At 70.9% G+C, this 57,671-nt stretch carries 43 protein-coding genes and 1 pseudogene (2 of these 44 cut by a window edge); 25 read left to right on the forward strand and 19 right to left on the reverse strand.

All coding sequences use genetic code 11. From position 1 onward, the window contains the following. From GA0070216_RS23000 to GA0070216_RS23040, 8 genes are all read left to right on the forward strand, one after another. Positions 1-380, forward strand: partial view of an extracellular solute-binding protein gene (locus tag GA0070216_RS23000; RefSeq protein ID WP_245722657.1) — the 3' portion only. The gene continues 1,006 nt to the left of window position 1, outside the view; the window shows 380 of its 1,386 coding nt (coding positions 1,007-1,386); its start codon lies beyond the left edge, outside the window; the stop codon is at positions 378-380. Continuing rightward, positions 377-1,330 carry a carbohydrate ABC transporter permease gene (locus tag GA0070216_RS23005; protein WP_091250009.1) on the forward strand — a complete coding sequence of 318 codons (954 nt, stop codon included), beginning with the start codon at positions 377-379 and terminating at the stop codon, positions 1,328-1,330. Before GA0070216_RS23000 ends, GA0070216_RS23005 begins: the two co-directional genes overlap by 4 nt. Continuing rightward, the gene (locus GA0070216_RS23010; RefSeq protein ID WP_091250012.1) at positions 1,330-2,247 is read left to right on the forward strand and encodes a carbohydrate ABC transporter permease; all 918 of its coding nucleotides are present in this window, start codon (positions 1,330-1,332) and stop codon (positions 2,245-2,247) included. The genes GA0070216_RS23005 and GA0070216_RS23010 overlap by 1 nt, the downstream gene beginning before the upstream one ends. Beyond that, positions 2,247-3,314 carry an ABC transporter ATP-binding protein gene (locus tag GA0070216_RS23015; RefSeq protein WP_091250015.1) on the forward strand — a complete coding sequence of 356 codons (1,068 nt, stop codon included), beginning with the start codon at positions 2,247-2,249 and terminating at the stop codon, positions 3,312-3,314. The genes GA0070216_RS23010 and GA0070216_RS23015 overlap by 1 nt, the downstream gene beginning before the upstream one ends. Further along, complete coding sequence (locus tag GA0070216_RS23020) at positions 3,314-4,390, forward strand: ABC transporter ATP-binding protein (protein WP_091250018.1); 1,077 nt, start codon at positions 3,314-3,316, stop codon at positions 4,388-4,390. The genes GA0070216_RS23015 and GA0070216_RS23020 overlap by 1 nt, the downstream gene beginning before the upstream one ends. A gap of 153 nt (positions 4,391-4,543) precedes the next feature. Beyond that, positions 4,544-6,004, forward strand: a complete 1,461-nt coding sequence (locus tag GA0070216_RS23025) for an NAD-dependent succinate-semialdehyde dehydrogenase (RefSeq protein ID WP_091250021.1) — start codon at positions 4,544-4,546, stop codon at positions 6,002-6,004. A 186-nt stretch (positions 6,005-6,190) separates the two neighbouring features. Beyond that, on the forward strand, positions 6,191-7,399 hold the full coding sequence (locus tag GA0070216_RS23035) for an iron-containing alcohol dehydrogenase (protein ID WP_091250026.1): 1,209 nt from the start codon (positions 6,191-6,193) through the stop codon (positions 7,397-7,399). Between the two features lie 404 nt (positions 7,400-7,803). Continuing rightward, positions 7,804-9,207, forward strand: a complete 1,404-nt coding sequence (locus GA0070216_RS23040; RefSeq protein ID WP_176739093.1) for a ricin-type beta-trefoil lectin domain protein — start codon at positions 7,804-7,806, stop codon at positions 9,205-9,207. A 372-nt stretch (positions 9,208-9,579) separates the two neighbouring features. Here GA0070216_RS23040 and GA0070216_RS23045 read toward each other — a convergent pair whose 3' ends face one another. Continuing rightward, positions 9,580-10,470, reverse strand: a complete 891-nt coding sequence (locus GA0070216_RS23045) for an SDR family oxidoreductase (protein ID WP_091250031.1) — start codon at positions 10,468-10,470, stop codon at positions 9,580-9,582. A 186-nt stretch (positions 10,471-10,656) separates the two neighbouring features. Here GA0070216_RS23045 and GA0070216_RS23050 point away from each other — a divergent pair, with 186 nt between their 5' ends. Together GA0070216_RS23050 and GA0070216_RS23055 are read left to right on the forward strand one after the other, a co-directional pair. After that, on the forward strand, positions 10,657-11,541 hold the full coding sequence (locus GA0070216_RS23050; protein WP_091250034.1) for a LysR family transcriptional regulator: 885 nt from the start codon (positions 10,657-10,659) through the stop codon (positions 11,539-11,541). A 370-nt stretch (positions 11,542-11,911) separates the two neighbouring features. Next, a complete protein-coding gene (locus GA0070216_RS23055; protein ID WP_091250036.1) occupies positions 11,912-14,266 on the forward strand; it encodes an AbfB domain-containing protein in 2,355 nt (784 codons plus the stop codon). Positions 14,267-14,330: 64 nt separating this feature from the next. Here the strand turns inward: GA0070216_RS23055 and GA0070216_RS23060 are convergent, their stop codons facing one another. Beyond that, entirely contained in the window at positions 14,331-15,548 is a 1,218-nt protein-coding gene (locus tag GA0070216_RS23060) for a chitosanase (RefSeq protein ID WP_091250040.1), read from the reverse strand. 392 nt (positions 15,549-15,940) lie between these two features. Between GA0070216_RS23060 and GA0070216_RS23065 the strand changes: the two genes are divergently transcribed. Next, on the forward strand, positions 15,941-17,515 hold the full coding sequence (locus GA0070216_RS23065; protein WP_342670786.1) for a cellulase family glycosylhydrolase: 1,575 nt from the start codon (positions 15,941-15,943) through the stop codon (positions 17,513-17,515). A gap of 339 nt (positions 17,516-17,854) precedes the next feature. On the opposite strand, the gene GA0070216_RS23070 is transcribed toward GA0070216_RS23065, so the two are convergent. Then, positions 17,855-18,898 (reverse strand): alpha/beta fold hydrolase, encoded by a 1,044-nt coding sequence (locus GA0070216_RS23070; protein WP_245722658.1) that lies wholly within the window; start codon positions 18,896-18,898, stop codon positions 17,855-17,857. Positions 18,899-18,910: 12 nt separating this feature from the next. Between GA0070216_RS23070 and GA0070216_RS23075 the strand changes: the two genes are divergently transcribed. Both GA0070216_RS23075 and xylB read left to right on the forward strand, forming a co-directional pair. After that, positions 18,911-19,837: a helix-turn-helix transcriptional regulator gene (locus GA0070216_RS23075; protein WP_245722659.1), complete on the forward strand. Its 927-nt coding sequence runs from the start codon at positions 18,911-18,913 to the stop codon at positions 19,835-19,837. A gap of 201 nt (positions 19,838-20,038) precedes the next feature. Continuing rightward, the gene (gene xylB, locus GA0070216_RS23080) at positions 20,039-21,439 is read left to right on the forward strand and encodes a xylulokinase (protein WP_091250052.1); all 1,401 of its coding nucleotides are present in this window, start codon (positions 20,039-20,041) and stop codon (positions 21,437-21,439) included. Between the two features lie 181 nt (positions 21,440-21,620). Here the strand turns inward: xylB and GA0070216_RS23085 are convergent, their stop codons facing one another. The 3 genes from GA0070216_RS23085 to GA0070216_RS23095 form a co-directional block, all read right to left on the reverse strand. Further along, the gene (locus GA0070216_RS23085) at positions 21,621-22,832 is read right to left on the reverse strand and encodes a pectate lyase (protein ID WP_091250055.1); all 1,212 of its coding nucleotides are present in this window, start codon (positions 22,830-22,832) and stop codon (positions 21,621-21,623) included. A 314-nt stretch (positions 22,833-23,146) separates the two neighbouring features. Continuing rightward, positions 23,147-24,931, reverse strand: a complete 1,785-nt coding sequence (locus GA0070216_RS23090) for an ABC transporter ATP-binding protein (RefSeq protein WP_091250058.1) — start codon at positions 24,929-24,931, stop codon at positions 23,147-23,149. Then, positions 24,928-26,853, reverse strand: a complete 1,926-nt coding sequence (locus GA0070216_RS23095) for an ABC transporter ATP-binding protein (protein WP_091250275.1) — start codon at positions 26,851-26,853, stop codon at positions 24,928-24,930. Before GA0070216_RS23095 ends, GA0070216_RS23090 begins: the two co-directional genes overlap by 4 nt. Before the next feature lie 635 nt (positions 26,854-27,488). On the opposite strand from GA0070216_RS23095, the gene GA0070216_RS23100 reads away from it, so the two are divergent. The 11 genes and pseudogenes from GA0070216_RS23100 to GA0070216_RS35655 all read left to right on the forward strand — a co-directional run. Continuing rightward, positions 27,489-28,898: a condensation domain-containing protein gene (locus tag GA0070216_RS23100; protein WP_176739094.1), complete on the forward strand. Its 1,410-nt coding sequence runs from the start codon at positions 27,489-27,491 to the stop codon at positions 28,896-28,898. Next, on the forward strand, positions 28,895-29,779 hold the full coding sequence (locus GA0070216_RS23105; RefSeq protein ID WP_091250063.1) for a diiron oxygenase: 885 nt from the start codon (positions 28,895-28,897) through the stop codon (positions 29,777-29,779). Before GA0070216_RS23100 ends, GA0070216_RS23105 begins: the two co-directional genes overlap by 4 nt. Positions 29,780-29,829: 50 nt before the next feature. After that, positions 29,830-30,684, forward strand: a complete 855-nt coding sequence (locus GA0070216_RS23110; RefSeq protein WP_091250066.1) for an aminoacyl--tRNA ligase-related protein — start codon at positions 29,830-29,832, stop codon at positions 30,682-30,684. A gap of 25 nt (positions 30,685-30,709) precedes the next feature. Beyond that, positions 30,710-31,735 carry an NAD(P)H-dependent flavin oxidoreductase gene (locus GA0070216_RS23115; RefSeq protein ID WP_281190459.1) on the forward strand — a complete coding sequence of 342 codons (1,026 nt, stop codon included), beginning with the start codon at positions 30,710-30,712 and terminating at the stop codon, positions 31,733-31,735. A gap of 102 nt (positions 31,736-31,837) precedes the next feature. Further along, on the forward strand, positions 31,838-32,080 hold the full coding sequence (locus GA0070216_RS23120) for an acyl carrier protein (RefSeq protein ID WP_091250072.1): 243 nt from the start codon (positions 31,838-31,840) through the stop codon (positions 32,078-32,080). Then, positions 32,077-33,264 (forward strand): hypothetical protein, encoded by a 1,188-nt coding sequence (locus tag GA0070216_RS23125; protein ID WP_091250076.1) that lies wholly within the window; start codon positions 32,077-32,079, stop codon positions 33,262-33,264. The genes GA0070216_RS23120 and GA0070216_RS23125 overlap by 4 nt, the downstream gene beginning before the upstream one ends. 53 nt (positions 33,265-33,317) lie before the next feature. Then, positions 33,318-34,058, forward strand: a complete 741-nt coding sequence (locus tag GA0070216_RS23130; protein ID WP_091250279.1) for a class I SAM-dependent methyltransferase — start codon at positions 33,318-33,320, stop codon at positions 34,056-34,058. Positions 34,059-34,060: 2 nt separating this feature from the next. Continuing rightward, positions 34,061-34,633 (forward strand): hypothetical protein, encoded by a 573-nt coding sequence (locus GA0070216_RS34675; protein WP_176739096.1) that lies wholly within the window; start codon positions 34,061-34,063, stop codon positions 34,631-34,633. A 282-nt stretch (positions 34,634-34,915) separates the two neighbouring features. Further along, on the forward strand, positions 34,916-36,136 hold the full coding sequence (locus GA0070216_RS23140; protein ID WP_091250079.1) for an extracellular solute-binding protein: 1,221 nt from the start codon (positions 34,916-34,918) through the stop codon (positions 36,134-36,136). Between the two features lie 25 nt (positions 36,137-36,161). Then, complete coding sequence (locus tag GA0070216_RS23145; RefSeq protein ID WP_091250083.1) at positions 36,162-36,539, forward strand: hypothetical protein; 378 nt, start codon at positions 36,162-36,164, stop codon at positions 36,537-36,539. A gap of 168 nt (positions 36,540-36,707) precedes the next feature. Beyond that, positions 36,708-36,956, forward strand: a pseudogene (locus tag GA0070216_RS35655) (Type 1 glutamine amidotransferase-like domain-containing protein); the annotation flags it as partial. Between the two features lie 170 nt (positions 36,957-37,126). Here GA0070216_RS35655 and GA0070216_RS23155 read toward each other — a convergent pair. Together GA0070216_RS23155 and GA0070216_RS23160 are read right to left on the reverse strand one after the other, a co-directional pair. Continuing rightward, positions 37,127-37,549 carry a GntR family transcriptional regulator gene (locus GA0070216_RS23155; RefSeq protein ID WP_091250085.1) on the reverse strand — a complete coding sequence of 141 codons (423 nt, stop codon included), beginning with the start codon at positions 37,547-37,549 and terminating at the stop codon, positions 37,127-37,129. Next, positions 37,546-38,244: a hypothetical protein gene (locus GA0070216_RS23160; protein ID WP_141723162.1), complete on the reverse strand. Its 699-nt coding sequence runs from the start codon at positions 38,242-38,244 to the stop codon at positions 37,546-37,548. Before GA0070216_RS23160 ends, GA0070216_RS23155 begins: the two co-directional genes overlap by 4 nt. A 241-nt stretch (positions 38,245-38,485) precedes the next feature. On the opposite strand from GA0070216_RS23160, the gene GA0070216_RS23165 reads away from it, so the two are divergent. Next, complete coding sequence (locus tag GA0070216_RS23165) at positions 38,486-39,751, forward strand: prolyl oligopeptidase family serine peptidase (RefSeq protein WP_091250092.1); 1,266 nt, start codon at positions 38,486-38,488, stop codon at positions 39,749-39,751. A 121-nt stretch (positions 39,752-39,872) separates the two neighbouring features. Here GA0070216_RS23165 and GA0070216_RS23170 read toward each other — a convergent pair whose 3' ends face one another. The 11 genes from GA0070216_RS23170 to GA0070216_RS23220 all read right to left on the reverse strand — a co-directional run. Continuing rightward, on the reverse strand, positions 39,873-41,363 hold the full coding sequence (locus GA0070216_RS23170; protein WP_218108264.1) for a DUF7405 family protein: 1,491 nt from the start codon (positions 41,361-41,363) through the stop codon (positions 39,873-39,875). Between the two features lie 3 nt (positions 41,364-41,366). Beyond that, a complete protein-coding gene (locus GA0070216_RS23175) occupies positions 41,367-41,810 on the reverse strand; it encodes a hypothetical protein (protein ID WP_091250096.1) in 444 nt (147 codons plus the stop codon). A gap of 56 nt (positions 41,811-41,866) precedes the next feature. Then, a complete protein-coding gene (locus GA0070216_RS23180) occupies positions 41,867-51,613 on the reverse strand; it encodes an RHS repeat-associated core domain-containing protein (protein WP_091250098.1) in 9,747 nt (3,248 codons plus the stop codon). A 259-nt stretch (positions 51,614-51,872) separates the two neighbouring features. Next, positions 51,873-52,115: a hypothetical protein gene (locus tag GA0070216_RS35040; RefSeq protein ID WP_218108265.1), complete on the reverse strand. Its 243-nt coding sequence runs from the start codon at positions 52,113-52,115 to the stop codon at positions 51,873-51,875. Continuing rightward, positions 52,112-52,282, reverse strand: coding sequence for a hypothetical protein (locus GA0070216_RS35045; protein ID WP_218108266.1), 171 nt, complete (start codon positions 52,280-52,282; stop codon positions 52,112-52,114). The genes GA0070216_RS35040 and GA0070216_RS35045 overlap by 4 nt, the downstream gene beginning before the upstream one ends. A gap of 124 nt (positions 52,283-52,406) precedes the next feature. Continuing rightward, the gene (locus GA0070216_RS23190; protein WP_091250101.1) at positions 52,407-53,276 is read right to left on the reverse strand and encodes a DUF6745 domain-containing protein; all 870 of its coding nucleotides are present in this window, start codon (positions 53,274-53,276) and stop codon (positions 52,407-52,409) included. Between the two features lie 95 nt (positions 53,277-53,371). Next, positions 53,372-54,082, reverse strand: coding sequence for a glycosyltransferase family 2 protein (locus tag GA0070216_RS23195; protein ID WP_218108267.1), 711 nt, complete (start codon positions 54,080-54,082; stop codon positions 53,372-53,374). A 5-nt stretch (positions 54,083-54,087) separates the two neighbouring features. After that, entirely contained in the window at positions 54,088-54,714 is a 627-nt protein-coding gene (locus GA0070216_RS23200) for an SAM-dependent methyltransferase (protein WP_091250108.1), read from the reverse strand. Further along, positions 54,711-55,448, reverse strand: a complete 738-nt coding sequence (locus GA0070216_RS23205) for a PIG-L deacetylase family protein (protein WP_091250111.1) — start codon at positions 55,446-55,448, stop codon at positions 54,711-54,713. The genes GA0070216_RS23200 and GA0070216_RS23205 overlap by 4 nt, the downstream gene beginning before the upstream one ends. Then, positions 55,442-56,404 carry an acyl-CoA dehydrogenase family protein gene (locus GA0070216_RS23210; protein WP_091250114.1) on the reverse strand — a complete coding sequence of 321 codons (963 nt, stop codon included), beginning with the start codon at positions 56,402-56,404 and terminating at the stop codon, positions 55,442-55,444. Before GA0070216_RS23210 ends, GA0070216_RS23205 begins: the two co-directional genes overlap by 7 nt. 324 nt (positions 56,405-56,728) lie before the next feature. Beyond that, on the reverse strand, positions 56,729-57,671 hold the 3' portion of the coding sequence (locus GA0070216_RS23220) for an ABC-F family ATP-binding cassette domain-containing protein (RefSeq protein ID WP_091250120.1). The gene runs 710 nt beyond the window's last position; only the last 943 of its 1,653 coding nucleotides appear in the window; its start codon lies beyond the right edge, outside the window; its stop codon occupies positions 56,729-56,731.

The following is a 57,671-nucleotide window of genomic DNA, read 5'->3' on the forward strand; positions in this document are numbered from 1 at the left end:
GCGGCATGGGGATGCACGTGTCGGCCTACTCCCCCACGGCGAAGCAGGCGGAGGCCCTGAACTTCATGCAGTGGTTCGAGCGGGCCGATGTCCAGAAGAAGTGGGCCGCAGCCGGTGGCGTGCCCTCGCGTACGGACGCCCTGGAGTCGCCCGAGTTCCTCAATGCCGGGCCGTTCAACCAGGTGTACACCGACTCGGTGCCCCGGATGCGGGACATGTGGAACGTGCCTGAGTACGCGCGCCTCGTCGACATCGAGAACACCAACGTCAACGCGGCGCTCAACGGTGCGAAGAAGCCGAAGGAAGCGCTCGACGACATCGCCAAGGAGCAGCAGGGCGTGCTCGACTCCAGCAACCGCAAGGGCGGCGGAGGACTGTGAGTGACCCCGCCCCTGCGACGACCGACCGCCCCGGGCAGGTGGCGTCCGCGACGCCACCTGCACCGGGCCGGTCCCGCCGCCGGCTGAGCGACCGCGGGCTCGCCGTGGTCTTCATCTCCCCCGCGCTGCTGCTGTTGCTCGGCATGTCGGTGTTCCCGTTGCTGTGGGCGTTGTACCTGTCGTTCACCGACTACTCGGCCACCCGCGGCGGGCCCGCCCGTTTCGTCGGCTTCGGGAACTACACCGCCATCCTGACGTCGGCGCAGGTCCACCAGCGGGCCCTGACCACGCTGATCTACGTGGTCGGCGCGGTCACCCTGCAGACCGTGCTCGGGTTCACCATCGCCTACCTGATCTCCCGGCGCACGCACGGGCGGGGACTGCTGACCACGCTGTTCCTGGTGCCGATGATGCTGTCGCCGGTCGTGGTCGGGCTGTTCTGGCGGTTCATGCTCGACGCGCAGTTCGGCGTGATCAACAGCATGCTCGGCTCGCTCGGCCTGGGGCAGGTGGAGTGGCTCACCCGGCAGCGGACGGCACTGGTTTCCCTGATCATGGTCGACACCTGGCAATGGACGCCGTTCATCATGCTCATCGCCCTCGCGGGCCTCACCGCGGTGCCCAGGTACCTGTACGAGGCCGCCTCGATCGACCGGGCGTCCGAGTGGTTCCGGTTCCGCACCATCACCCTTCCGCTGGTGTGGCCGCTGCTGCTCATCGCCGTGTTGTTCCGGGCCATCGAGGCCTTCCGGCTGTTCGACCTCGTCTACATCCTCACCAGCGGTGGTCCGGGTGTCTCCACCGAGACGTTGTCGTTCCACGTCTACAAGGTCGCGTTCCTGGGCTTCAACACCGGCACCGCCTCGGCGTACGGCATCCTCATGGTCCTCGTCGTCATCGTCCTCACGCAGCTCTACCTGCGCTACCTGAACAAGCTCAAGGAGGGCTGATGGCCGTCTCCGTCGACAAGGCCGTGGCCGCGGGTCCCGCCCGGGACCGCCCGCCCCGCGTGCGTCGCCGCGGCGGCCGGGGCCGGGGCCGGTCGCTGCTGGAGGTCGTGCTGCTGACCGTGCTGGCCGTCGTGATGCTCTTTCCGGTGCTCTGGATGATCGAGACGTCCATCAAGGAGAACCGCGACGTCTACGCCATCCCTGCGGAGTTCATCGGCTTCACGGTCACCCTGGACCATTTCAAGGATGTCTTCGTCGCCGGCGACGGCGGTCGTTCGGCGCTGTCCGTCGCGTTCCTCAACTCGGTGGTGGTCGCCGGGGTCTCCACGGTGCTGGCCACCGTGCTGGGGGTCCCGGCGGCCTGGGCCTACTCGCGCTTCACGCTGAGGGCCAAGAAGGACCAGTTGTTCTTCATCCTGTCCACCCGCTTCATGCCGCCCGTGGTGGTCGTGGTGCCGATCTTCCTCATGTACCGCCAGGTCGGACTCATCGACACCAAGCTCGGCCTGATCCTCATCTACGCCGCGTTCAACGTCCCGTTCACGATCTGGATGATGAAGGGGTTCGTCGACGAGGTGCCCGCGGAGTACGAGGATGCCGCCATGCTCGACGGCTACACCCGTCTGCAGGCGTTCTGGAAGTTCACCCTGCCCCTGCTCGTGCCCGGCATCGCCGCGACGGCGGTCTTCGCGCTCATCTTCTCGTGGAACGAGTTCGTGTTCGCCATCTTCCTCACCTCCAGCGACAGCGTGCGGACGGCCCCACCGGCCATCGCCGGCCTGATCGGTGGCACCACCGTGGACTGGGGTCTGGTGGCCGCCGCCTCGGTGGTGTTCGCCCTGCCGGTGCTCGTCTTCGCCTACCTGGTGCGTCGGCACCTCGTCGCCGGTGTGACGCTCGGGGCGGTGCGACGCTGATGGCGGGCATCGAAGTGACCGCGCTGCACAAGCGCTACCCGGACGGGACGGTCGCGGTCGACCACGTGGACCTGTCCATCGGCGACGGCGAACTGTTCGTGATGCTCGGCCCTTCGGGTTGCGGCAAGACGACCACGCTGCGGGCCATCGCCGGCCTGGAGAGGCAGACGTCGGGCGACATCCGCATCGGCGACACGCTCGTCAACGACCTGCCGCCCGCCGAGCGCGACATCGCCATGGTGTTCCAGTTCTATGCGCTCTACCCGCATCTGCGGACCCGCGACAACCTGGCGTTCCCGCTGCGGGCCGAGGGACTGCCCAAGCCGGAGGTGCACGCGCGGGTCGAGGAGGCGGCCCGGTTGATGCGACTCGGTCCGCTGCTGGACCGGCGACCGCGTCAGCTGTCCGGCGGGGAGCAGCAGCGGGTCGCGCTCGCGCGCGCCCTGGTGCGACGACCGCGCGCATTCCTCATGGACGAACCTCTCACCAACCTGGATGCGGAGCTGAGGGCGGACATGCGCACGGAGATCAAGCACCTGCAGGGCGAACTGGGCGCCACGATGGTCTACGTCACCCACGACCAGGTCGAGGCGATGTCGCTCGGTCACCGGATCGCCATCCTCCACAAGGGCCGCGTGGAGCAGATCGGCACGCCGCTTCAGGTGTACGACCGGCCGGCGAGTCTCTTCTGCGCCGCGTTCATCGGCTCCCCGCCGATGAACCTCATCGAGGTGGAGGTGGCCGACGGGACGCTGCGCGGCAAGGGCGGACTGACCCTCACGCCACCGCCGGGACTGCCGCGCGACCGTCGCCTGGTCGCCGGCGTGCGGCCGGAGGCGCTGGAGGTCACCGCACCGGAGGCGGAACGGTCGGTTCCGGCCCGCGTGGTCTCGGCGGAGTGGCTGGGCGACGAGATCATCTACGTGGTCGACCACGGCGGCCAGCAGGACGTACGGGTGCGGATGCCACCGACCGTCCGGTTCGCCGCTGACGCACCGGTCGGGCTACGGCACACCGGCGGGACCCCGGCGGTCTACGACGTGAGCACGGAAGAGCTGGTGGCCTGATGGGAACCGTTGCGGTGCAGGGGCTGTGCAAGTCCTTCGGCAAGGTCCAGGCCCTGGACGGGGTGACGCTGGACGTGCCGGACGGCGCGTTCTTCGTGGTGCTCGGGCCCTCCGGGGCGGGCAAGACGACGACCCTGCGCGCGATCGCCGGCCTCGACAAGCTGGACTCCGGGTCGGTGCACCTGGACGGCAAGGACGCCACCGGGGACGCCCCGGCCGCCCGCGACCTGGCCATGGTCTTCCAGAACTACGCCCTCTATCCGCGACACACCGTGTTCGAGAACATCGCGTCGCCGCTGCGGGCACGCCGCTGTTCATCGCGCGAGATCGCCGCTGCCGTCGAGCGGATGTCGCGCCTGCTGCACATCGAACGTCTGCTGCAGCGTCGTCCCGCGCAGTTGTCCGGCGGGGAGATGCAGCGGGTCGCCCTGGCCCGGGCGCTGGTCCGCAGTCCGCGCGCGTTCCTCATGGACGAGCCGCTGACGAACCTCGACCTCAAGCTCCGCGTCGAGATGCGCACCGAGCTCACCCGCATCCACCGCAGCCTCGGAGCGACCTTCGTCTACGTGACCAACGACCAGGTCGAGGCGCTGTCGATGGCCGACCAGGTCGCGGTCCTCCGGGAGGGGAAGGTGCAACAGGTGGGCACGCCGACCGAGGTGTACGAGCGTCCCGCCAACCGGTGGGTCGCGGGATTCGTCGGGAGCCCGCCGATCAGCCTGCTCGCCTGCCGCGCCGAGGGGGATCGTCTGGTCGGTGCGGCAGGCTGGACGCTGCCCCGGCCCCGCTGGGCGACGGCGCAGGACGGTCGTGCGCTGCTACTGGGCCTGCGTGCGGAGGACCTGTCCGTCGAGCAGCGTGGGGACGCGTCGTTGGCGGGAGAGCTCTACGGGCTGGAGCCGCTCGGTGACCGGACGGTGGTCGACGTCCGGGTGGGGACGGAGATCCTCAAGGTCAAGGCACGACCCACCGTCGTCGGCACGCCGGGCGAGCGGCTGCGGGTCACGGTCGACCTGGACCGTGCGCACCTGTTCGATGCGGACACCGGGCTGTCGCTGTCCGGGGCCGGGCGGTAGCCGCGCCGGGTGGCGACGGCACCATGCGCCAGCGCGGCCATCGCGCCTCGGCGGGCCGCCACCGGTGAGGACGGATGACCCTTCCTTGCCCGCGCGCCGTGCGATCGCCGAGGCACGCCGGACATCACCACGACGATCACAGGAGGCGACGCAATGAGTGACCCGATGGACGTCCTGGCCCCGGAGCACCGGCGGCTGCGGATCGGCGACGCCTGGCGTGACGCCGCGAGCGGCGCCACCTTCGCCGTCGAGGACCCCGCCACCGGTAAGACCATCGCCGAGGTGGCGGACGCCGGCGTCGTCGACGGGCTCGCCGCTCTGGACGCGGCGAGCAGGGCGATGGCGGACTGGGCGGCGACCCCGCCGCGGAAACGGTCAGAGCTGTTGACCGCGACGTACCGGGCCCTGACCGGGCGGTCCGAGGAGATCGCCCGGCTGATAACGCTGGAGATGGGCAAGCCGCTCGCCGAGGCGCGGGCAGAGGTGGCCTACGGCGCCGAGTTCTTCCGTTGGTTCGCCGAGGAGGCGGTACGCGTCGAGGGGCGCTACGGCACCGCTCCCGCGGGTGGATACCGCATCCTCACCGTGCCGAAGCCGGTCGGACCGTGCGTCTTCGTGACGCCCTGGAACTTTCCGTTGGCCATGGGCGCCCGCAAGATCGCTCCCGCGCTGGCCGCGGGCTGCACGACGGTCACCAAGCCGGCCGGCCAGACCCCCCTCACCATGCTGCTGCTGGCCCGCATCATGGAGGAGGTCGGCGTACCCCCGGGCGTCGTCAACGTGGTGACCACCAGGCGCTCCGGCGAGGTGGTCTCGGCGCTGCTCGCCGACACCCGGACCCGCAAGCTGTCGTTCACCGGGTCGACCGAGGTCGGGCGGGTACTGCTGCGACAGGCTGCGGACAACGTGCTGCGTACCTCGATGGAACTGGGCGGCAACGCGGCCCTGATCGTGTGTGCGGACGCCGACCTGGACGTCGCGCTCGACGGCGCCATGGTGGCCAAGATGCGCAACATCGGGGAGTCCTGCATCGCGGCCAATCGGATCTACGTCGAGGAGCCGATACGCGAGGAGTTCGTCGCGCGTTTCACCGCGCGGATGGGTGCGCTCTCGGTGGGCCCCGGTCTCGACGACGGTGTGGACGTCGGGGCGTTGATCGACGACGCCTCGGTCACCAGGATCGACGAGTTGGTCGCCGATGCGGTCGCGCGCGGCGCCCGGGTCCTGGTGGGCGGCGAGCGTCCGGCCGGGCCGGGCCACTTCTACCCGCCCACGGTCCTCGTCGACGTGCCCGACGATGCACGGATGCTGGGGGCGGAGATCTTCGGCCCGGTGGCGCCGGTCATCTCGTTCACGTCCGACGACGAGGTGCTGGCGAAGGCCAACGACACCGAGCACGGCCTGGTCGGGTACGTCTTCACCCGTGACCTGCAGCGGGCGCTGCGGTTCGCCGAGGGGCTGGACACCGGGATGATCGGCATCAACCGTGGCCTGATATCGGACCCGTCGGCCCCGTTCGGCGGCGTGAAGCAGTCCGGCATCGGCAAGGAGGGGTCGCACGAGGGCATCCTGGAGTACCTCGACCTCACCTACGCGGCGATCGACCTACCGTGACCGGCCTGCCGCTGCGGGCGTCCGCCGGGGATCACCGCGCCCTGTGCCCACCTGACCTGCCCGGTCTCCGCCCGGCAGGCGTCCACGCCGCCCGGGCGGCCGACCTTGCCGACGCCGTCGGGGTCTCGCAGGTGACCTGGCCGTCCGCCCCGCACACCGCCGCCGACGCTCCGGAGAGGCACCGACATGCTTGAGACCGTCCGCGGACCGCGCCAACTGATAGTGGGCGAAGGGGTCGCGCAGAACATCCCCCGGGTGGTGGCCGAGAGTGGCTCGCGGGTCCTCATCGTGACCGACCGGGTCCTGCTCGGGCAGCCGGGCGTGGCCGGGATCGTGGCCGCCGTGCGGGAGCGGGTCGAGGTCGTCGAGGTGTTCTCCGACGCGACCCCGGACGTGCCACTCACCGATGTCGAGCTGGCCGTCTCGGCGGCCGCCGCGGTGGACGCCGACGTGATCCTCGCCATCGGGGGCGGCACGGTGATCGACCTCGCCAAGATCGTCGGCGTCATCCGGCGGCACGGTGGGACGCCGCGCGACTTCTACGGCGAGTCGCGGGTGCCGGGACCGACGATCCCTCTCATCGCGGTCCCCACGACGTCGGGCACCGGCTCCGAGCTGACCCCCGTGTCGGTGCTGACCGACCCGGACCGCGCGCTGAAGGTGGGGGTCTCCAGCGTCCACATCGTGCCCGACTTCGCCATCGTCGACCCCGAACTCACCTACACCTGCCCGGCGACCGTCACCGCCCACTCCGGCATCGACGCGTTCTGTCACGCGGTGGAGAGCTACACCGCGCGACCCCGGCCCCACGGACCGCGCGACCCGGTGGAGCAGGTGTTCCTCGGCCGCAACCCGGTCACCGACCACTACGCGCTCCGGGCCGCGGAGCGGATCGCCCGGAGCCTGCGTCGTGCCGTCAGGGACGGCGGGGACACGCAGGCGCGGGCGGACATGTCCTACGGGGCCGTGCTCGCCGGGCTCGCCTTCTCCCACGCGGGCAACGCGGCCCCGCACGCTCTCCAGTACCCCATCGGCGCGGCCACGCACACGCCGCACGGCCTGGGCGTCGGTCTGCTGCTGCCCTATGCGCTGGACGCGGCCAGGGCTGCCATCGGCGACCGGTTGGCCATCCTCGCCGGGGTGTGCGGGCTCGACGTGGCCGACGCCTCGGACGACGAGGCCGCCGAGGCGTTCCTCAGCTGGCTCGACGGGCTCCTCGCCGACATCGGCATCCCGCCCACCCTGGCGGACATCGGCGTGGCCCGCGCCGACCTCCCACGCTTCGCGGAGATGGCCGGTGGCGTCACCCGCCTGATCCAGAACCATCCCGGCCCGACCGACACGGCCAGCCTGACCGCGATCCTCGAAGCAGCCTGGACCGGCGATCGGACCTGACAGCGACAGTGACCGGCCTTTCCCGCGGCTTGACGCAGGTCGTGCCGCAGGTGCCAGCTGTCCGCGGCAGAGGCCGCACGCATTAATTCATTGACGATCGTCATTTGACACACCGATTGACATAGATCTATGGTGTGGCGAATCGATTCGCCGAGCCTGTGCAAACCCTGTCCGAGTGGGGCCTGTCTGCCTGGTCAGCAGTTCGGCCGTGGGCCAACCCCCCGGCGACCGGGCTGGCCGACACCGTAGAGCGTCACCTCCACATCCGACGCTCGACGCACGGTGCGGCGCGGCCAGCGGAATCGACGAGGCGACCGGGGGTGACCCCGGGAGGCCCACCGCCAAGGCGCAGACGTGGGGAAACGGTGCTCCGCCACCCGGTCGCCGAGTTGGTCCGCAGCCCGATGAGCTCTCCAGGACAGAAGGAGTTGAAGGTCTTGAAACACCGGTCAACCGCGGCGACCGTGGCAGCTGCCGCGGTCGCCCTCACCATGGCCGCCGGTCTGGCCATCAGCGGCGGACTCGCCTCCGCAGCCACCCACACCGCCACCCTGGCCACCACCGCCGGCTGCGGAAAGGCGCCCACCCTCACCAGCGGCACCCACACCATCTCCAGCGGCGGCCGTAGCCGCAGCTACATCCTGCGCATCCCCGACACCTACGACAACAATCACCCCTACCGGCTGGTCTTCTCCTTCCACTGGGTCGGCGGTACCGCCGAACAAGTGGACAACGGCAGCACCAGTGGCATCGAATGGTCCTACTACGGGCTTCGTGTCGACAAGTACGGCAAGTCCAACACCATCTTCGTCGCCCCCCAGGGCATCAACAACGGCTGGGGCAACAGCAACGGCCAGGACCTCACCTTCGTCGACGACATGACCCGGCAGATCGAAAGTAGTCTCTGCGTCGACACCACCCAACTCTTCGCCTCCGGGTTCAGCTACGGCGGCGCCATGACTTATGCCATCGCCTGTGCCCGCGCCACCGTCTTCCGCGGCGTCATCGTCTACTCCGGCGGCGTCCTCAGCGGCTGCCAGGGCGGCACCCAACCCATCGCCTACTTCGGCATCCACGGTCTCCGCGACGGCACACTCCCCATCTCCGGCGGACGCTCCATGCGCGACCGGTTCGTCCAAAACAACGGCTGTACCTCCCGGAACCCCCCAGAACCAGCCCAAGGCAGCCTCACCCACATCGTCACCTGGTACACCGGCTGCCGCACCGGCTACCCCGTCGTCTGGGGTGCCTTCGACGGACCCCACGCCCCCAACGCCGTCGACGGCTCTGCCGACCCCTACGCACCCGGCGCCAAATCCTGGACCCAGGCCGAAGTCTGGAGATTCATCACCTCACTCGACGGCGACGGACCCACCACCCCGCCCACGACCGCCCCGCCCACGACGCCACCACCGGGTAACGGGCAGCAGATCGTGGGCTCCCAGTCCGGCCGGTGCGTGGACGTGCCGAACTCGACCCAGAACAACGGCACCCAGGTGCAGCTGTGGGACTGCGGCAACGCCACCGGCCAGCGCTTCACCTACACCGGGGGCAGGCAACTGCAGGTGTACGGCAACAAGTGCCTCGACGCCAACGGCCAGGGCACCAGCAACGGCACCGCGGTGATCATCTGGGACTGCAACGGCGGCGCCAACCAGCAGTGGAACGTCAACGCCAACGGCACCATCATCGGTCAACAGTCCGGCCTGTGCCTGGACGCCAACGCCGCCAACACGGCCAACGGCACCAAGCTCGTCCTCTGGTCCTGCAACGGCGGCGCCAACCAGCGGTGGAGCCTGCGTAGCTGACCGCCCCGCGTGCCACCACTGTCACCCTGCCCGGCACGGGGCCGGCCGTCGTCGAGACGTACGACCCGGCAGGGGTGCGCCGGTCGCGGACGGTGGTGTCCGGCGAGACCGTGCCGGCACGGGTCCTGCCGGGCGGCTCCACCGTCGTGCGGCGCTGACGCGGCCTGCGGCGGGACCGCGGCGGTGCGGTCCCGCCGCAGGTGGGCTGGCGAGGCGGCTCACCGCCGGTCTCCGGGCGGGCGCCGTGGCCCAGAGTCGTACGCCGGGGTACCTCCGCGGGTCGGGCCACCGACCCTTTCCCTCGCGCGCAGGCGCTGATCGGGGCCGCACGTGACGTCGACGCGGACGACAACGCCCTTCAGGTCGCGGAGATCAGCGGCTGAAGTAGTGGCCCTCGTCCAGGTCGTCGAGGAGTCCCGCGTTCACCGGCTCCCAGCCCAGCAGCTTGCGGGTGACGAGGCCGGAGGCGGCGGTGTCATGGGCGACGACCGGCCCGAGGAAGCCGAAGTGCCCACCGGTGTCCCCGGCGGGGATTGAGGTGACCGGCACCCCGAGCCGCCGCCCGATGGCCTCGGCGATGTCCCGGAACGGCACCCCCTCGTCGCCGACGCCGTGCAGGCGACTTCCGGCCGGCGCCGACTCCACGGCGCGGCGGAACAGGTCCGCCGCGTCGAGGCGGTGCACGGCCGCCCACCGGGTGGTGCCGTCGTCCGCGTACGCCGAGAAGCCCTTGACCCGCGCGATGTCGATCAGCCGGGGGAGGAACCCGTGGCGGTCCCCGACGCCGTGCACGCTGGGAGGCAGCCGGAGCACCGAGGCGCGTACGCCCCGCTCGGCCAGGGCCAGGGTGGCCTTCTCGGCGCGACCACGGGGGAACGCCGGACCGGCGGCGTCGTCCTCGGTGCTGACCCGGCCGGGAGTGAGCAGTGTGGTGCCCGAGGTGACGACCAGCGGCCGGTCCGAGCCCACGAGCGCGTCCCCCAGCGCTTCGACGGCGCGCAGGTCGGCCGCGACGGCGGCACCGAAGTCGGTGAAGTCGTGGATGAACGCGGTGTGGATGACGCCGTCGGCCGCCGCGGCACCGGCACGCAGGCTCGCCACGTCGTCCAGCGAGCCACGGTGCACCCGGGCTCCGGCGGCGGTGAGCACCGCGGCCGACGCCTCGGATCGCGCCAGCCCCAACACCTGGTGCCCGGTGTCGAGCAGCTCACGAACGACCGCGGTACCGATGAAACCGGTCGCGCCGGTGACGAAGACAAGCATGGTGCCCCCTTCGGGGAGGAACTCGCCGGCGCGGCGGAATGCCGGGCCGATGCTGCCCAGGATGGACCGGTCCGGCGGCGGGGGTCCAAGGCCCGATGCGTATCCGGCGATACGGATCAGGTATGTCCGCTGGTGAGCGCCGCATCGGGTGGCGGCCGACGACCGTACGGTGGATACGGTTGAGGCATGTCTGACGGACGGCCCGCCATCGATCTGGACCTGCGGCTGGTCCGCTACTTCACCGTCCTGGCCGAGCAGCGGCACTTCGCCCGCGCCGCCGCCCTGCTGCACATCACCCAGCCGTCCCTGAGCCGGCAGATCCGCAACCTCGAACACCAGCTCGGTGTCCGCCTGCTGGAACGCACCGCCAAGGGCAGCCACCTCACCGAGGCGGGCGAGGTGTTCCTGCCGGAGGCCCGGGCACTGTTGCGATCGGCGGCCCAGGCGGCGGCCCGTACCCGGGCCGCCGCGCAACCGTACCGGCTCATCGTCGGCTACACGGCCGACCTGATCGTCACTCCCGCCGTACGCAGTGTGCGCGACCGGAACCCGGACGCCGACGTGCAGGCGGTCCATCTGCACTGGGGACAGGCCCGGGAGGCGCTCCTGGAACACCGGGTGGACGCGCTGATCGCCCGCCTCCCGCTGGCCACCGACGGCCTGCACGTGACGATCCTCTACGACGAACCACGGGTCCTGGCCGTGGCACTGGATCACCGCCTGGCCGGCAGGGAATCCGTCACGCTCGACGACATCGCCGACGAGCCGCTGCCACGGGTGCCCGATGCGGCCTGGAACGCGTACTGGCGGATCGACCCCCGGCCGGACGGGCGGCCGGCGCCCGGTGGCCCGCTCGTGACGGCCGCCGAGGACAAGCTGGAACTCGTCGCCGCCGGTCAGGCGGTGGCCATCGTGCCCGGCGGCCTCCGCGGTCTGCGCCCGGACCTGACCACCGTGGCGCTGGAGGGCATCGCCCCCGGCCACGTGGTGCTCGCCACCCGATCCGGTGATCGCTCGCGTCTGCTGGCCGAGTTCAGCAGGGCGGCCCGACGCCATCTGACCAGCTCGTGAGGGCCCCCGGCCACGACCCTGATCGTCGATCACCTCGGCCTCCACCAGCCGCCGTACCTTCCGGTCACCGACCCGCCGTGGCGCGACCTCGACCGGTTGCTGGCGCTGGCCGGCACCGTACCCTGCCCCGGACAACCCGCTCGGGGATGCCCCTCAGACTGACACCCGTCCGTCGTCCCTTTGCCCCCCAGAGTCCGATACCGTGGACGGACAGCACGCAGAGTCATGACGACCGCCACCGATCCCTCCCGGAGTTCCCGACGTCCGCGCCCGGCCTGGGGACCGGACGTGACCCGACCGGCCGCCCGACACCCACTGCCAGCCGCCAGCGGCGCAGCTCGGCCCTGACGGCCCGTCCGATGGAGACGGCATGACACGTCCCGATCCCGTCCGCCTCGCCGCCCCCCTGCTCATCGTTCTCACCCTGGTCGCCGGCCTGCTCGCCGCGCCGGCCGCCCCGGCGCACGCCGTACCGGCCAAGAACCCGCCGCTGACCACCCCCTGGACCGCCCGGGCACTCGACGGCACGCCACTGCCGGAGTACCCGCGACCGCAGATGACCCGGTCGGACTGGCTCAACCTGAACGGCGAATGGCAGCTACGCCAGTCCGCCACCGACGACGCCCCGGCGTTCGGCACCGAGCTGCCCGAGCGGGTCAACGTGCCGTTCCCGGTGGAGAGCGCCCTGTCCGGGGTGCAGCGGGCCGCCGGCGACAACCGCAACTACCTGTTCTACCGGCGGGTGGTGACGGTGCCCGAGAGCTGGAACGGACGCCGGGTGCTGCTCCACTTCGGCGCGGTGGACTGGCAGACCACCGTCTGGGTCAACGGGGTGGCGGTCGGTGGCCACACCGGCGGCTACGACGCCTTCACCTTCGACGTCACCGCGCCGCTGCGGGGCGGTGCGAACGAGATCGTGGTGAAGGTGTGGGACCCGACCGACAGCCGGCAGAACGGCAGTCTGCCGCCGATCGGCAAGCAGACCAAACAGCCCGGCGGGATCTTCTACACGCCCAGCTCCGGCATCTGGCAGACCGTGTGGCTGGAACCGGTGCCGACGGCCTCGATCAGCAGCGTCGACCTCTCTCCGCGCCTGGCGGACAACACCCTCCGCGTCCGGGTCTTCACCCGGGGGGACGTCAGCGGTCACCGCGTCCTGGCCGAAGCGCTCGACGGCACCACCGTGGTCGGCTCCGCCACCGGCGGTTTCACCGAGTTCACGGTGCCCGTGCCGAGCGCCCGCCGCTGGTCGCCCGACGACCCGTTCCTCTACCACCTGCGCATCACCCTGCGTAATGCCGCAGGCGGTCAGGTCGACCGGACCACCCACTACTTCGGGATGCGCGAGATCAGCACCGGCGTGGTCAACGGTGTCCTGCGGCCCAAGCTCAACGGCCAGTTCGTCTTCCAGACCGGCACCCTGGACCAGGGATTCTGGCCGGACGGGCTCTACACCGCGCCCACCGACGCCGCGCTCGCCTTCGACCTGCAGAAGCACAAGGACCTGGGCTTCAACATGGTGCGCAAGCACATCAAGGTCGAACCGCAGCGCTGGTTCTACCACGCCGACCGGCTCGGTCTGCTGGTGTGGCAGGACGTCCCGTCCCTGACCGCGCAGGACATCAACGCGACCGACGCGCAGCAGGCGCAGCTCGAAGCCGAGGCCCGTGAGATCGTGAACGAGCATCGCAGCTCGCCGGCCGTCGTCACCTACACCATCTACAACGAGGGGTGGGGTGAGCGGGCGCTGGCCGACACCCGCCGGGTCGCCCAGGCCGTCAAGACCCAGGACCCGACCCGGCTGGTCAACGCGCACAGCGGCCACAACTGCTGCCAGTCGTTGGGAGACCCCGGCAACGGCGACATCGACGACTGGCACATCTATCTGGGGCCGGACTCGCCGGTGCCGTCGCGCAGCCGGATCGCCGTGCTCGGCGAGTTCGGCGGCCTCGGCCTGCGCGCGCCCGGACACGAGTGGAGCCCGAACGGCAGCTTCTTCGCCTACGAGTGGCAGCCGAACTCCACCGCGCTGACCGACCGCTACGTCGGCCTGGTGCAGGGCACGCAGAACCTCATGCTCGGTAAGGGGCTGAGCGCCTCGGTCTACACCGAGATCGCCGACCAGGAGGGTGAGCTGAACGGATTCCTCACCTACGACCGGCAGGTGGTCAAGATGGACCAGACCCGGGTGCGGGCCGCGAACCTGGCCCTCATCAACGCGTCGAGGACGATCGGCAGCTCGGCGCCGGTGGCGCTGCCGCTGAACGCCCGCCGTTCCCTGCAGGTGACGACTCCCGGGTACACCAACCGGTTCCTACGGCATCGGGACAGCCTCGCCTACACGGAGATCGTGGACGGCAACAGCTCGGCGGTGCTCAGGAACGACGCGACGTACACGGTCCGGGCGGGTCTGGCCGACGCGGCGTGCTACTCGTTCGAGTCGGTCAACTTCCCCGGGCAGTTCCTCCGGCACCAGGAGTCACGCGTACGCAACTCGCCGAACGACGGCTCGGCGCTGCTCCGCGCGGATGCCACCTGGTGCGCCCGGGTCGGGGTCAGCGGAGGCGGGGTCTCGCTGGAGTCCTACAACTTCCGGGGCAGGTACCTGCGGCACGTCGACTCGGAGGTCTGGCTGAGCAACGGCACCGGCGGCGAGGCGTGGAACACACCCGTGCTGTGGGCCGCGGACAGCACCTGGAACGTCACGACACCCTGGGCGCCCTGAGGGCAACGGTCCAGGGCGTCGGCACCGCGCCGACGCCCTGGGCCGCCCCGTGGCACGGCGCGGATCAGCCGATGCGGAACTGATCGCCGTAGACGGCGAAGACCAGCGGCGTGTTCAGGTCGAAGTTGCCGTTGTTGAGGAATACCCGCTGTGCCGTGTCGACACGGGAGGTGTCCGAGTGGGCCTCCTCCATCTTCATCTCGACGACCCGCTCGTCGAGGAACGCGTGGAGCCAGGTCCGCTCGTTGCCGCCCTGCGCCGGGGGCTTGGCCCGGGTGAGGGCGCGGCTGCGGATCTGACGCATGCCCTCGTACCCGTGCATGACCGCCGCGTCGTAGTAGGCGAACTGGCCGAGTGCCCGGACCCCGTCGTTCTTCCCGTCACGGACCGACGGGGTGAAGTAGACCCGGTCCCGTTCGGATTCCTGCGCGGCGCGGAACACCGGGTCGTTGGCGGCGGTGCGCCAGTCGCGGGGGTAGTTCGGGTCGAGGCCCGCGTGCGACGCGGTGCCGTCGACGGCGCGCAGCGCCGGCAGGTAGCCGGCCAGCACGTTGCCGGGCTTGGTGTTCGTGTACGCCTGGACCAGTTCGCGCATGTCGCCGGTGCCGGAGCAGAAGCCGATGATGCCGGCGGTGTAGCCACGGCCGTCGCCGATGTCCTCGATGTAGGAGAACTGGGCGCGCCAGTCGAGCGAGGAGTTCTCCGCCGCCGAGACGAGCTGCATGGCGACGTCCTTCTTCGCCGGGTCGTCGAGGTTGGTGCCGGCCGGGGCGGTGGCGGTCGGCGTGGGGGTGGGGGTGCCGCCGCCGGGGAGGGTCCACTGCTGGTTGGTGGTGCCACCGCAGGTCCAGATCTGCAGTCGGGCGCCGTTCGCGGTGCTCCGGTCGGCCACGTCGAGGCACTTGCCGGAGGCCGTGTTGACCAGGGCGCCACCGCTGGCGGAGGTCCACTTCTGGGCGCCGGTGCCGTTGCAGTCGTACAGCTGGATCCTGGTGCCGTCGGTGGTCGCCGCGGCGGTGACGTCGAGGCACTTGCCGAGCGCGCGGATCGAGCTGTCGCTGTTGCCCACCGTCCACGTCTGGGCCGCCGTGCCGTTGCAGTCGTAGAGCTGCACCGCCGTGCCGTTGGCCGGGTTGGCGCCGGCCACGTCGACGCACTTGCCGGCCAGACCGGTGATCGGCCCGGCGGTCGCGGCGCTGGCCGACGGCAGGCCGTAGCCGACCGCCGCGATGCCGACCAGCAGGGTGCCCACCGCGTAGGCGACTGTTCTTCTGCGCACCATGGCGTTCCTCGGGGAAGGGGCGGCAGGCCGCCGGCCGGTCGGTGCCCGGACGCGACGTTCGCCCAGGCGGGCACCGCCAGAATTAGGAAACTCTGTTAACAACTAGCAGTGCGTCCGTCGGCTGTCAATCATGGCCAGGAAGATCGGCCGGACCTCGGCGCGGTCCGGGTGGACCGGGGTCGCGCGCAGGGCGGGGAAGACCGCGTCGGCAGTCCCGGCGGCAGGGAGGAGTACCGCCGGCAGCCTTGCCCCATTCATCTACATACATCTATTATTTGGCGGCCCATCGACTGCCCGTTCCCGGCAGTCGAAGTATCGTCGAATCGCTTCGACAACCCCGCGTGACGGTTGGCGCGAAGACGGGAGATGTTGTGAAATCCACACTGAGGAAGGTGCAGTTCGCCCTGCTTTCCGGCGTACTGGCGCTGGCCGGATCCACCGCCGTGATGACGAGTGCGGCATCGGCCGACAGCATGGCCCAGCTGAACGCCACTCAACTCGTCGCCAACCTGGGGGCGGGCTGGAATCTGGGGAACGCCCTGGAGGCCAACGCCAACGGGATCCCCAGCGAGACGGCCTGGGGCAACCCGGTCGTGACGCAGGCATTCATCGACCGGGTGAAGGCGGCAGGATTCAAGACGATCCGCATCCCGGTCTCCTACCTGGGAAACATCGGGTCCGCCCCGAACTACACGGTCAACACCGCCTGGCTGAATCGCATCAAGGAAATCGTCGACTACGCCTACGGCCGCGGCCTGTACGTGCTGATCAACATGCACGGCGACGGCTTCAAGACCGTCACCGGCTCATGGCTGATCTGCGACTCGTCGAATCAGACGACGATCAGGGACAAGTACCAGAAGGTCTGGCAGCAGATCGCGACCAGGTTCCAGAGCTACAGCGAGCGCCTCATTCTCGAGTCCATGAACGAGGAATTCGACGGACAGTACGGCAATCCGACCCAGCCGTGCTACTCGAACATCAACGCGTACAACCAGATCTTCGTGGACACGGTCCGCCGGACCGGCGGGAACAACACCTCGCGCTGGCTGCTCATCCCCGGCTGGAACACCAATATCGACTACACCGTGGGCAACTACGGCTTCACCCTGCCGACCGACCAGTACCGGTCGACGTCCATTCCCGCCAACGAGCAGCGACTCATGATCTCCGTGCACTACTACGACCCCTGGGACTTCGCCGGCGAGGAGAACGGCACCATCACGCAGTGGGGGCCGGCCGCCACCAATCCGGCCCGGAAGTCGACCTGGGGTCAGCAGGACTTCATGGACGGACAACTCAAGAAGGTGCGCGACGCCTTCGTCTCGCGCGGATACCCCGTGTTCGTCGGTGAATACGGTGCGGTCGACAAGACGTCGGCCGACTCGACGAACAACAGGTACCGCGCGGACTACGCGCGCACCCTGGTGGCCACCGCCAAGAAGTACGGGGCGGCCACCGCCTACTGGGACAACGGCTTCCACGGGGTGTACGGGTTCGGGCTGTTCAACCGCAGCAACGCCACGGTCACCCAGCAGGGCATCATCGACGCCATCATGAGCGGCGTCGGCAGCACCACCCCGACGACGCCGCCGACCACCGCCCCGCCGACTAGCACGCCGCCGCCGACCACCCCACCGACGACGACCCCGCCGCCGTCGAGCGGGCGGTCCTGTGCGGCGTCGTACGCGGTGACCGGTCAGTGGCAGGGCGGCTTCCAGGCCGAGGTACGGGTGACCGCCGGTGGCTCGGCGATCAGCGGCTGGACGGTGACCTGGACCTTCGCGAACGGGCAACAGGTGACGCAGTCGTGGGGCGCGACGGTGACCGCCAGCGGCTCCACGGTCACCGCCCGCAACGTCGACTACAACGGTTCGCTCAGTGCCGGCGGTAGCACGACCTTCGGCTTCCTGGGGTCGTCGGGCAGCACCAACGGCGTACCGTCGTTGTCCTGCGCGGCGCGCTGAGCAGGCGGTGACCGCGCGGGCCGGACGTCACGGACGCCCGGCCCGCGCGCGGGCACGGCACCGGGTCTCGCGTGGGTGCCACGGCAGCACATGGCAACCGCAGGCCGAGGGCGACGGCGGAGCTACCGGACCGGCGGCTGGTACTCGACCTTCGCGGTCACGCCGGGCACCTCGCCCGGGCGGTCAGCGGGCTGGCACACCTCACCGCCATGTCGATGTCGCAGGCCGTCGTGCAGTTGCAGGCTCCCCCGGATCAACGCGGTCTGGCTCTGGGCCTCTACAGCACCTCCGCCGGCGGCCTGCGGGTTGCCCCTGGGCGATGGATGTCCTGCTGGAGTGCTAGGCGGCAGCCCGCTGCGCCAGCCACGTCAGGATCGCCTCGGTCGTCTCCTGCGGCTTCTCCTGCTGGATCCAGTGACCGCAGTCCAGGCTGACCACGTCCACGTTCGGCACAAATGCCGGCAGTCTTTCCGCCCTCGCGACCGGGTCGCGGTCGCCGTAGATCATGAGGGTGGGCTGTCGGATGATCGGGTCCACGTCCGCCAGCAGCCGCCAGTTGCGGTCCAGGTTCCGGTACCAGTTGATTCCGCCCGTGAACCCGGTCGACTCGAAGGCGGAGACGAAGACGGCCAGTTCGCTGTCGTTCATGAGGGGCTCGCCGAGTGGGGATTCCGCTCTGGCCAGGTTGATCAACGCATTGCCCGGCTGAGGCGCTGCGGGGGGCACGTTCTTCCGGTACAGGTTCCGGAGGAATCGGAACGTGTTCTCCTCGAACACGGCGTCCGCGACGCCCGGCTGCCGGTTGAAGTGCACGAAGTAGAAGTCGACGCCGAGCACGGCCTCCATGAACTCGATCCACGGCACTTCGCCGCGCTCCTGGTAGGGCACGCTCAGCGCCACCACGCCGTTGACCCGCTGCGGGTGCAGCAGGGTCAGGCCCCAGACGACGAATGCGCCCCAGTCGTGGCCGACGAAGGGGGCATTCTCGTAGCCGTAGTGATCGAGGAGGGCGACGAGGTCACCCGACAGGTGTGCGATGTCGTAGTCCGTCACGTCGACGGGACGGGACGAGTTGCCGTAGCCCCGCTGGTTCGGGACGATGACGTGGTAGCCCGCCGCCGCCAGGGCCGGCACCTGATGGCGCCAGGAGAAGGCGTGCTCCGGCCAACCGTGACACAGCACGATGGGGTTCCCCGCGTTCTGCCGGCCGGCTTCGAAAACTTCGAGTTCCACACCGTTGACCGAAACGCGGGTGGGCTCGGGAAAGTCGAGTGTCATGCCGGCATCCTGCCGACCGATACCGGTCACCTCCTGACCGGTTTCCGTGGCAGGGTTGTCCGGGTGCGAGCCGACCGGTTGGTGGCCATCCTCCTTCTGCTGCAACAGCGTGAGCAGGTGACCGCAGCGGAGGTCGCCCGGGAGCTGGAGATCTCCGAGCGCACCGCCCGCCGCGACCTCGACGCCCTGGGCATGGCCGGCGTACCGGTCTACTCCGTGCAGGGCCGGGGCGGCGGCTGGCGCCTCGTGGGCGGCGCCCGCACCGACCTGTCCGGGTTGACCGCCGGTGAGGCCCGCGCCCTGTTCCTGGTCGCCGGCCCGGCCTCGGCTGTCACACCGACGGTGAGAGCGGCGCTGCGCAAGCTCGTCCACGCCCTGCCGGAGCCGTTCCGGGCGCAGGCCGAAGCGGCGTCGTCGTCGCTCGTCATGGACCCGCAACGATGGGGGTCGAGCCGGGTCGCGCCCCGACCGCCGCGCTTCCTCGACGAACTCCAGGACGCGGTGATCCGCGGCGTCCAGGTCCGGCTCGGCTATGTCGACCGGGCACGCACCGGAACCGAGCGAACCGTCCACCCGCTGGGCATCGTCGCCAAAGGACCGTCGTGGTACCTCGTCGCCCACACCGAGGCCGGCCGGCGGACCTTCCGGATCGACCGCGTGTCGTCCGTCGATCCGACCACCGATCCCGTGCACCGGCCCGAGGACTTCGACCTCGCCGAGAGCTGGCGCGAGATCGCCGACGAGGTCGAACGCAGGCGGACACCCCTCGAGGCCTACGCGAGGTGCGCGCCCCACGGGATAGGCGTGCTCCGGATGGGGTTCGGCGCTCGACTCGAAGTGGGAGGCGCCACGACCGACGGCCGCATCGAGGTCGTCATCCGCGGCAACGACGAGAACAAGCTCGCCGGCGAGCTTGCCGGACTGGTCGACTACCTTGAGGTGACCGGCCCTCCGGGGGTGCGAGACCACCTGGCCGCGATCGGCACCGTGCTCGTCGCGCGATACGGCTCGCAGCGGCAGCGACCTCGGACGGCAGAACGATGACCGGGGTCATCGGGTTCGACAGCGCCGATGGACTCCGACTGTTCGCACGGCACCACGACAGCCGCAGAAGCACCACGTCTCCGGTCGGATGGCGCGCCACGGCCAGGATGCCGCTGCCGCGACGCCAAATTTTGTATAGCCATTGAACTAATGTGGTTGCGGACGTAGGGTCGGGTCTCACCGAGCTACGGAGGCATCGCCATGGGTGGCGCGAGGGCCCTCGTTGCCGGGGTCGATTCGTCGACCCAGTCGACCAAGGTCGTGGTCTGCGACGCAGAGACCGGCGAGGTGCTCCGCGCGGGCCGCGCCCCACACCCCGATGGCACCGAGATCGATCCACGGTCGTGGTGGGCCGCGTACGAGCAGGCCAGCGCCGGCCTGCTGGACGGCGTGGCAGCGATCGGCGTCGCCGGACAACAGCAGGGCATGGTCTGCCTCGACGAAGCCGGCGAGGTGCTGCGCCCGGCCATCCTCTGGAACGACACCCGCTCGGCGAACGCCGCCGTCGACCTGACCGCCGAGTTCGGCGGCCCGAAGGCGTGGGCCGACGCCGTCGGGCTGGTGCCGGTGGCCAGCTTCACGGTCACCAAGCTGCGCTGGTTCTCCCACGCCGAGCCCGCGCTCGCGGACCGCACCAGCATGGTGCTGCTGCCGCACGACTGGCTCACCCACCGGCTGCGCGCGGACGGCGGGGAGCCGACGACCGACCGGGGCGAGGCGTCCGGCACCGGCTACTGGTCACCGGCCGCCGGAGCGTACCGGCAGGACCTGGTGCGGCTCGCCTTCGGTCGGGACGTGGCACTCCCCCGGGTGGCCGGGCCGGCCGAGGTGGTCGGAGAGACCGCCTCCGGCGCGCTGCTCTCGGCCGGCACCGGCGACACGATGGGCGGGGCACTCGGCGTCGGCCTGCGGCCGGGTGACGTGGTGGTCTCGCTGGGCACCTCGGGGTGCGTGTACGGCCTCAGTGACGTACCGACCGCCGACGCGAGCGGCCTGGTGGCCGGGTACGCCGACGCGACCGGCCGCTTCCTGCCGCTGGTGTGCACGCTCAACGCGGCCCGGGTGCTGGTGACGGTCGCCGACCTGCTCGGCCGGTCCCTGGCCGAGTTGGACGAGCTGGCGCTCTCGGCGCAACCCGGCGCGGGCGGGTTGACCCTGCTGCCGTACCTGGATGGGGAACGCACCCCCAATCTGCCCGACGCGCGCGGGCTGCTCGCCGGCCTGACGCGGGCGAATGCCTCGGCGGCGAACCTGGCGCGGGCCGCGGTGGAGGGCATGCTCGGCGGCATCGCCGACGCCCTCCACGCGCTCCGTGCCCAGGATGTCCCGGTCGACCGGGTGTTGCTGATCGGCGGCGCGGCCCAGTCCCGCGCGGTGCGGGCGGTCGCGCCGGCGTTGTTCGGCGCGTCGGTGAGCGTGCCGCGCCCCGCCGAGTACGTGGCGCTCGGCGCGGCACGACAGGCGGCCTGGGCGCTGTCCGGCGAGGCCGCGCCACCGTCGTGGCCGGTCGCGGCCGAGGACGTCACCGCCGCCGCCGACACCCCCGAGGTGTACGAGCGCTACGTCACCGTCCGCCAGCAGGCGCTACCGCTGCTGACCTGACACCGGCAGCACGCAACGGTAGACCGGGACGCAGTCAAGGACGAGCCGTCCTCCGATACGCCCGCGACACGGGCGACGCCACCTCGGAGGCGGTGTCCAGCACCCGTCCGCCCGGCTGCGGCCCCGAGGGGCACCCGCCCGGCGGCGGGTGCCCCTCGGTAAAGGAAGTCGTCCAGGGTGACTACCGGAAGGTGACGTCACTCCTGTTGACCTTGCAGTTGGCGTCGTTCCAGCCCTCACCGAGGTAGCTGGGTTCGCTGCCCTTGGGCGCGCCCTTGTACTTGCCGCAGATGGTGGCCGAGCCGATCACGACCACGCGCGTGATCGTCGCGGTGTCGTTCCAGTTGCTGTTGATGCCGGCGAGCATGTCGATGTCGTCGACCAGGACGTTGTCGATACGCACGTGGCGGGTGTACGAGGTGGTGCAGTTGCCGCAGCCGCGGTACAGCTTGCCGGACCCCTTCAGGTAGAAGCCGGCGATGTTGACCGTGCCGTTGCCGTTGTGCTGGAAGGTCTTGTCGCTGCCGCTGCGCGCGCCGCCGCCGATGACGTACGAGGTGCCGCCGTTGGTCTGCTTGAAGGTGGCGGCGTCCTCACCGATGTCGTTCCACCACACGTTACGCAGGGTGCAGGTGCCTTCGCAGTGCACCCCGTCGCCGGCGGGCGAACCGAGGATGACGTTCTGCAGCGTGCCGCCGTTGGCAATCTTGAACATCGGGTCCTGCGACTCGCCCTGCCCACCGTCACCGATGCAGCAGTAGGTCTTCATCCCGCCGTCGAAGGTGCCGGAGACGTTGACCGTGCCGGAGATGCTGGCCGGGCCGGCCGACGACGGCCACGCGCCGGTCGGCGTGCCCGGGTTGCTGGTCGGGCTGGACGTCGGACCGCTGGTGGGGCCAGAGGTCGGACTGGTGGTCGGGGTCGACCCGCCGCTGGCGTACGTCTCGAACTCGGCGATCCGCGGGGCGCCGGACGCGCCGGTGATGACGAAGGAGACCTTCTTCAGCGACGTCGAGGAGAAGTTGATGGTGCTCGGGGCGCTGCTGCCGCTGGCCAGGACAGCCCCCGTGTCGTTGTTCTTGAGCTGCCAGCCGCTGATCGAGCCGCCGCCCGAGGCCTGCACGATCACGGCCGAGGACACCGTGGTGGCGCTGCCCCACTTGACCGAGACCGTGCCGGTCGAGCCGCTCGGCGACCAGTAGGTGCTGGCGTTGCCGTCGATGACGTTGCCGTAGCTGGTGCCGCTGGCCTTGCTGGAGCCGTCGGCGCCGGCGCCGAGGCTCAGGTTCGTGGCGGCCGAGGCGCTGGGAATCTGCAGCGCCAGCGCGACGACGGCACCCGCGACCGCAGTGGCACCGCCGGCCAGCCACCGCGAGGCGACTTTGCGTCTCATCTGATTTCACCCTTTCGAGCATGAGCACCTGGTAAGGGAAAGCGCTTTCCATCAAAGATAGAGACAGGTCGATGATGAGGCAAGGGTCACACCAGCTTCGCCTGTCTTGTCCCTTAGCGGACCCGGCCGACCGGCGGCATCGACGACCGCCTGCCGCGTCGACCACGGCCCCTGTCGGCCAGCAGCCGCAGGCCGTCGACGTTCTCGCGGTCCCATGGATCGCCCGTACGTCGGCGTGCATTGCGGAGGACCGACCGCGACGAAAGACCGTCGCCTCCGGTCCCCGCGCGAACGACCATCCGGAAGGACCGAGGTTAGGCGTAGGCGCGGGCCTGAAGGTGGTACAGCTCCGCGTAGAGGCCACCACTCGCGGCGAGGTCCGCATGGGTGCCGACCTCCGAGACGCTGCCCTGCTCCAGGACCACGATCAGGTCGGCCATCCGCACGGTGGAGAAGCGGTGCGACACCAGTACGGTGACCGCGCCGGTGTCCGCGCGGGTTTCCGTGACGAGGTCGGCGAAGCGCTCGAAGAGCGCTTGCTCGGCGGTCGCGTCCAGGGCGGAGGCGGGTTCGTCCAGGGCGACGAGAAGCGGGCCTCGGCGCAGCAGCGTGCGGGCCAGCCCGAGTTTCTGCCACTGGCCGCCGGAGAGTTCGGTGCCGTCGCCGTACCCCCGGCCGAGCAGCCCGTCCAGGCCGTCGGGGACCAGCGCCCGGACGGCGCCCGCCTCGGCCCGGTCGATCGCCTGGTGCAGGGCCTGGTCGTCGTCGATTCGGTCGAGGTCGCCGATGCCGGTGTTGTCCCGCAGTCGCAGTTCCAGCCGGGCGAAGTCCTGGAAGAGGGTCGACACCCGGCGCTGCCACTCGGCAGGGGCGGCGGAGGCGAGGTCGACGTCATCCACCAGGATTCTTCCCGAGGTCGGCCGGTACAGCCCGCACAGGAGTTTGACCAGGGTGCTCTTGCCCGCCCCGTTCTCGCCGACCACGGCGAGCGCGGTGCCTGCCGGGATGTCGAGGGTGACGTCGTCGAGGATCTTCCGGTCGCTGTTCGGGTAGTGGAAGCTGACGTGGTCGAGACGGATGCCGCGAGTGAGGACGGCGGGCAGGTGCGCCGACCCGGGTCCGGCAGGTGCGGGCGATGCGGCGGCAGTGCGGAGTGTCCGGATCCGCTCCATCGTGCCACCCGCCGTCTGGACAATTGTCAGCAGGCCGAGTCCATTGGACACCTGGAAGGAGATCTGGGCGGCCAGAGCGATCACCAGAATCACGTCGCCCAGCCCCGAGCCGCCCTGTAGCGCCTGCCGGACCACGAGATAGATCGCACCGCCGTAGGCAGCGGCAAAGGTGAGCTGCCCTGCTGCGCGCAGCAGGGCAGCCCCGGTCTGGGCCCGGCGTAGCGCGGTCGTGGTGGTGGCCCAGTCGCGCTGGTGGCGTTCGATCAGCATGGCCTCGGCGCCCGAGAGGCGGATCTCCTTGACCGACGCGAGCGTGGTGGTGGTCTCCAGCAGGTGCCGGCCGAGGCGCGTCAGCGCGGCGGTCTCCTCCTTGGCCCGATCCACCAGACGCTGAGCCCGATTGCCCGCCAGGACGGGGATCGCTCCGGCGATGGGAAGCAGCAGCAGCCACGTGTTGAGCGAGCCGAGCAGGACCGCGGTCAGGACCATCTGCAGGACCAGGCCACCGAGTTGCAGAACGGCCTCCAAGGAGGCGCGGGTGCGGGGGAGTTCTTCGCGGACCAACGCGAGGGTGTCGGCGTAGGCCGGGGTGTCCAGTCGTTCGAGGTTGCCGACGCCGTGGGCAAGCGTGATCAGCTCGTTCTGGAGTTCCACCTCGCTGAGGTCGCCCAGTTCGAAGTAGGAGAGGTGGGCGAAGTGGTTCATCATCAGCTCGAAGACCAGCAGCGCTGCCGTTGTCAGGGCCAGCCGTGCGGCGGTGCCGGAGTCGTGATTGACCGCTGCGGTGGTGAGCGACTTGAGGCACAACGCGATCAACGGGGTGGACAGGAATCCAGCGGCCAGCATCGCTGCGGCACGCGCGAGGCGCCCTGGATCACAGCGGAAGGCGAGCCGCAGAAGGTGTCGGGCCGCAAGGATGGTGGTCATCGGGGCGCTCCATCGATCCTCGGCAGGAGCCGTTCGGTCGTCGACGGGCCGGCGGCTTCGTCCGACGTGAAGCGTTCCGCCTGAATCCTGAAGAGCTCGGCATAGCTTCCGCGGAGTTCCATCAGCTGTTCGTGCGTGCCGGATTCGGCCACCCGGCCGTCGGCGAGCACGACGATGCGGTCGGCACGACGCACGCTGGAGAAGCGGTGCGAGATGATGACGCTGGTCACACCCTTGGTCATGTCCAGAAACCGCTCGAAGAACGCGGCTTCCGCGCGGACGTCGAGTTGGGCGGTGGGCTCATCGAGCACCAGGAGGGAGGCCCCGCACTCCAGTGCCAGCAAGGCTCTGGCCAGGGCGATCCGCTGCCACTGACCGCCTGACAGGTCGGTGCCACCTTCGTACTCGGCGCTGAGGACCGTGTCCACGCCGTGCGGGAGGCCCTCGACGATCTCCAGAGCACCCGCGCGCCGGACTGCGGTGTCAAGCGCGTGGCGGTCGCCGAGGAGGTCCGGTCGGCCCAGCCAGATGTTCTCGGCGGCGGTGAGGTGAAAGCGGGTGAAGTCCTGGAAGATCACGGCGATGCGCCGGTGCCAGGCCGACGGCGAGATACCGGCGATGTCGGCTCCGCCTGCGGTGATCCGGCCGCTGGTGGGTTCGTGCAGTTTGGTCAGGAGCTTCACCAGTGTCGTCTTGCCTGCACCGTTGAGGCCGACGATCGCCGTCGACGTTCCCGGTGCGAGTTCGAGGTCGAGCCCGTCGAGCACGGCGGGGGCACCGTCGTGGTAGCGGAACCCGACGCTCTCGAAGCGGATGGCCTCGGCCGGATCAGATCCGTGACCGGGGTCGTGCTGCCGATCGTGGCCGCCGCCGTCCGCAGCGACCTGCTCCAGGCGGGTCAGTGCGTCGTGGGCGGCCAACCCGTAGAGCGTCTGCATGTCACTCTCCGGGAAGTAGACACCGAAGCGCATGGGAATCAGCACGGCCTGAAGAGCGACGGACAGTTGCAGCAGCGTCAGCGAGCCGTCCGTGCCGTCCTCGGCCAGGGCCGACAGCGCCGCGCCGCCGCCGAGCAGGCCGAACACGGCCAGCGCGACGAAGGGCCAGAACAGCAGTCTGCGCCGGGTCGCCCACAACGGCTCCAGGTAGCCGCGTGCCTCCCTGCCATGGCGTTGCCGGAGCCAGGGGACCAGGCCGAGCACCCGTGCCTCTTTGGCCAGCCCGGTCCCGGTCGCCGTGCGTCGTAGGTAGGACAGTCGCCGCCGCGGACCGGCCAGGGTCGCCCGTACCGCGCCGAAGCGGCTCAGCGATCCGCGCTGGCCGAACCGGATCACGAGCGCCGTCACGGCCACCAGCACACCGGTACCAGGTCCCAGGACCACGGACACCATGACCGCCGCCCCGACAAGTTGGGTGTAGCGGGCGATCAGGGCCAGAGTTCCGGCGGCGGCATCGCCCGGGGTGGGGACCACCCGTTCGAAGCCGTTGCGGGCGTCCGAGAGCACATCGAGCACCTCCTGCCGCTCCAGTTCCGCGACCGGGAGATCGCGCAGCGCACAGGCCATCAGTCGGACGATGCACGCGCCGTCGACCTGACGGACCACCAGTTCGGCCAGCACCGACTGGAACGGGACAAGAAGCTGTTGCAGCACGAAAGCGGCGACGGCCAGCATCAGCGCGAGCCCGATCCGACCTATGCCACCATGGCCGCCGAAACCTGACATAGCATCAGGGATTCTCGATATCAGGGTACTTGTCGCAAGGATGAAGGCAATCGGGAGCAGGCCGACTGCAAGGTGGAGCACACCCGTGCCGACGATCAGTCCCGGGTGTGCGTAGCGCAGCAGCCGCACAGTGGCCAGCCATCGGACGGCGCGTCGTCGGAGCGGTCCGGCGCCCGGGTCGGGCGTCGTGGAAGGCATCAGGAACTCCTCCGAGTCCGTCAGGGCGTGCAGGACGAGCAAGCGGCACGGATGAAAGGGCAACTCGCCGGGATCCGATTGCGATCGGAGGAGGGAAACAGCGGGACTCCCGCGAACCCGGGAACGCCACTGTCGCCGGGGAAGCTCGCGGTCCAGAGTCTGGCCCAGACCTCGTGTGACGTCAAGAATTTCATTGATGGTCATCTACTGGTTCTGTACAACGGATCGGATCTCTGATCCGTCGCACGGATCGGTCTAGACAGACCTGGATCGATGTGGTTACCGTTGCACTCCGTGTTCGGCCGGGTCCGCATGTCCAGTCCGGGCCGCTTCGCACCCTTCGCGCTATCGGAGGTGATGCGCAGCGATTCCGGGCTTGTTCGCTGACGTTTCCGCCCTACCCGGAGACAGTTCGTGCGCGAGCCCAGGGCCGTCCCGAGCCGGGCCTCAGTGTCGAGGCACCCCTTCCCCTTACCGACGCTTATCTCATCGGCGTCCTGACCGGTATGCCAGATTCTCCGCGATGTCCGTGCGGCGCCGATCACCCGGCCGTCGTCGCGGCACCGCCCTTCCGTTCTCTTGTGGCACCTTCTCCCGCGTCGCCCCGGGCGATGCCTGACCTGAGGAATCTGGCAATGCAGCACCTCGGTGCCCATTCGTTGACGTTCCAAGGAAAACGATCCGAAACCGCCCCCATGACGTGGGGTCAGCGCGCCATCTGGAAGGCCATTCGCTGGCTCGGTGACGATGCTTACTACTTCAACATCCGCCGCATCGCGAAGATCCCGTCCGGTCTCTCCACCGCACAGGTCGAGGCGGTCCTCAGCGCATTCGTCTCGCGGCACGAAGTGCTGCGTACCCGCTTTCACGAAGGGGGCGACGGGCCCGTCCAGGAGGTCTGGGCCGAGGGCGCGCTGTCCCTCACGGTGGCGGACGCAGCATCCGGCGCCGCCGACGACGTTGCTGCCGAGCTGGCACGAGAGTTGGTGGGCCTGACCTTTCGCCACGCCGAGGAATGGCCCTTCCGATGCGCGCTCGTCCTGCAGGACGGACGTCCAGCCGTCGCCGTGCTGGTGTTCTCGCACCTGGCTGTCGATTTCTGGGGCGCACGCGAACTGGAGCGCGATCTGCAGCAACTGCTCGACGGCAGCGGGCCGCCGGAACCGCAGTGGCAGCCGCTCGACCAGGCACGCTTTGAGACGGAGGGTCCTGGTGCCGCCCGCGGTGCGGCGGCGGCGGAGTACTGGCGTCGCACGCTGCACACCGTGCCGCCGACGCTGTTTCGAACGGTCACCGGCGAGGGCAGACCCGAGCGCTTCGTCCGGCTGGGGATGGACTCCCCCGCCGTCGCGGTCGCCACGACCGTGCTTGCCGAACGCTGCCAGGTCAGCACCGGCACGGTGCTGCTGGCCGCCACCGCGGCCGTACTCGGTGCCTACACCGGGCACGACACCGTGGCGCTGCAGCTCATCGCGGTCAACCGGCATGACGAGCGCAGCCGTCGGCTCGTGGCCCCCATGGTGGAGAACGCGCTGTTCGCATTGAACGTCGGCGACGACACCTTCGAACAGACGGTACGCCGGACCTTTCTGACCGGAATGAACGCCTACCGTCATGCCCAGTACGACCCGTCGGCCGTGGACGAGATTCTCGACGAGGCACGCGAACGCAGCCACGGCGCACTCAACCTCGGCTGCTTCTTCAACGACAAACGTATGCACGACCGTTGGGAGAAGCTACCGCTCACCGATGCGGGCCCGGACGGACTGCGTGCGCTCCTTGGCCGGACCAGGCTCACCTTCGTGGGTTCGTGGGAGCGCCAGGACGCCACCTTCTTCCTGCACACCGGTTACGCGCCCGACACCTGCCTGCTCTATCTGCTGGCCGACACCGAACTGATCCCGCGCCACGACATCGACCTCCTGCTGCGCGCCTTCGAGACTCTCCTGGTCGACAGCGCCACAGGCACTCTCGACCTGGCCGGCTTCCGCTCGACCCGTGCGACAACCAGTACCGAGAAGAAGCTTGGAGAGACCGCCCGATGACCACTAACGCCACGATCTGGGACGACGAGGTCGCCATCGCCGTCACTCGGCTCACCGCAGCCGCCGAGAGCGAGTACTACAACCCCTACCAGACTTTCGAGTGGCCCGAGAGCATCCCCGAGGGTGCGCTGTGGATGAGCGAGGATCTGGTGACGGTGCATGGCACCGCAGCCGCCGCGGAGTTGGACCGCGAGCAGTATCTCGCCCTGTCGAAGTGGGAGAGCATCAACTTCTACAGCCTCAACGTGCATGGGATCCGCGAGCTGATGCAGGAGGTGGTACAGCGGATCCACACCCCCGGTTTCGAGATCCCCACCCCGTTCTTTCACCACTTCCTCGGCGAAGAGAACGAGCACATGTGGTTCTTCGCCGAATTCTGCCTCCGCTACGGTGGAAAGCTGTTCGCCAACCGGGCCATGACGTTCCCCAAGGAGCAGCACTCCGCCCTGCTGGACAACTTCATCGTGTTCAGCCGGATCCTGATCTTCGAACAGATCGTCGATCACTTCAACAGCAGGATGGCTGCCGACGCCGCCCTCCCGGAGACCATTCGCGCCATCAACCGGGTACACCACCAGGACGAGTCCCGGCACATCGCCTTCGGCGCCCAACTGGTACGTGCCCTGTGGTTGCGGCTGCGTACGGACGGCGACGACAAGGAGATCGCCGTGGCCCGCCAGTACGTGGAGAAGTACATCGCGAGTTCGCTACAGCAGCTCTACAGCGTGGACGCCTACCGCAACGCGGGAATTCCCGATCCGTTCGCCTTCCGCAGCCGTGTCCTCGCCGACCCTTCCCGGAGCGCCGCCCACGACGCGGTCACGGCCCGTACCGACGCGTTCTACCGTCGGATCGGCCTGTTCGACCAGGCCGCGGCCTGAGCGACTCCGCCGCTCCCTGTCCCGCCCACCCTCACAGGAGCAGGTCACCCATGGCACTGCGCACACCACCCGCCCCGGCCGGAGCTCTCACCCTACGGAACCCCGGCCCCGGCCTGGTCGTCCTCGAACCACAGCGAGCCGCACTCCTGCTCGAACTCGACGCCCTGTTCACCGACATGGCCGACGAACTCGGTGCCTCCGCAGTGGTCGGGCCGCCACTTCTGCCTGCGGAGGGCCTGGCCCGGCTCGACTACTTCCGCAATTTCCCGCACCTCGGGGTGACCGCCGCCCGTTTTCCCGAGGATGCGGTCGAGGCACTGGCATCCGGGGGCCCGGTAGCGGAGCAGCCGGTTCGACCCACCGGCTACCTGCTGCCATCGGCCACCTGCTACGGCCTGCTGCTCTCGTTGCAGGGCCAGGATGTCGGCCCGGGACTGAGACTGACCGCGACCGGCCGCTGCTTCCGCAACGAGGACCACTACGACGGTCTGCGCCGCCTCTGGGGCTTCCACATGCGCGAGATCGTCTACCTCGGCACCGCGGAGGGCGCCCGCGAGCACCTCGCCCGCTCTCAGGAACTCATCGAGACTCTGGCCGAACGACTCGGCATCGTGCTGTCGTACCAGCCCGCCAGCGACCCCTTCTACGACAAGAGCGGCTCGCGGGCCAAACTGATGGCCCTCGACCCGGTCAAACATGAATTCGTCGCCACCGACGGCACCGCCATCGCGTCGGTCAACCGGCACCGTAACTTCTTCGGCGAGCGGCTCGGTATCACCAGTGCGGACGCAGTCGCCCACAGCAGTTGCACGGCTTTCGGTGTCGAACGCTGGGTGCACGCGATGCTGCTGGCGCACGGCACACCACAGGAGGCGCTGCGGCAGGTCCGTCATGTTCGTGGCTGACCTTCCGGATGATCCGGCCGCAAGGATGGTGGCGGCGGCGGAACGGGGAGCGCAAGCCCTCGGAGTCGAATTTCCCCTCATTCAGGCAGGCATGGGCGGCGTCGCCGGACCGGCGCTCGCCGCAGCGGTCAGCGACAGCGGCGCGCTCGGCACCGTCGCCCTCTACAAGAGCAACCCGGACCAGAGCGCCGCGCTCGTGGTCGACACCGCCGCGCGCACCCGGCGCACCTTCGCGGTGAACGTGATCCCCGAGGTCGCCGGGCGGCTGCTCACCGATCAGGTGGGCGCGCTGCTCGCCAGTGCGGACCGGCCACTGCTTCTGAACAGCTACGGCCTGCTTCCCGAGCCGGAGGCGGCACGGGTGCTGGCCGCCGGACACCGCCTGCTGATCCAGGTGGGCACCGCCGCCGACGCGTCGGTCGCGGCCGGACTGGGCGCACACGGCGTGGTGCTCCAGGGCATCGAGGCCGGCGGCCACCACCTCGGGAGGTTGGGCATACGCGAACTGCTCGCCCAGTACGACCAGGAGCCTGCGGCGTTCGTCGCCGGCGCGGTGACCACCGGCGCCGACCTGCTCGATGCCCTGCGGGCCGGTGCGTCCGGCGCGCTGTGCGGCACCGCGTTCGTGGTCACGGCCGAGTCGGCCGCGCACCCCTCCTACAAGGCGGCACTCCTGCGGGCCGGCACCGGGGACACCGTCGTCACCGACCGCTTTTCGATCGGCTGGCCGGGACGTCCGCACCGGGTGCTGCGCGGTCCGGTCACCGACGCGCCGCAGCCGCTGCCGGCGACGCTGATCGCCTGGACCAGCGTGATGGGTGGACGCCGACCGGTCCCGCGAGGCTCCGCCGCCGCACCCACCGCAGAGGCCGAGGGTCAGGTCGAGCAGATGGCCCGGTACGCGGGCCTCGGGTGCGCCGCACTCCGGACGGCACGGCCGGCCGCAGCCTACGTCGCCGGTTTCCGCGCGGAGTTCGCCGCGGCTCTCGCCGCCCTACGCGGCGGCCAGCCCTGCGGAAAGGGTCCAGCGATATCGACCAGTGGCCGCTGACCATCACCCCCGACGGGGAGGGGGCCGCCGCCACCGCTGTCGACCGAGGTCCGGCTCCCCGGATCCGTCATCCCACCGTTCGACACACAACCTGGAGCAGTCGTGAAGCGGATCGCCGAATGGATCCAGACCAAGAACCCCGAACTCGACCGCGAGCCCAGCCCGACGGAGGACCTGATCGAGGCCCGGCTCATCGACTCCCTGGACTTCCTGGAGTTCATCTACCTGCTCGAAGACCTCTCCGGGAGGCCCATCGACCTGCAGGAGGTGAGCGTCGACGACTTCCGTACCCTGGAACGCATCGCGCACCGCTTCCTGCGCCCCGAAGCCGGAACCACGTCGTGACCGTGGCCCCGGCGGCCCCGGTCGTCAGATTCGGCAGTTGTGACGCGGAGCACCGGTGGCGACCGACCGGGTTGGCGCAACTGCCGACCCTGCGTGATCCGCACGCCGAGCGACTGCTGCGAGGGATGGACGAGCTACAGGCGGTCCTCTGTCGCCCCGACGACGTGCTGCTCACCCACCACCGGCCGCCTGCGGCCTTCGGTGAGGTGATGCGTGCCGCAGGTTTCGGCGCGCGCCACCTGCCGGTTCCCGGCGATCCCGCGCTCCCCGTCGAGGAGCGCCTGGCTACGGTCGGTCTGCCAGGGTTCACCGGCGCGCGGCCCGAACCGTACGCGGTGCTGCCGGGGACGGCCGCTGCGGTCAGGAGCCTCGGACTGGACGCGGCGCTGCCCGACCTGAACGCCGTCCGGCTGGTCAACTCCAAGACCTGGTCGACGCGGCTGGGACTACCCGGCTCCGGACGGGTCGTCACCTCACTGCGGGAACTACGCGAGGCGGCGGTCTTGCCGTGCGTGGTCAAGGACCCCTACGGAGTGTCCGGGCAGGGCAATGTCATCCTCGACTCACCGGCCAGACTCGCGTTGGTCGAACGCAGCCTGAGTCGGCGACCGGAGGACATGATCGAATTGGTGGTCCAGCCGCTGTTCGAACGGTCCGACGACTTCGCCGCGCATCTGACGATCGACCCGGAAGGGGAACTGGTGTGGCACGGCGTTCGCCAGATCCTCAACGTCGGTCACTCCTACCGGGGTTCGTCGTCCCCGACGCCGCAGTTGATGCAGCGGCTCGACCGTGCGGAATACCGCGCATGCGTGGAGGCGGTGGCCCGGGCCGCGGCGGCGGAGGGCTACCGCGGGCCGCTGTCCGTCGACTCGATGACCACCGCGTCGGGGGAGCTGATCCCGGTGCTGGAGGTCAACGCCCGCCTCTCGCCCGGAATGATCGCCCAGCAGTTGGGCGTGCGGTTGCGCCTGGCGTTCGTCCGGATCGGCGGCGACGACTACTTCGAGCGACTGATCCACCTGCTGGATGATGCGGGGCGGCTCGCGAGCAGTGGCCGCGACGGCATCCTTCCGCTGGCGGCCAGCACCCTGGTTCCTCCTCGCGGCTGGCTCTTCTACGCCGTCTTCGGCGAGGCGGACGCGGAGCTCGGGGACATCACCGAGAGACTGTCCGGGCATTGAACGACACCTGTGGGCAGAGCACGTCGGATGTGGAGCACGGAGAGCAGACGAGCATGGCTGAAACACGCTACGACAGCCGGGCAGCCGCCGACTACCAGGCGGCTCGGGAGGTCCCCCGGGACGGCCTGGACGCCTGGCGTACCGCGGTGTCCGCAGCGGCCGGTCTCGCACCCGGCATGACGGTGCTCGACGTGGGTGCGGGGACCGGGGCGTTCGCGAGCGCATTCCACGCCTGGTTCGGAGTCCGGGTGCTGGCCGTCGAGCCGGCCGCAGCGATGCGGGCGCTGATACCTGCGTCCGAGGAGATCCGGGCGCTCGACGGGAAGGCCGAGTCGCTGCCGGTCCCGGACGGCTGCGCGGACGCGGCATGGCTCGGCTCCGTGATCCACCATCTGGACGATCTGGAGGCGTCGGCCCGCGAACTACGCAGGGCACTCAAACCGGGCGCTCCGGTGCTCATCCGCAACTCCTTCCCGGGCCGCTGTGACCGGGACCTGCGGGTGCGGTTCTTCCCCGAGACAGCGGGTCTGGTCGACACCTACCCCACCGTCGACCGGGTCTGCGCGGCCTTCGCCACGGCAGGCTTCGCCCAGGTCTCACTCCGACCGCTGCCGCAACGCAGCGCACCCACCCTGACCGCCTACGCCGACGGGCTCCGCCGCGCTGCGGACTCCAAGCTCCGCGCCCTCCCCGACGCCGCCTACGCCCGGGGCCTCGCCCGACTCCGCGCCGCCGCCGAGGCTGACCCCACCGAACCTGCCACCAGTTGGATGGACCTCCTCGTCCTGACCTGACTGTGACGACGCCGTCCTCGACCACTACCGCGCCGGCTAGGTTCCTGCTGCTCGGCGACTCGCACGCCGGCCCGGTCGCCCGGGCGGCGACCGCAGCCAGGCTGCCCTTCGTCGGTGGGCCGGTCGGCTCCGGCCGGGACTTCACCGTCGGATTCTTCGACGTCCACGACGACGACGTGGTGTTCCGGGATGCCGCCGTACAGGAACTCCACCGCGGCTTCCTGACCACGGCGGGCGTGTCCGCCCTCGGCCGGCTCACCGTCCCGCTCGTCTCGACCTTCGGGCTCAGCGTCCACTTCTACGCCACCACGGCGAACTGGCAGGGAGTCCGAATCTCCGCTGCTCGCCGACGCGGGCTGGCGGTGGGGACACCGTCACGGATCCGCGGGCCGCCGGCCTGGTCGGGTGGTCCGCAGCAGGCTGGTGTGACCGCCGCGGGCCACCCGGACGTCTCCGGAGCTTCCTCTTGCCGGTGTGGTCGGAAGACTGCGCGAAGCGCCCCGCGGCCTTCGTCGTGCGGGAACTGCGCCGCGTACCTTGACGCGCCGACCCGTTGCTGCATATCCCAGGGCTGACCATAGCGTCGGTAAATGACTCTGGACCGGCCGGCTGCCGTTTCCCCACACGGTGGAAACCGCTGCCCGGACGCGTCGGACGACCGCACACCGACATCGGGTGGCACCTGGCCGCCGGTTGTCGGGTGACACCGCAGCCGGCCCCGGCATGGAATCCGGTTTCCGACAGTACGACTCCGCCAACCGTCCCTACCGGACCCGTCATTCATCAACACCAAAGCGTAATGTGATGAATGACTCGTTGCGCACATGTGACCGGCCTGGATCGAAGGAGTCCGCATCATGTCCGAGCAGTACTCGCGGCGCTCCTTTCTCAGCGGGGTGCTGACCTGCGGCGCGCTGAGCGCCTCAGCGGTCTACCTGGTGCCCGGGGGACATCGCCCACCACCGGTCGAGCTCCGACTCGCCACCGGCGCCGACCCCACCGGCGCACGGAAGCTGCTGATGGACATGTGGAACCAGGCCAACCCCGATACCCCGGTCCGGTTCACCGACGAGGTCGAGGGCGGATCCGGCGACGAACGCAAGAGGCTGTTGACGGCGGCCCAGAATGGCAGCGCCGACATCCTCAACCTGGACATCGTTGACATTCCCGAGTTCGCCGCGCAGAAGCTGATCACCCCGATCCGGCTGACCGACCCGAACTTCCTGACGTCGGTGAAGGATCTCCACCAGGTCGCCGACGCCCCAAACAGCTACTGGGCCGCGCCACTGAACGCCGATGTCGGCATGTTGTTCTGGCGCAACCCCGAGACCGACCAGCCCGACAAGGTGACGTTGTCGCTCGTGCTCGGCACCTTCGCCGCCGCCGACAAGCGCTCGTTCGTCGGCCAGCTACGTCCCAACTCGTCGAACTACAACGAGGGTTTCCTGGTCAACATCCTGGAGCACGCCCTGTCCGTGGACCCTGAACTGTTGAGTCCGAAGGGCGAGATCCTGTTCGAGCTGAAGCCCTGGCAGAAGGCGCTGCGACCGTTGCGGGCGGCCATCGAGGCCAAGAAGGTCACCCTCTCCAGCGACGAGAACGCGAGCCTGGACACGTTCGTCGAAACGAAACCGACGTTCATGCGCAACTGGCCGGTGAAGTACCGCGAGCTTCAGCAGCGCAAAGACCTTGACCTGTTGGCCGGAAAGATCCAGGTGCTCCCACTGAAGCCCGGGGTGCTCGGCGGCCAGAGCCTCGCCCTGGTGCGCACCTGCCCCCACCCCGACCAAGCCCTCCGGTTCATCAACTTCATGACCGGCGCGGCAGCCCAGAAGATCCTCGCCGGGCACGGCTTCGCCCCGACCCTGGCCGAGGCGTACAACGACACGAACCTCCAGGCGGTCATCCCACACCTGGAAGCACTACGGGGTGCGGTGGAGAATGCCCGGCCCCGGCCGATGCATCCGGGATACCGCACGTTCGCCGAGGTCTTCGTCTACCACACCGACCAGATGCTGAGCGGTGAGTCCGACCTGACCTCGGAGTTCATCGCCGCCATGAAGGCGGCGCTCGGATGACCGGAGACGGGGTGGAGGAAGATCCGTGAAGATCGAGCCGTGGCAGGTGCCGATCCTGGTGATGGCCGGCATCATCCTGGCGGAGCTGGTGATCAGGGTGATCCCGCGCCGCTGGACGGCGCACCTGGCCAAGCCGCAGGTCCGCACCGTGGCGCTCGGCGCGCTGGCGGTCCTGATCATCGTCGTCGGGGTACTGGCGCTCGGCCCGGACCTGGCCGACCAGATCGCCAGCGTGGCGGCGGCCGTCGCCGGGCTGGTCGCGCTCTGGCTGACCTACCGGTCGTACCAGTTGCAGACCGCCGCGAGCCCCGGCGCTCCGGCCAAGGTCGGACCGGCCGGCCCGGAGCGGGACACGGCCGAGCCGGAGGTCGCGGGCACCACCGGCCAGCCGAGCGGGCGGTAGGGGGCTGTTGCGTCGGCGGACCGGTGGGCATGCGCTGAACGGCTGCGCACATCGCCGCCAGTCGGGTGTTCCGGATCCTGGCGGCCGGGGCCCGGTCGACGACGGTGGGGCAAGCCGATCGCCGACTCCGGTGCCCTCTGCATCCCCACGGCGCGGTACGGCAACCCCATGTCCGGGCCAGCCTCGGCCTGGCGTTTCATCAACGGTCAGACGCCGCTGCCCAGGTGCGGCCTGGGCTGGAAGTCGCTGGGTGTCCTGGAGCTGACGGCGCTGCCCAGCATCGGCGAGCAGCGGTGGGTCCCCTGGGTACGGGAGACTGACGTCATCCTCGTGGCCGGCGGCGATGCGGCGTACCTGTGCCACTGGGTACGGCAATCCGGGCTGGCGGACCTCCCGCCGTCACTGCGGGACACCGTGAACACCGCTCGTCAGCCTTGCAACTCCGCACTCTCTGGGCGCTGGAGTCGGCGCCGGCAGATGATGGCGCAGGCGCGGGTGAGGAACACTTCGCGGATCTCCCAGCGGATGCTGAGGCGTGGGAACCAGTGCAGCAGGGCGTTGGTCTGCGCGACGACCCGCCGTCGGGGCTACGGCAGGGAGCCCGCCGGCGAGGGACCTTTACCCTCCCTGTCGGCTCTCAGCGCGACAGCGAGGGCGGCGGTGAGTTCGTCATCCCCGGCACCGAGAAGGCGACCGGCGATGACGAACTCGCGGGCCCGCAGGGCCAGAGCTTCGATGCGGGCAGCCGGCTGCAGGACGGCTGCGGAAGCTACCCGGGTACCGGCGGCCCGTCTGGTGACGACCAGGCCGGCTGCCTCAAGTTCTTGGTATGCGCGCGCCACGGTGCCGTTGGCAAGCCCCAGATCGGCGGCGAGCTGCCTGACCGTCGGGAGCCGCTGTCCTTCCGCAAGCACTCCTGACCGGATCAGATCCGCGATCTGCTGGCGGGCCTGCTCGAACGGAGGCACAGCCGAGGCCGGGTTGATCCGAATCCCGGGGCTGCCGGTCATCCGGCTGCCCCGTCGGCACTGATGTGGCCGGCAGTATCGGTCGGGGCGCTTTCGGAAAGCCGTGGCGGGGTCACCACCAGGGCACCCGCGTAGTAGCCGAAGGTCGCCAGACCGAGCCCCGCAAGGACACTGAGGGCGAGGCCCCAGACAGGTGAACCTCCAGCGCGCCAGTCCCACTGGCGATCTGCGTACCAGAAGGCGAGGGCCGTGAACACGATCGCGAAGACCGCAGTGCACGTGTGCACCAGGCGGCGTACGGCATCGTGACGCCAGGCGTTGTCCGTCGCCGTATCCGCCTCGTTGATGCCCGCCTGAGGAGCACGAACGATCAGCCATACGATCACGACGGTCAGGGCTGCAGTGACACCGAGGGCGATCAGTGTGCTCGCGAGACTCACCGGCGCCGCGGTGCCGAAGTACTTGACCTCATGATCAGGACGTTCGGGGGTGGGATAGCTGGCAAAAACCGCGATGCCGGCTCCGAGCAGTGCGGCCACGATGACGTCACGTCTCGGCACGTAATCGCGCACGCGCCGAGGAACCAGACTGGCGGCGCCTCGGCCACGTACCCGTCGGGGCGTCACGGCTTCACCGGCGAGAGCGCCGAGGAGGACCGCCAGAACCAGGGCTACCGGGGCCAGGTCGAACAGGTAGGTGCGGGTCAGGGCGAAGGCGGTTCCCACACCGACAGCCATCCCCGCCATTCGATAGAGCCCACCAGCAATCACGACTCCCCCTTGTATCGAGTTATTGATACAAGGGTAGCCACTTCCAACGGCTTGTGTCACCCCCCCTGACACAAGTGCAGAGCTCGCGTCGTCCCCACACGCGGGGCACGCCAGTTGATCGTCCACGTCGACACCGGTTGCCAGCGGATCTCCCCGGCGCTACGTTGACCCTCTATCGACAGATGTCTACATAGTTGTCGGGGGTCGCATGTCCACGTCGGTCACTCGCCGCACCGTCCTGGCCGGTGGCGCCGGCGCCGCTGTCGGCCTGGCGCTGCCCGGCCCTGCCGCCGAGGCCAGCGGCCACCGCCCCACCAGCGTGAGCTTCACCCTCGACGCGACAACGCTCGACGGCGGCGAGCAGGTCACCTCGGTCACCCTCGACACCGGCCGGCTCGGGCCGATCGATCCCGCCGGGCTCCACCCCGGCACGTTCACCGTGCACGCCAAGGCCACCAGCCCGATCCCGATCGCTCCCGGTGATCTGATCTTCAGCGAGTACGACCTGGACCGTGCGGTGACCGCAGCCCGGCTCGACCGGCACGGGAACATCGTGCTGGAGCTGAGCCACGCCGAGGGTCAACTCGGCGGCGGCACCCTCGGCTACATCCTGAGCAAAGGCCGCAACGTCCGGCTGGACCTCGTCTACACCATCACGCAGAACACCCCGCTCGTCCGGCGTCACGGCCCACCGCTCACCATCACCAGCTTCGTGCAGGGACGGCTGTCGAACCCCGAGGTGGACGCCTTCAGCCACCACGTCTCGGGCTCGGGCATGAAATACCGGTTGTACTCCCCGAAGCGTTCACCCCGGCACGGTCGGCTGCCGCTGATCCTCTGGCTGCACGGGGCCGGCGAGGGCGCCTCACTGCCCGACGACTACTACGACAACGAGACCACCCTGCGCGCCAACCGTGGCGCGTTGGGCTTCGCCACCCCGCAGGCGCAACGGATCTTCTCCGACGCGTACGTCGTCGCCCCGCAGAGCACCTCCTACTGGATGGAGGACGGCCCCCGGTTCGCCCCGCTGATCCGCGAGATCATCGAGGACCTCGTACGCCGCAAGCGCGTCGACCCCGACCGGATCTACGTGGCCGGTTGCAGCAACGGCGGCTACATGTCCCTGAAGATGACCGTCGCCTACCCCGACCTGTTCGCCGCGTCGGTGCCGGTCTGCGGCGTCGTCGAGCCACTGGGCGGAGAAGGGCCGCCGCTGATCACCGACGCGGAGCTGACGAAGATCCACACCCCGACCTGGCTGGTCACCTCGCGCGACGACGACACCGTGCCTCCCGAGACCAACACGGTCCACGCCCACCACCTCATCCCGGGATCACTGGTCACCCTGTACGACCACGTCGTCTGGAACGGCTACCAGTTCCCCGGTCACTTTTCCTGGATCTACGTGGCCCGCAACGACCCGAGTCTCGACGGCACCCACATCTGGCAGTGGATGGCCCGCCGCCGCCGCTGATCCGCCGCAACCGCTGGCCCCCGCGTGGCGGTCACCATCCCGTTGAGGTGCCGTCACGACGGCACCACCTGCCGCCGATCCGTGATCTCGATGCCACCAACGTCACCGAGCCCGAAGAGCGCTACCCCCCGGCCAGCTCGACGAGGGGAAAGGCCCGGTGCCTGCGGGGCGGGACCAGGAAGTTCTGCCGGCGGGTGCAGGTCAGGAAGCGTTCCAGGCCGTTGTCCTGCTCGGCCACCCGATGCTTGCGCACCAGGTCCACCGAGGCCTGGCTGCGCCGCATCCGGGTGAAGAAGTCCGCGGTCGGCACGAAGACGCTGAAGTGCAGCTTCGGTTGGCTGCTGCCGTCCGGCACGTCCATCGGGTCGAAGCCCGGACCGTCCACCCGCAGGTGCATGGGGGTGCCGTCCGACGCCCGGGAGCTGCGTTGCAGGGTCGACAGGTGACCCATCCGCCGCTCGCCCGGGGGCAGGTCGATCCCCCGGGCGGTGCGCTCGGCGTAGTCCGGGCCGCGGTTCTCGGCGGGCAGGAACGACGGCCCGCCGCCGTCGGTGAGCTGGTCGGGGTTGCCGGGGTGCACCGGCGGGGCGTGGAACATGTACTGCACCCGCTTGGTGAAGTTGCCGTTCTCGCTGGGCGGGGTGCCCGGCGCGGCCATGTCATAGAACTGGAGCATGTCGAGGATGACGTGCGACAGGTGCTGGATGCCGCCGTTGTCCAGGTAGTCGCCGGGCCGGGAGGTGCTCAGCCGGGCCGAGGGGTGGCCGGCGAAGGTGCAGATCTCCGGCGGACCGGAGGCGTTGACCTGCTGGTCGGAGAAGCCCATCCACATCGGCGAGTCGGGCTGGATGAACCGGGCGTACGGCAGCTGGTTCTGCTCGGCCACCGAACGGGGCAGGCCGACCTGGGTGAACATGTGCCGGCTGGAGGTGACCGTGAGCAGCCCGGCGAAGGCGGGCGGGGCTGTCGGCCGGCCGGCCAGCGTGCCGTTGCCGTCGAACCAGGCCAGCACGTCCTGGATCACCGCCGCCCGGTCGCTGCGGAAGGTGAACAGCAGGTCGTTGTCCTCGATCCGGACCGGCACGGTGAACCGTCTCTTGGTCACCCCCGGGTTGTCCGGGTGGACGTCGGTCGGCGCGGGCACCGCCTCCTCCAGCACCGACCGGGTCGGGTCGGCGAGCAGCCGGGGCAGGTGCGCGCCGACCAGGTCACCGGTGAGCCCGCCGGGCAGCCGCCGGAAGTAGGGCAGGCCGTAGGAGACGAACGTCATCAGGTCCGCCGCGCCGAACGGGTAGCGCGACTCCAGGGCGGCGAGCACCCGGGTCAGCTCCCGCTGGTCGTCGCCGCCGGGGGTACGCGACAGCGCGGCGGTCAGGTAGACGGTGTGCACCGGCGGCATGACGAACGGGCCGCCGGTGGGCGAGGACTGCTCGGGCGCGCTGAACCGGGCCACGTCGAACTGGATGTCGGGCAGCCCTGCCGCCGGGTCGGGGGCGGCCGGTCGGGCCGGGACACGCGCGTCGGCCGAGCAGCCGGCGAGGGCCGATGCGGCCATGGCCAGCGCGCCGCCGGCCAGCATGGTCCGGCGGCTGAGCCGGGGCTCGTCGCCCATGCCTCAGCTCGACCGGTCGAGCGCGGCGCGCAACGCCTCGCCCAACTCCCCGTCGCCGGGGGCGGTGAGCCGCACCGCGTGTTCGGTGAGCCCGACGAAACCCTCCCGGGCCCCGCCGTTGCGGGTGGGGCTCACCAGCACCACGTCGGCGTCCCGCTCGACGCCGACGTGCCGGGTGCCCTTGGCGTAGGTGGCGTAGGTGCGTAGGCCGAGGGCGTCGAGGACCGGCGCGAACGCCGACGGCCCGCCCCGCAGGTCCGGGGTGGGCACCCCGGTACGCGAGGCGTCGAGCATGCGGGACACCGCCGCGCCGAGTTCCCGGTCGTCGGCCGGCTCGTCGAGAAGCACGAATGCGCCGTTGGCGATCCACATGCCGTCGCCGGTCAGCGAGGAGGAGTGCGCGACGTACCGACCTCTGCGTAGGTCGAGTGCGGCGAGTCTGGTCATCGGTGTCCTCTGTGGAAGGTGGGCGCCCCGGGCTACCCCTGGGCGCCCCCGGTGGTCTATCTGATCGGGATGATCCGCACGGTCACCCCCTTCTGGGCACCGTACTGGACGATCTGGTTGAGCGCGTTGCGCTGGGCGCTGGTGGCCGCGCCGCGTTGGACGGCGATCTCCAGCTCCCGGACGGCGACCTGCCCGGGTCTGATGGTGACGCCGTCCCAGGTGACCGGGTTGCTCTTGGCGAAGCCGGCCGCCTTGTCGACGTAGCCCTGCAACCGGCTGGTGAGCTGGCCCGCGCTCTGGTAGCTCTTCGCGGTCAGATCGACGCTCTTGATACTGGTGGCGGTGCCGTTGGCGAACCGGTCGATGGTCGGGAAACTACGCGGCAGGTTGCCGCCGAGCTTGGCCTCGATGGCGAGGCCGCGTTCGAACTGGTTGAGCTTCCAGACCGAACTGCCGGCCTTCAGGTACGCGCCGAGGCCGCCGGTGAGCGCCCCCAGCGCACCGCCGATGGCGAAGTCCTTCAGGGCGTCGCCCGCGCTGTACTTGCGTCCGGTCAGCGCGGCCAGGCCCGCGCCGATGCCGACCGAGGAGGCGCCGCCGATCAGCGCCCCGATCAGGATCGGCACGCAGATCGGGCAGTCGCCGTTGGGGTCGGAGAGGTTGACCGGGTCGTTGAGGGCGTACGTGTAGAGGTTGGTGCTGCCGCCGCCGAACCCGGCCGGGTCCTGACTGAGGAACCGGCCCGTGTCCGGGCTGTACCAGCGGGCCCGGTGGTAGCTCAGCCCGGTGTCGGCGTCGCGTTCCCGGCCGGTGAACCCCTGGGTGTTGCTGCTGGTCGCGCCGCTGGTGGTGACCGCGCCGAACGGGTCGTAGGTGTACCGGGTGGTCAGCGTGCCGGCGGAGTCGGCCAGGCCGAGCACGCTGCCGAGCGGGTCGGTGACCGGCACCCGGGCACCGGCGGCGTCGGTGCGGACCAGCGTCTGGTCCAGCCCGGCGGTGAGCCGGTCGGCGACCGCCGTGCCGGTCTGCTCCCGGACCAGGTTCGGGCCGTCGTAGCCGAAGGTGGTGGTGGCCGCACCGGAGGTACGGCTGGCCAGCCGCCCGGCGGCGTCGTAGCCGTACGCGGTGGCCAGGCCCGGCCCGGTCACCCCGGTCAGCTCACCCCGGGCGTTCCAGGTGTAGCCGCGTACGCCGTCGCCGGTGAGGTTGCCCTCGTCGTCGTAGCCGAACGTCTGCGCACCCCGGCTGGTCAGCCGGTTCGCCGCGTCGTAACTGGCCGCCGGCCCGGTGGCGGGGACGGTGACCTGGGCGAGGCTGCCGGTCAGGTCCGCCACCCGACCCGTGCCGTCGTAGCCGTAGCGCAGATCGCCGATCGGCACCCCGCCGGTGGTCTCGTAGGACAGCCGGGTGAGCTGGGAGGCGGCGTCGTAGGCGTACCGGGCGGTGACGCCGGCCTGGTCGACGCGGGTGGTGCGGCCGGCGGCGTCGCGGTGCCAGGTGGCGGTGGTGCCGCCCTGGGTGATCTGCGCGATCAGCCCGGTCTGGTCGTAGCCGTAGGAGATGGCCGGCTGACCGGGCACGGTCATCGCGGAGCGTCGGCCGGCCGCGTCGTAGCTGTAGCCGACGGTGCCGGTCGGGCCGGCGACGCTGACCACCTGGTCGAGGTCGTTCCAACCGAGGGTGAGCAGGCCACCGGTGGAGTCGTTGATGGTGGTGAGCCGGTCCAGGGTGTCGTAGCCGAACCGCTTGGTGCTCTCGTAGGTCGGGCCGGCGGTGGTGCCGTACCCGATGAAGGTGGTGCGGCCGAGGACGTCGTACTCGGTGACGGTGGTCTTGCCGCGCCGGTCGGTGGCCGACACCACCCGGCCGAGCACGTCGTAGGTCTGGTGGGCCTGCTTGCCACGCGGGTCGGTGACGGTGACGGGGCGGTCGGAGCTGTCGTAGGCGACGCTGGTGCTGTTGCCCCGGGCATCGGTGACCGTGGTCAGGTTGCCGTTGCCGTCGTAGCCGAAGGTGGTGGCCCGGCCGAGGCCGTCGGTGCTGGTGACGACCTGGTTGTCCGGGTCGTAGCGGACCCGCTCCAGCACCCCGTCGGCGTCGGTGACCGCCACCGGGCGGCCGACGGCGTCGACGAAGCTGCGGGTGGTCCGGCCCAGCGGGTCGGTCACCGCGACCAGGTCGCCCTGGTCGTAGGTGTAGCGGGTGACGTTGCCGAGCGGGTCGGTGAACGAGGTGACCTGTCCGGCGGCGTTGTAGGCGTAGCGTCGGGTCCGGCCGGCGGCGTCGGTCGCGGCGGTCAGGTTGCCCCCGTCGTCGTACTCCATCCGGGTGGTCCGGCCCTGGTCGTCGGTGACCGAGGTGAGCTGCCGGTACGGCCCGCCGGAAATGACCGTGGCGGACTGCGCGGCGGCGGTGCCGGCGAGCGCGGTGAGGCCGGTGAGCTGCCCGTTCGGGCCGTACCCGAGGGTGGTGCGCCGGCCGTACGGGTCGACCAGCGCGGTCGGCAGGTGGGTGGCCGGGTCCCGGGTGGTGGTCGAGGTGCGCGCGTGGGCGGTGCCGGCGGCGGTGGTCTCGGCGGTCACCCGGTGGTCGCCGTCGAAGTGGGTCTCCCGGATGCTGCCGTCGGGTTCGGTGACCGCCGTCTTCACCACCTGACCGGTGGCGTCCGTGGTGTAGGCGAACCCGTAGCTGACCCCGCCGGGCATGGTCTGGGCGGCCACCCGACCGGCGGAGTCGTAGCTGTTGGTGAGGTAGGTGACGCCCCGGGCGTCGGTGACGGTGGTCATCCGGTGCGCGGTGTCGTAGGTGTACGTGGTGGTCCGGCCGCCCGGCGAGGTGACCGTGGTCAGCCGGCCGGCGGAGTCGTAGCCGTACTGCACGGCCCGGCCCGCGTTGTCCTGCGCCCGGGTCACCCGGCCGCCGGTGTAGCTGAGCTTGATCCAACGTCCGTTCGGCGAGGTGATCTGGGTGATGTCGCCGGACTGCCCGCCGCTTGCGCGGGTGAGGGTGATCTGGTTGCCGTGCCGGTCGCGGATGGACTGCAACGGGGTGTTCTCCCCGAAGACGTAGACCATGCCGTCGGTGCGGACCAGGTCCCAGCCGTCGCCGTTCCAGCTCATCACCGCGTCGCGGAACGGACCGGTGGTGTCGACGGCCTTGAACACCGCGTCGGTCCAGCCGGTGCCGGGGCTGGTCCGCACGAGGTGGACCTTGCCGCTGTCCGGGAAGATCAGGTCGGCCTCGACGTACTCCTGCTTGGAGTTGATGAAGATGCCGTAGGTGAAGTTCGCGCCGATGCCGAACTCGCGGTTCTGGGTGTCGTTCTGCCGGTAGGTGCGGGTGATCGAGATCGGCAGCACGTCGTTGACGGTCAGGTCGGTGTGCTCGTCGACGAAGAGACCGCTGGCCAGGTCGACCGGGTCGCCGCCGGCGTCGCCGTCCTCACCCGGGCCGGTGCCGGCGGGACGCTTGCCGCTGCCGTTGAACATCGCCCCGGTGAACTCCCAGACCCGCACGTCCGGGTCGGGCATGATCTGCCGGCCGTCCGGGGTGACGGTGCCGTGGCCGTAGATGTACCAGCCGGCCTGCGCACCGGTCACCGCGCAGACGGCGGGGGTCTTCGCCACCGTGGCGGGCTTCTTCGGGTACGACTTCACCGGCGTCTTGACGCACGGCCGGCGCCCCGGGTCGTAGTCCCAGAAGTCGAGCCGGCTGCCCGGGGCGAGGCCCTGGGTGTTCGGGTAGATGATCTGCGCGCCCTCGGGCAGGATGACCGCCCCGCCGGGCTGCACGGTGAAGTAGACGGGGGTGCGCACCCCGACCGGGAGCGGGAACGGCGGCTGGTCCACCGGCAGCGCGGTGATGGACAGTTCGGTGACCCGCTTGCCGGCCCGGTCGCGGATCACCGAGCCCTGCGGCAGCCGCACCTCGAAGCCGGGGATGGCCGGGGTGGTGATGACGGTCTGCTTGCGGGTGGGTGAGGGGAAGCGGACGCTGTTCGCGGTGTCGAGCCGGGTCATCCAGATCGGGTACGACAGCTCGACGGTCTCCCCCGCCCGCAGGTCCACCCCGGTCTCGAAGCGGCCGAACGCCCGGCCGGGGCGGCTCGCCGTCGCCCCGTCGATGACCAGGACGTGGTGGCCGGCGGTGAGCCCGGTGAGCAGGAACCGGCCGGTGGCGTCGGTACGGGTGCTGCGCCGGCCCACCGTGAGGGTGACGTCGGCGAGCGGCTGACCGTTGAGCAGCAGGGCCTGCCCGGCCAGGGCGGTGGCTCCCCGGTCGGCCCGCAGTGCCGGCTGGAGGTGGCCGTACGCGCCGGTGCGGTGGCTCGCCCAGTCCTCGCCGGCGAGGTTGAACCGGTCCGGGGTCCAGGTTTCGGTGACGTCGCCGACCGGCCGGACCGGTTGCTTCGACGGCGTCTTCTCCGGTGGCGTCTTCTTCGCGGCGGCGGCCCCCGCCGGCAGCCGTACCTCGCCGGTGATGGCGCCGACGGTGCCCGCCGACGGGTCGACCAGGACGGTGTACGTGCCGGCCACCGGCAGGGTGACCGCGCTGAGGGTGCAGGTGTCGCCGCAGTACACGCTGCTGCCGAGGTTCGTCCCGTCCGGCTTGCGGATGACCGCTGTGGCGTTGTAGCGGGTGTAGGTGCCGGCGGTCATCGCCACGGTGACCACCTGGCCGGCGCCGCCGGGGAAGGTGAGGGTGGCGTTCTGGCCGGGCACGGTGGTGGTCAGGGTGGCTGCCGCACCGCCCGGGGTGACGGCCGCGGTGGCGTCGGCCGGCACGTCGTACACCTGCACCGAGACCGCGCCGGTGTACATGCCGTCGGGGTTCAGCAGGATGCTGTACGTGCCGGCCACCGGCAGGGTGGTCACGTCGAAGAAACAGGTCGCCCCGCAGTACGCGCTGCTGGTCAGGTTCGACCCGTCCGGCTTGCGGATGATCGCCGTGGCGTTGTAGGTGCCGTAGCTACCGGCGCTGCCCTGCACCGAGATGCGCTGCCCGGCGGTGCCGGGGAACGACAGGACCGCGTTCTGGCCGGGGGCTGCGGTGGTCAGGGTGACCGCGCTGCCGCCCGGCGTCGTGCCGGCGGCCGCGTCGGCCGGGACGTCGTAGATCCGCAGCGAGACCGTGCCGGTGTACATGCCGTCCGGGTTCAGCAGGATGCTGTACGTGCCGGCCACCGGCAACGTGCTCACGTCGAAGAAACAGGTCGCCCCGCAGTACGCGCTGCTGGTCAGGTTCGACCCGTCCGGCTTGCGGATGATCGCCGTCGCGTTGTACGTCCCGTACGTGCCACCGGTGCCCTGCACCACGATCCGCTGACCCGCCGCACCCGTGAACGACAACACCGCGTTCTGCCCCGGGGCGGTGGTGGTCACCGGCACGGCCGGACCGCCGACGGTGGCACCGACCGCCGCGTCCGCCGGCACGTCGTAGACCCGCAGGGTCACCGCGCCGGTGTAGGCCGCGTCGGGGTTCAGCAGGATGCTGTACGTGCCGGCCACCGGCAGCGTGGTCACGTCGAAGAAACAGCTCGCCCCGCAGTACGCGCTGCTGGTCAGATTCGACCCGTCCGGCTTCCGCACGATCGCCGTCGCGTTGTACGTCCCGTACGTGCCACCGGTGCCCTGCACCACGATCCGCTGACCCGCCGCACCCGCGAACGACAACACCGCGTTCTGCCCCGGGGCGGTGGTGGTGAGGGTGACGCCGGCGCCGCCCGGGGCGGTGCCGGCGGTGACGTCGGCCGGCACGTCGGACACCTGGACGGTGAGCGCGCCGGTGTAGGTGGACGCCGGGTCGACCAGGATGCTGTACGTGCCGGCGACCGGCAGCACCATCGTGTCGAACAGGCACGACGTCCCGCAGTACGCGCTGCTGGTCAGATTCGACCCGTCCGGCTTCCGCACGATCGCCGTCGCGTTGTACGTCCCGTACGTGCCGCCGGTGCCCTGGACCAGGATCCGCTGCCCGGCCGTGCCGGGGAACGTCACCACGCCGTTCTGCCCGGGGCTGACGGTGGTGACGGTGACCGGGGCGCCGCCGGGGGTGGTGCTGACGGTGGCGTCGACCGGCACGTCGAACACCTGCACGGTGAGGCTGCCGACGGCCGCCGCAGCCGGGTCGACCAGCACCGTCCAGGTGCCGGCCGTGGGCAGCGGCACCGAGCTGAACGCGCAGCTCGTCGCGCAGGACGAGGAGCCGGCCGCGCTGCCGTTCGGCGCCCGCAGCGTCGCGGTCACGCTACCGCCGCCGAACGCGCCGGCGGTGAGGCTGACGGTGACGACCTGCCCGGCCGTGCCGGGGAACGACACCACGGCGTTCTGCCCCGGCACGGTGGTGGTCACCGACACCGCCGCGCCGCCGGGGGTGGTGGTCGCGGTGGCGTCGGCGGACACGGCGTACACCCGGGCGGTGAGCGCACCGACGGCGGTCGTCCTCGGGTCGACCAGCAGGGTGTACGTGCCGGCGGCCGACAGGGTGGTGGTGTCCAGGAAGCACGACGTCCCACAGGACGTGTTCGACACGACCGTGCTCCCGTCCGGACGACGCCACGTCACCGCCGCCTCGGACGACCCGAACGTCCCACCCGAGAGCTGCACCGCCACCCGCTGCCCCGCCGCCACCGGGAACGACACCACCGCGTTCTGCCCCGGCACCGTCGTCGTCACCGACACCGCCGCCCCACCCGGGGTGGTGGTCGCGGTGGTGTCGGCGGGTACGGCGTGCACCTTGACCGTGATGCCGCCGACGACCGTGCCCTTCGGGTCGACCAGCACGGTGTACGTGCCGGCGGCCGACAGGGTCGCGGTGTCCAGGAAGCACGACGTCCCACAGGACGTGTTCGACACGACCGTGCTCCCGTCCGGACGACGCCACGTCACCGCCGCCTCGGACGACCCGAACGTCCCACCCGAGAGCTGCACCGCCACCCGCTGCCCCGCCGCCACCGGGAACGACACCACCGCGTTCTGCCCCGGCACCGTCGTCGTCACCGACACCGCCGCCCCACCCGGGGTGGTGTTGGCGACCGCGTCGTTGGGCAGGTCGTAGACCCGGGCGGTGATCGCGCCGAGGGTGGTGCCGGTCGGGTTGACCAGCACCGTGTACGTGCCGCTGGTCGGGAGGGTGACGGCGTTGAACGCGCAGCTGGTGCCGCAGTAGCTCTCGCTGACCACGGTGGAGCCGTCCGGGGCGCGCAGCGTCACGCCGGCGTCGTAGGTGCCGAAGGTGCCGCCGCTCAGGGTCACCGAGACGACCTGCCCGGCGGTGCCGGGGAAGGAGACGACCGCGTTCTGCCCCGGCACGGTGGTGGTCACCGACACCGCCGCCCCACCGGGGCTGGTGGTCGCCGAGGCGTCGGCCGGTACCTCGTGGACCTTGACGGTGGCCTGGCCGACGTAGGTGGTGTCCGGATTGAGCAGGACGGTGTACGTGCCGTCGACCGGCAGGACCACCGTGTCGAAGAAACACGACCCCCCGCAGTACGCGCTGCCGGTCAGGTTCGACCCGTCCGGCTTACGCACCACCGCCGACGCGTTGTACGTCCCGTACGTCCCACCGGTGAACTGCACCGACACCCGCTGCCCCGCCGTGCCGGCGAACGAGACCACGGCGTTCTGCCCCGGCACGGTGGTGGTGACGGTGACCGGGGCGCCGCCCGGGCTGGCGGTCGCCGTGGCGTCCGCCGGCACCAGGTGGACCTGCACCGCGACCTGGCCCACGGTGACCCCGTCGGGGTTGAGCAGGACGGTGTACGTGCCGTCGACCGGCAGGACCACCGTGTCGAAGAAACACGACCCCCCGCAGTACGCGCTGCCGGTCAGGTTCGACCCGTCCGGCTTACGCACCACCGCCGACGCGTTGTACGTCCCGTACGTCCCACCGGTGAACTGCACCGACACCCGCTGCCCCGCCGTGCCGGCGAACGAGACCACGGCGTTCTGCCCGACGGTGGTGGTCACCGTGACCGCGCCGGCCCCGGGGATGGCGGTCGCCGTCGCGTCCGCCGGGACGTCGTGGACCTGCACGGTGACCGCGCCGACGTAGCTGGTGTCGGGGTTGACCAGGACGGTGTAGGTGCCGCCGACCGGCAGGACGACCGTGTCGAAGAAGCACGAGCCGCCGCAGTACGCGCTGCTGGTCAGGTTCGACCCGTCCGGCTTACGCACCACCGCCGACGCGTTGTACGTCCCGTACGTGCCGCCGGTGATCTGGACGAGGACCCGCCGGCCGGCCGTGCCGGGGAAGGAGACGACGCTGTTCTGGCCGGGCACCGTCGTGGTCGCCGTCACCTGCGGGCCGCCGGGCGTCGTCGCCACCGCGGCGTCGGCCGGCACGTCGTACACCTGGACGGTGATCGTCCCGGTGGTGGTGGACTGCGGGTCGACGACCAGGGTGTACGTGCCCTCGGTCGGCAGCACGGTGGTGTCGAGGAAACAGGAGGCACCGCAGGAGCCGTTGGAGACGACCGTGCCGCCGCCCGGCCTGCGCAGCGTCACCGCGGCGTTGTAGGTGCCGTAGGTGCCGCCGCTGAGCTTGACCGAGACCCGCTGGCCGGTGCTGCCGGCGAAGGTGACCGCGCCGTTCTGCCCCGGCACGGTGGTGGTGACGGTGACCGCCTCCCCGCCCGCCGTGGTGCCCGCCGCGGCGTCGGCCGGCACCTCCCGCACGGTCGCGGAGACCGAGCCGGTGGCCGTGCCCGACGCCGCCAGCAGCAGCGTGTACGTGCCCGCCGTGCGGGCCGTCACCGTGTCGATGAAGCCGGTGGCCCCCACGCATCCGGCCGACGCCGCGGTACGCCCGAACGGGTCGAGGAGCTTGGCGGTGGAGATGCCGCAGGAGCCGAAGGTGCCGTCGGCGAGCTGCACGCTCGCCCGCTGCCCCTCCGCCAGGTCGAACACGACCAGGGCGATGTCGCCCGCGCTCGCGATCGGGACCGGCGTGGTGACGCCGAGCGCGACCCGGGCGGTGTGCGCCACGTCGGCCACGGTGTAGGGGGCGGGCGCCACGAACACGTCGGCGGCGCTCTCCCCGCTGCCGTGGGCGGTGCGGACGCCGATCCGACCGGAGGCGACGCCAGCGGGGACCTCGACGGTCAGGCTGCCGGCGGCGACCGTCGAGGGGAAGGCCCGGGTGCGGTTGAGGGTGACGGCGTTGTCGGCGGTCTGGGCGGCGAACCCGGTGCCGGTGACGGTGACGGTGCCGCCGGGCGTCACGACGGGAGGCGTCACGGCGGTGACGGTGGGCGCGGACTCGTCCGGCCCGGTGACCACGAAGGACTGTGGGCTGGTCGCGGTGGTCCCGCCGACGGTGACGGTGACCAGGCCGGTGGTCGCCCCGGCGGGAACCCGGGCGACCAGACGCCGACCGTCGGCACGGGTGACGGTGGCGGGGACGCCGTGGAACGCGACGGTGTTCTCGGCCGCCACGTCGGAGAAGCAGCCGCCCTGCAGGGTCACCTCGGCACCGACGGCGGCACGGGCCGGCACCACCGACAGCAGGGCCAGGGCGGGGGCGGGGCTGCCGTCGTTGGCGACCGAGGTGATGTTGCCGGTGGGGTCGTACCTGTAGCGGGCGGTCCGACCGGCCTGGTCCTGCACCCCGGCCAACTGCCCGGCGGCGTCGTAGGCGTAGCCGACGGAGTCGCAGGAGACGGAGGCCGGGACCATGTCCGGCAGGTCCGCCCGGACGGCGAAGGCCAACAGCAGGACGAGGGTGGCGAGCGTCGCGGTGGATCGCAGCCGGGCACCTGCCCAGACCCTCGATCGGATGGTGCGGCGGTCGAGCGGTCCCGACATGCTGCCTCCTCAGACGCACTTCTGGGTGGCAAGATAGGCGAGATGCATCAACCGGAATAGATGGCCGGGTGAACAGCGGACCCCTCGACCCGATCACCCAGGGTGACCGGGGCGCCTACCGGCAGAAACGGCGACCGGCCCCGACGGCGGTGTCAGCTATAGGACAGTTGATTGTGTAGTCCGATCACCGACCAAATATGGGCAGGTCAGCGATGTGCCCATTCAGTAGGGATAGTCAGCACTGAGGCCGTATGTGACCTCAGCCCGTGGTGCTGTCGTGCGCGTCCGCGAGAGAACTGTCCGTGCGGCCGCCGACGCCGGCGGCACCGGCGCCCGTGCGGTCTTCGCCGTGCGCCCACAGCAGATCGGCCGCGTCGACACCCCGCCGCGACAGGCTGCCGGCGACGCCCGCCGCGACCGCCCCTGCCGACAGTCCTTCGGCGGACTCGGGCCAGCGGTGCGCCACCAGTGGGTCGTACCGGACCTTCGTCGCGATCTTCACGCCCGCCCGCCCGGACGCGCCTGTAGCCGCGCCCCGATCACCCGCTCACTCGCCCCGCCGACACCGGCCGGATCGGACCAGAACGCATAACAGTTGGCGCTGTCGAGCCACTCCCCGCCAACGTCCACGAACCTGTCCAGCAGCGCGAACGCACGATCCTGGTCCACCGTCGTGCCGTTGTCGGGGAGCCTGTCGGCAGCGCCCCCGTCCCGGTGTTCCCGCCACACCGACTGCAGGTGCGGTGCGCCGGCCGGGACCGTGGACTGCCTGTCCCGGCCGGCACACCGCACCTCACCTGCTCAGGAGCGGTTGCCAGCCGTCGCGGTAGCACACGCCGCGAGGCTGGAGCCGGAACTGGTCGTGCACCGTTGCGGCGACCGGCTCGGTGCGGATCTCCCGAGGGCGGTCCACCACGACGCAGACGTCCTCGCCGGGCCACCACCAGCCGCAGGAGCGGGCCAGGTCGGCCCAGGCGGTGACGTGTTCGGTTTCGTCCGGACCGTAGCTGGCCAGGCCGAGTCGATGCAGCACGTCGTAGTAGGCGATCCAGGACGCGTCCTGCTGCCCGTACCAGCACACGGGTACCGCAGCGCCGCCGGCCAGAGCGCCGCGCACGGGCAGGTAGAACCCGTGCGCGAGGCTGCGGTGCAACGCCGTACGGATGCCCTGGTGCAGCACGACAGCCAGGGGGACACCGCTGTCGAGCGCGTGTGACGGCGTCAGTTCGGGCCAGGGCTGTCTGGTCCTGCCCGTGCGCCCGGGGGACAGTTCGGGGTCGGGGTGGGTGACGCCCGCGCCCAGCGCACCGCGCAGCCGGGAGACGATCATGGCGAGATCGCTGGCCAGCGGTGGTGTCCGGCGGGGCCGGGGGTCCCGGATCTGTTCGTAGAGCTGATCGAGGGTGGGCCAGCCGGTGATCAGGGGACGTGCCGCGTCCGGCGAGTCGACCCAGACGAACCGAGGTCGCGGCCGGGACACCCGGGCGTAGAGGGCGGTCAGGCACCGCTCGGCGGTCACCCGGTCGGCCGGCTGCGTGGACAGGGCGTGATCGAGCCACACCTGGCGGTTCCGGGTCGCCTGCTGCCACAGGTCGTGCGGGTCGCGGTGGGAAGCGGCCTGCGGAGTTTTCGCGGCGGCGTCGCGCCGCGCGGGGGCGCTCACCGCGCCAGGGCGTCGCCGCCCTTCCGGTACGAGATCATGCGACGACTATCGCCCGCCACGCGCCGCCGGTGCAAGGCAATTCGCCACGCCCCCGTTCACCCGCCGCACGGTGCCCGCTCAGGCTCCACCGGCACGGACCGCAGACCGGTTTCGAGGGCGTCGAGGTAGCCGGCGAAGCCGTGCGGGGCCCGGCCGTGGCGGCGGGCGCTGGTCCGCACCGCGCAACCGGCGTCGGTGACGACCCGCATGGCATGCCGCCGACCACGCTCGACGAGGTCGTGGTCCTCGCCGTGGCGCAGGTCGGCGAATCCGCCCAGCCGCTCGTAGGCGGTGGCGGCACAGCCCAGGTTCGCACCGTGGACGTGCCGGTGGCCGGCACCGGTCAGACCCTGTCGGTACCGGTCCTCGAAACGTTCCCGGACCTGCGTGGAGCGGGGCGCCCAGTCGGTGACCCGCACGGTCCCGACCAGCAGGTCGGTGCCGGCCCGGGCGTGGCGCAGCTGCCAGCCGCCCCACCGTCGGGGCACCCGGCTGTCCGCGTCGGTGGTGGCGAGCCACAGCCCCTGCGGGCCGTGCCGCAGCGCGTGCGCCATGCCGGCGGCGCGTGCCCGGCCGACGTTACGGGCCCGCACCGTCAGCACGACGGCACCGAGACGCTCGGCGACGCTGGCCGTGGCGTCCCGGCAGTCATCGGCCACCACGATCACCTCCGCGCGCACCGGCAGGTGACGCAGCGAGTCGAGGACGGAGTGCAGACAGCCGGGCAGCAGTGCCTGCTCGTCGTGGGCGGGCACCACGACCGCCATCCGGTTCACCACAGGCCGTCGGCCTGGGCGACGGATCTGGCCGGCGGCGGCACCCGGAGGAACACGTCGAGGAGGAAGTCCGCCTCCTCGTGCCGTGCCGTCCGCGCCAGGCCGTCCACGCCGTCGAGCAGCCGGTGCACCTCGTCGCCACCACGTACGTGCTCGGCCACCGCGGGCCGCCAGTGCACGGCCACGAGCGTGCCGCCGGGTGCGAGCGAGTCCACCGTCCGGGCCACCAGCCGATCCCACCCGGCGTCGTCGAAGTAGTAACCCAGCTCGGAGAGCACGATCAGGTCGAAACGGTCGTCCGCCACGGCCGGCCACTCGTCGGGAACACTCATCCGCTCCACCCGTACGTGCGGCTGGTCCGCCAGCCGCCGCCGGGCACTCGCCACCGCCGCCGCGGCGATGTCGACCGCCAGCAACCGGTCGCACCGCAGGGCGAGACGGCGGGTGAGCATGCCTGTCGAACATCCCGGTTCGAATGCCGACCGGTAACGCCGACGCGGCAGACAGGCCACCGTCACGTCGTGCTTTCGCTGGTCGTACCAGCGGGTCTCGAAACCCCACGGGTCCTCGGCCCCGGCATACATGCCGTCGAAATAGTCGGCCGGCGTGCCGCGTGCGGTCATGGTAGGAACACCGTTTCGTAGGAACGCGCGAAGCGTGCGAGAACGTGCGGGGGAAGGATCGCCGCGTCGGCGGGCGTCGGCCCGAGCGGCGACACCTGGCTACGGAAGGCGTCGATCGCGTCCCGCTTGGCCGATCTGGCCGCCCCGGTCAGGTCGACCCGGCGCGCCCGGTGCCACGGCACGTCGGGATGGTCCGGCCCGGCCCAGTGCCACATCCACACGGGGAACTCCAGCAGTGTCGCCCCCGTACGCCGGCAGGCGACCGCAGCCGCCCGCCCGACCGCCTCGTGGTCCGGGTGTCCGTCGCCGCGCCACGTCGTGACACACCACCGGCCCGGTGCCAGCCGGGTGGTCAACGCGTCGGTGAGCGCCGCTTCGTCGACGCCACCGTCGGGATGCCCGAGATGCGCGATGGCGGCGGGGACGACCCCGAGCAGCCCGCAGGCGGTGACCGTCTCGGCCCGCCGGATCGCGGCCAGCACCGCCCGCGAGTGGACCGTGGAATCCGGATGCGAGGCCTCGCCGTCGGTGACGACCGCGATCTCGACACCGCCGGCGAGCATCGCGACCAGGCCACCGACGCCGAGCACCTCGTCATCGGGATGCGGGGCGACGACCAACGGCGGCACCGTCCGCGCCCGGTCGTCCAGCGCCAGTACGGGCCACCCGGCCGGCGCGGGCCACGCACCCCAGGTGCCCTCGTCGGTGCCCGCGTCGACGATCGGCCTCACCATCCGGGGTCTCCGACCGCCGCCACCAGTTCACCGAGATGGGCCAGGTCCGCCTCCGCGTGGCTCTGCCGCAGATACACCGTCAGGTCGGCGACCCGCCGGGCGTGGTGGGCGTCCTGGCACAACGGGCCCGCCCCCAGCGCCCGGCCGACCCGGTCGACGACGGCGGTGGCGGCCGCCTCGACGGTGGCACGCACCTGGTGCGCCAACCGGTCCGCGTCCCCGGTGGGCTTCGCGTCGATCTCGTCGGCGGCGGCGAACAGGACGGCGCGGGCGGCGGTCAGCACCGCGTCGACCGCCCCGAGGTGCGCCATGGCGTGCGGACTGAGGCGACGGTGCCGCGCCGCGTCGTACAGGGTGTCGGCGACCCCGACCGCACCGCCGTACCAGCACGCCGCCACCCCCAGCCCGCCGTGCCAGAAACCCGGCCGCGCCGTATAGCTGCCAGGCCCACCCACCGCAAGAGCGGTCACGCCGTCGAAGCTGACGGTGCGGCTGTCGCTGGCGGTCATACCGACAGCGGGCCAGGTGTCGGCCAACGGGGTGACCCCGGCAGCGTCGACCTCGATCACGAACAGCCGGACACCGTCGCCGGCAGTCGCGGTGACCAGGGCCCGGGACAGCAGACCCGCCCCGGAGCACCACGGCCGGCGACCGGTCAACCGCCACCGGCCGCCGTCCCGGGTCGCGGTGACCGAAGCCGGCACAGCCGCCCAGACACCCCACAGCTCGCGACACCACCCCGGATCGATCGTCGCGTCGAGTTCGGCGAGGATCGCCAGGGCATCGGCGTGCCCCTCCCCCAACCGGGCCAGCGCCACATCGGCACGGCCGAGTTCGACGAAGCGCAGGAACCGCTCACCCGTCCGCCCGCCGCCGGGCAGCGGCAGGTCGAGAAGCCCGGCGTGCACGGCCGACCGGAACGCCGTCCCCGGGTCCTCGCCTCCGGGGGTCACCATCGGATCTCCGCCACCTGGGACGGTCTGCCGGAGCGCACCGGGTGGCTCCCGGACCGGCCCGACCCGTCGCCGACCACGGGCAACGTCTCCGGGCGGCCGAGCGTCATCGTGCACCTCCGTACGGGCGACCTGCGGCCCGCGCGGGTCGCCGCCGGAAGATGCCCTTCTTGCTCGGGGTGAAACATGGCCTGGCCCACACCGCCGCGCGTGCCACCTCTGCACGTCGTCCGGCGGGTGTCGTCCGACCGCACCCGTCCGAGCCTGGCCCCGATGGCGCAGACGCCGCCGACACCCGGCCCGAACCTGCCACCGCCGACGACGCGGCTATCCCTGACCGGCGTCGACGCGGACCCGGTCGTCGGTGTCCAGCCGCACCACGCGCCCGGCCTCCAGGGCGAGTTCGCCGCCCCGCCACCGCTCGTGCAGCATCCGGTCGTGCGAGACCACGACGATCGCCCCGGTGTAGACCGCGAGGGCCGCCTCGAACTCCTCGACCAGCGCCAGGGACAGATGGTTCGTCGGCTCGTCGAGCAGCAGGAGCTCCGCGTCCTGATCCAGCAGGCGGGCCAGCGCGAGCCGACGCCGTTGCCCCACCGACAACGCCCCGACCGGGGTACGGAAGTCGGCCGGCCGGAACAGCCCGAGTGACCGCAGGCGTTCCCCGTGCTCCTCGACGGTGCCCACCCGCCCCTGGCCGAAAGCGACCAGGAGACTGACGTCCGCACGGGGCGAAGGCACGTCCTGGGGCAGGTACCCGATCCGACCGTGGCGGTCGATCGTGCCCCGGTCCGGGCGCAGCCGACCCGACGCCACCTCGAGCAGGGTGGACTTCCCCGCCCCGTTGGGGCCCGACACCAGCAGCCGCTGGCCGGCGTGCAGCACCAGTTCGTCCACGTCGAGCCGCCCGTCGACCCGTACGTCGCGCAGTTCCAGCACCGGCCCCTCGCGGTCGCCGGCGTCCCACGGCGCGTGCAGGTGCAACGGCTCGGGCGGCTCGGGCACCGGGTCGGCCCGCAGCCGTTCGAGCCGCTCGGCCGCGCTCCGGACCCGGGTGGAGATGGACTCCTGCACCCGCCTGCCGTCGCCGTTGTACTTGCACTTGTTGTGGTCCTTGATCGCCCGGCCGGGTGCCACCCGGTAGGCGGTGGTCGCGCCCCACTCCGTCCAGTGCGCGATCTCACCCACCCACTGCGCGTACGCCTGCTCCCAGCGCTGCCGGGCGGCGCGCTTCTCGGCGAGATAGCTGGCGTAGCCGTTTCCGTACCGG

It is taken from the genome of Micromonospora matsumotoense (assembly GCF_900091525.1).
In the GTDB taxonomy this organism is placed as follows: Bacteria; Actinomycetota; Actinomycetes; order Mycobacteriales; family Micromonosporaceae; genus Micromonospora; species Micromonospora matsumotoensis.

Bases quoted from the DNA above. Each gene is read 5' to 3' on its own strand.
- GA0070216_RS23010 (WP_091250012.1), top strand. From the start codon at position 1,330: ATGGCCGTCTCCGTCGACAAGGCCGTGGCCGCGGGTCCCGCCCGGGAC.
- GA0070216_RS23015 (WP_091250015.1), top strand. From the start codon at position 2,247: ATGGCGGGCATCGAAGTGACCGCGCTGCACAAGCGCTACCCGGACGGG.
- GA0070216_RS23020 (WP_091250018.1), top strand. From the start codon at position 3,314: ATGGGAACCGTTGCGGTGCAGGGGCTGTGCAAGTCCTTCGGCAAGGTC.
- GA0070216_RS23025 (WP_091250021.1), top strand. From the start codon at position 4,544: ATGAGTGACCCGATGGACGTCCTGGCCCCGGAGCACCGGCGGCTGCGG.
- GA0070216_RS23035 (WP_091250026.1), top strand. From the start codon at position 6,191: ATGCTTGAGACCGTCCGCGGACCGCGCCAACTGATAGTGGGCGAAGGG.
- GA0070216_RS23040 (WP_176739093.1), top strand. From the start codon at position 7,804: ATGAGCTCTCCAGGACAGAAGGAGTTGAAGGTCTTGAAACACCGGTCA.
- GA0070216_RS23045 (WP_091250031.1), bottom strand. From the start codon at position 10,470: ATGCTTGTCTTCGTCACCGGCGCGACCGGTTTCATCGGTACCGCGGTC.
- GA0070216_RS23050 (WP_091250034.1), top strand. From the start codon at position 10,657: ATGTCTGACGGACGGCCCGCCATCGATCTGGACCTGCGGCTGGTCCGC.
- GA0070216_RS23055 (WP_091250036.1), top strand. From the start codon at position 11,912: ATGACACGTCCCGATCCCGTCCGCCTCGCCGCCCCCCTGCTCATCGTT.
- GA0070216_RS23060 (WP_091250040.1), bottom strand. From the start codon at position 15,548: ATGGTGCGCAGAAGAACAGTCGCCTACGCGGTGGGCACCCTGCTGGTC.
- xylB (WP_091250052.1), top strand. From the start codon at position 20,039: ATGGGTGGCGCGAGGGCCCTCGTTGCCGGGGTCGATTCGTCGACCCAG.
- GA0070216_RS23085 (WP_091250055.1), bottom strand. From the start codon at position 22,832: ATGAGACGCAAAGTCGCCTCGCGGTGGCTGGCCGGCGGTGCCACTGCG.
- GA0070216_RS23090 (WP_091250058.1), bottom strand. From the start codon at position 24,931: ATGACCACCATCCTTGCGGCCCGACACCTTCTGCGGCTCGCCTTCCGC.
- GA0070216_RS23095 (WP_091250275.1), bottom strand. From the start codon at position 26,853: ATGCCTTCCACGACGCCCGACCCGGGCGCCGGACCGCTCCGACGACGC.
- GA0070216_RS23100 (WP_176739094.1), top strand. From the start codon at position 27,489: ATGCAGCACCTCGGTGCCCATTCGTTGACGTTCCAAGGAAAACGATCC.
- GA0070216_RS23105 (WP_091250063.1), top strand. From the start codon at position 28,895: ATGACCACTAACGCCACGATCTGGGACGACGAGGTCGCCATCGCCGTC.
- GA0070216_RS23110 (WP_091250066.1), top strand. From the start codon at position 29,830: ATGGCACTGCGCACACCACCCGCCCCGGCCGGAGCTCTCACCCTACGG.
- GA0070216_RS23115 (WP_281190459.1), top strand. From the start codon at position 30,710: ATGGTGGCGGCGGCGGAACGGGGAGCGCAAGCCCTCGGAGTCGAATTT.
- GA0070216_RS23130 (WP_091250279.1), top strand. From the start codon at position 33,318: ATGGCTGAAACACGCTACGACAGCCGGGCAGCCGCCGACTACCAGGCG.
- GA0070216_RS23140 (WP_091250079.1), top strand. From the start codon at position 34,916: ATGTCCGAGCAGTACTCGCGGCGCTCCTTTCTCAGCGGGGTGCTGACC.
- GA0070216_RS23155 (WP_091250085.1), bottom strand. From the start codon at position 37,549: ATGACCGGCAGCCCCGGGATTCGGATCAACCCGGCCTCGGCTGTGCCT.
- GA0070216_RS23160 (WP_141723162.1), bottom strand. From the start codon at position 38,244: ATGGCTGTCGGTGTGGGAACCGCCTTCGCCCTGACCCGCACCTACCTG.
- GA0070216_RS23165 (WP_091250092.1), top strand. From the start codon at position 38,486: ATGTCCACGTCGGTCACTCGCCGCACCGTCCTGGCCGGTGGCGCCGGC.
- GA0070216_RS23170 (WP_218108264.1), bottom strand. From the start codon at position 41,363: ATGGGCGACGAGCCCCGGCTCAGCCGCCGGACCATGCTGGCCGGCGGC.
- GA0070216_RS23175 (WP_091250096.1), bottom strand. From the start codon at position 41,810: ATGACCAGACTCGCCGCACTCGACCTACGCAGAGGTCGGTACGTCGCG.
- GA0070216_RS23180 (WP_091250098.1), bottom strand. From the start codon at position 51,613: ATGTCGGGACCGCTCGACCGCCGCACCATCCGATCGAGGGTCTGGGCA.
- GA0070216_RS23195 (WP_218108267.1), bottom strand. From the start codon at position 54,082: ATGGCGGTCGTGGTGCCCGCCCACGACGAGCAGGCACTGCTGCCCGGC.
- GA0070216_RS23200 (WP_091250108.1), bottom strand. From the start codon at position 54,714: ATGACCGCACGCGGCACGCCGGCCGACTATTTCGACGGCATGTATGCC.
- GA0070216_RS23205 (WP_091250111.1), bottom strand. From the start codon at position 55,448: ATGGTGAGGCCGATCGTCGACGCGGGCACCGACGAGGGCACCTGGGGT.
- GA0070216_RS23210 (WP_091250114.1), bottom strand. From the start codon at position 56,404: ATGGTGACCCCCGGAGGCGAGGACCCGGGGACGGCGTTCCGGTCGGCC.